Genomic DNA, 54732 nt, shown 5'->3' with positions numbered 1-54732 from the left:
TACCTAACGCTGCCCCGCGTCTTAGCGGGACACCCGTCGCCGTTCCGGTCGGTCGAGGGTAGCGCCGCCCGTCAATCCGGCGGCGAGGCGCGGCTTATAGCACAAATCGACCGCCTGTGAAGCCCGCCGCCCGCGCCGTCCGCAACCTTTGTCTCGGATTGACGTTTTGCCGCGTGAGCGACTGCCCCACGGCCAGAAACATGGGCGCTGGCACGGCCAATTTCAACGAGGACACGCGAGATGTTCGATCCCGACAACACGACCCTGTCCGAGGGAGTCATCGCCCTGCGCCTGCTGCTCGCCGTGGGTTTGGGGGGCGTGATCGGCTTCGAGCGCGAGCAGCTCGACCGGCCCGCCGGTCTGCGCACGCACATGCTGACGGCGCTCGCCGCCGCGCTGTTCACGATCATCACCATGGAGATCCATGCCGGTGTGCTGCGCGAAGCGAGCGGCCAGAGCACCGACCCGATCCGCGTGATCGAGGCCGTCACGGCTGGCGTTGCCTTCTTGGCGGCGGGCGCGATCTTCCGCTCGCAGGGTGACGTGAAGGGTTTGACGACGGGCGCCGGCATGTGGCTCGCGGGTGCGATCGGCGTCGCTTGCGGCGCCGGCTATGGCATCCTGGCGATCATGGCGACGGTGCTGGCGGCGATCATCCTCGTCGCCGTGCGCTGGCTCGAAGTCCACTTCAAGGGCAAGAACGACGAGCACTCGCGCGACGCAACCTGAGGGATGATGGACCTGACAATCGCGGCCCGCTGCTTGATGGTTTTCCCGCGCCTCGCTCAACGTCATTCCCGCGTCATGGCGAAGCCATGCTCCGCATGGACGGCGGGAACCTAGTCATGCTTCCGCGACCACGATTGTGCAGTGTCACGCGAGACGCTTGATCTTGGGCGGCTTCCCAAGCTGACGAGTGCCCTGGGTCCCCGCCTCCGCGGGGATGACGGACGGTTGAGAAAGCGAGCGCGTCTCCTATTGTCATTCCCGTGCAGGCGACCACCGCGTGATCACTGCACTGCGGTGAGACGGCCGGTCGGCGCCCTAGACGCTCGCCGGGACGTCCGGGCTCGCCGTGCCGTTCGCCACCGCTTTGTGGTGGGCGCGAATGAAGTAGATGTTGCGGCTATAGATGATGAGTCCCATGCCCTGGCCGAGCATGAACACCGGGTCCAGGCGGTAGATCGCGTAGGCGAACAGCATCGCGCCGCCGATCATGCTGAAGTACCAGAATGTCTCGGGCACGATCGAGCGGCGCGCGCGCTCGCTGGCGATCCACTGGACGATGAAGCGCATCGAGAACATCAGCTGCGCCAGGAAGCCGACGCCGAGCCAGGCCTTTTCGCTCGCGGGTGTCGACATCCACCACTGGCCGAGCATGGTGACGAGGCTATGGAGATGATCCATGGGACTGTGTTCCGAGTAGATGCCGATGTTCGCTTATGTCTTGTCGCCGCCGGCGCTCGCCCGCGCGTCGTCGTCGTTCACGGGCTTCAGGCGCAAGGCGATGTCTGCCACCGTAGGAGCCTCCGGGTACCGGTCCACGATGCGCGGCACCTTCGTGCGTTGTCTCAGCCAGGACACGCCGACGAGATCGTAGAGCCCGACGAGCGCGCGGTTGAGGTTGTTGTACTTCGATACCCCTGCCTGTCGCGGCCGATGGTTGACCGGCACGTAGGCAACCTTGTAGCCGTACGTCTGAAACAACGCCGGCATGTAGCGGTGCATACTGGTGAAAAACGGCAGCCGCAAGAAGACCTCGCGCCAGTAAACCTTGATGCCGCAGCCGGTATCCGGGCAGTCGTCCTGCAATACGGTATCGCGGATCCAGTTGGCCGCGCGCGATGCCCACCGCTTCGACCCGGTGTCCTTGCGGTCCTGTCGCCAGCCATTGACGAGGGCAGGCCCGTCGGTGCCCGGTGCCGCCAGCGCTTCCAGCAGTTTCGGAATGTCACGGGGGTCGTTCTGCCCGTCACCGTCCATGGTGGCGATGATCGGGCTCGTCGCCGCCAGCACGCCCGAGCGCAGCGCCGTGCTCTGTCCGCTGCGGCGCTCGTGTCGCAGATAGCGCAGGCCCGGATATTTGCCGGAATCGATGAGCGCCTTGATTTCTTGCGGCGTCGCGTCGTCGCTGGCGTCGTCCACGACGATCAGCTCGCTGAGGCGCTGGGCCGGCACGGCCGCGTAAGTCTCCTCGACGAGGCGGCCGATGTTGCCTGCCTCATTGAGCGCTGGAATGACGACGGTGACGCGCATCAAGCACCCCTATCCCACAGGCTCGCCGCGACGCCTCTGAATAGCCCGTGGGCAGGCGAAAGGATACCAGTCTTCTCGGCAGTCTACCAACCTAGTAAACGCGGCGGCGCCATGTGAGAAGTGCTAGGCCAAGGATGAGGAAAAGGGCGGCAAGGCCGCCAAAAACGCCGACCGATTGCGCGAGGTAGACGTCTTGCGTGACGGGGTCGAAGCAACGGCCGAGCTCGTTGAAGCAATCTCGCCAGCGCCAGTATCGCTCGTAAAAAACGAGCGCCAGTAGCGCACCTGCTCCTGTGACAGCGATTCCAAGGACGATTCGCAGAAAGCGCAAGCGCTAGTCTCCCGGAGATCGGCCTCAGCCTAGCCTGCGACCAAGATGGCTTGCGAAACCCCGCCATCTTCACTCGGGCCTTCCAACCCTGTAAATCAGCCGCCGTGATGGCCGTTGCGCACGGCTCCCTCGAGCAGGAAAGCTGCAACCGCCCCATGGACGCGCCCAAGTCATTCTTTACCGGGGTCGGCACCGGCGGCCGCGCCGTCAATTGGTTCGGCGTGGTGCTGGGCGTGCTCGCAGGACTTTTATGCCTGCGGGTGTTCGCGCTCCACGTGAACGGCACCGATTTGTTCTTCGACGAGGCCCAGTATTGGGCATGGAGCCTGGATCCGGCGCTCGGTTACTTCTCCAAGCCGCCGCTCATCGCCTGGATCATCGGCGCGGCGACGACGGCGTGCGGTGCGGACGAATCGTGCGTGCGCCTGCCGTCCCCGTTGCTGCACACCGCCACGGCGCTGGCCATCTTCTGGCTGGGGCGCCGCCTCTATGACGCGCGCATCGGGGCGCTGTCGGCACTCGCCTTCGCGACGCTGCCGGGTGTGTCGCTATCGGCCGGCCTCATCTCCACCGACGTGCCGCTGCTCTTGTGCTGGGCGTTGGCGCTCGTCGGTTTCACGGCCCTGTTCGAAACTGACGACATCTGGCCGGCTTTTCTCATGGGTGCGGCGTTCGGCGCTGGTCTCAATGCCAAGTACGCGATGATCTGGTTCGTGCTGTGCGCGGGCATCTACCTTATCCTGACGCCCTCGCGGCGACGCATCTTGCGCGACTGGCGTCTTTATCTGGCGCTCATCGTCGGCTTCCTGCTCATCGCGCCGAACCTTGCCTGGAACTATTCGCACAGCTTCGCGACGTTCTCGCACACCGCCGACAACGCCAACTGGGGCGGCTCGCTGCTGCATCCGAACAAGGCGTTTGAATTCTTCGCCGCGCAGTTCGGCGTCTTCGGGCCCATCCTATTCGGCGCTTTCCTCGTCATCGCGTGGCGCGCGGCAAAGCAGCGGCTGCCTGAAAACGACCGGTTGCTGCTCGCCTTCTCGCTGCCGATCATCGCCGTCATCGTCGTGCAGGCGTTCCTATCGCGTGCCCATGCCAACTGGGCGGCGCCTGCCTACGTGGCGGCGAGCGTGCTCGTGGTGGCGACGATGGTGCGCGATGGCGCCTGGGGATGGCTCAAGGCGTCCTTCGTCCTTCACGCGGCGGTGCTGGCGCTGATCGTTTTCGGCACGGCGACCGCCGGGCAGGTGCCGCTGCCACTCAAGACCGATCCGTTCACCCGTACCCTCGGGTGGCACGACCTGGCACGGGCAACGCGGGACGAGCTGGCGCGCGCCGCCGCGGAGGGTAAGCCTTACGCCGCCGTCCTGTCGGACGATCGCGAGGTGACCGCCGAGCTGCTCTATTACCTGCGCGATGAGCCGACGCCGATCCTCGCCTGGCGCCCCGGCAGGCCGCACGACCATTTCGAGATGACGCGCCCGTTCACGGCGGCAACGCCGTCGCCCGTGCTCCTGGTGCGCGCCAATGACGAGACGCCGCCGGCGCTCGCGTCCTTCACGGAATCGAAGAAGGTCGTGGATCGCCTGCTGCCGGCCGGCGACAACGCGCAAAGGCATGTAACGTTCTACGCGCTCGCGGGGTACAAGGGCCGATGAGCGCGCACCCCACGCGCGAAGGACCCGGCCATCCCACCGAGGAAGCCGCGGCGCTTTCGCAAACGTTCGTCCTTCTCGACAACAACTCGGGCTCCGGCCCGCCGTCGCTCCTGTTCTCCGAGCCGATGGACATCATCGCCGCGTGGACGCCCGATGAGGTTCCGGCAGCGCTCGAGCGTATTGAGGCGGGGGTCGCCGACGGCCTGCATGCGGCGGGCTTCTTCGCCTACGAGCTCGGCTACGTGCTCGAGCCGAAGCTCGCCGCGCTCATGCCCGACAAGCGCAACGTGCCGCTGTTGTGGATCGGCCTCTACAAGGCACCGCAGCAGATGACGAGCGCCGAGGTCGAGCACTGGCTCGCCACGCACACGCGCTCCGGCTCGTTCCATTTCACCGACGTGAAGCTCGCCTGGGACGAGGCAGCCTACCTCACGCGCTTCAACGAGGTGATCGAGAAGATCCGCGCCGGCGACATCTATCAGCTCAACCTCACGTTCAAGGCGCGCTTCAAGCTATCGGGGTCGCCGCTCACGTTCTTTCTCGACTTGCGCCAGAAGCAGCGCGTCGCCTACGGCGGCATCGTCGATACGGGCGAGGTGACGGTGCTCTCCGCCTCGCCGGAGCTATTCATCGAGCAGGAGGGGCGCACCGTCTTCACCCGGCCGATGAAGGGCACCGCGCCGCGCGCCGGCACCGAGGAGGCCGACGCCGAAGCCCGCCGCCAGCTCGCCCTGGACGTGAAGCAGCGGGCCGAGAACCTGATGATCGTCGACCTGATGCGCAATGACATCGGCCGCATCGCCGAGATCGGCAGCGTCGAGGTCACCGATCTCTTCACCGTCGAGACCTACAAGACTCTGCACCAGATGACCTCGGGCGTGCGCGCCACCCTGAAAAAGGACGTCGGCATCGGCGAGCTGCTGCGCGGCATCTTCCCGCCCGGCTCGATCATCGGCGCGCCGAAGATTCGCGCCCAGGAGCTGATCCGCCAGCTCGAAACCGAGCCGCGCGGCGTCTATTGCGGCGCCATCGGCTACATCTCACCCGACGGTCACGCGCTGTTCAACGTGGCGATCCGTACCGCCGTCATCTTCCGCAACGCCGACGGCGAGATGGGCATCGGCTCGGGCGTCGTGTTCGACAGCCAGGGGCCGAAGGAATACGCCGAGTGCCTGTTGAAGATGAAGTTCCTCACCGACCCGGTGAAGCGCTTCGAGCTGATCGAGACGCTGCTCCACGATCCGGCGCAGGGCGGGTTCGTGCTGCTCGAACGGCACATGGAGCGGCTCGCCAATTCGGCGCGTTACTTCGCCTTCGCCTTTGACGAGCGTGCAGTGCGCGCTGCACTCGCCAAGGCCGTCGCCGGCACAACGGGTCGCTTGCGCGTGCGCCTGTTGCTCGCCGAAGGCGGTGAGGTGTCCGTCACGTCGACGCCGCTGCCGGCCGCCGATCCCGACGCGACGATGCGCTATGCCGTGTCGTCCTCGCGCGTCGACAGCAACGATCTGTTCCTCTTCCACAAGACGACGCGGCGCGAGCTCTACGATCGCGAGCGGCCGGAGTACGCCGCGCGCCTCGGCTCGGACGAGGTGGTCTATCTGAACGAGCGAGGGGAGCTCACCGAAGGCAGCTTCACGAACATCTTCATCGAGCGCGACGGCACGCTGCTCACGCCGCCGCTCAGCGCCGGCCTGCTGCCCGGCACGCTGCGCGCCGAGCTCATCGCCGAAGGGCGCGCGCGGGAATCGATTTTGACTTTGGATGATCTCGCCGCCGCCGACGCCGTCTATCTAGGCAACTCGGTGCGCGGCTTGGTAGTCGCCACGCGCGTCGACACTTGAGGCGCGCGCGTGGCCGAAAGTCGGCTACTTTATGATGACCTTGTCGGAGGCGATGGCGCCGACTTTCGCGTCGCTCACCACCCTGCTGCCGAGCATCGCCGCGATCAGAAATGCAAACGCCGCGACTGTCAGCACCGCCGCGATGACAATCTCGCGAGACGACCGGCGCATACGCTCGGCGTATGATTCAAATTGATCGATCTTCCATTTCATGCCGCGAGAATTCATCCATCGCGCGCACCAAAACCAGAGCGCTGAGTGCCGCGCGACAGAAGCGCACACAAATGGTGCTTGGCCGGAATGTTTCTAAAGACCGCGCATGATGCAGCCGAGCACAAGGATGACCTGCGCCAGGAGCAGGGCGAAGAACTCGTTGCCGGTGACGAACGGAATCTCGGCGCCGAAAAACTTAATGATCAGCACTGTGACCGTCAGAATGACGGACAGCATGAACGTAATGATGCCAGGTGCCTTAAGTCCCATCGCAAGAACTCCCCTCGATGCCCCATGCGCGATCCGTTGCAGATCGCTGCCCCGGGCCGACGCGGAATCGGAAGGCCCGGTCGGCTTATAGCAGGGGCAACTCAATCTGACACTGAGCTGCGGAGATTGCTGGGGATGGAGCTGTCCGGGACGCGGGTGCCTAGGCGGCAGCGCTTGTACGGCGGCGGGCAAACAACAAACGGTGCAGGAGCAGCAACACCAGAAGCGTGAGGAAGCCCAGCCCGACGATCACCACCGGGTGCTTTTCCCACAGGAGTATTGGGCTGACGCGGCCGTCGGCGACGAGGCGGAGATCCGCGCCGATCGCCGCCGGGTCGAGCATGGCGCCCGTGCGGAGCATCATGCCCACTGCCGCCGTCTGATCGGTGCTCGCCACGACCGCCTCGCGGACCCGGTCCGACGCGAGCGCATGGATCTTCGCCGGATTGGCGGCTACCGCCCGCAGTACTTGCTCGCGGGGCTCGGGCTGCAGTCCGGTGAGATAGCGCGACAAGCTCGATAGCTCGTCCTCGGTGAGATTGCGGGCGAGCTTCGTCAAGTCGGCATCGTTCAGCTCGAACAGCGTATCGCGTGCCGCGCGATCGATGCCGGCGAGGCGCACCGTCGCGAGCTGGTCGTCGAGCGCCAGGAGCCGCTGCAGCGAGGCGCGGCTCAATTGTTCGGGCGTGGTGCGGCGATAGAGGCTGAGCTCCACCACCTTCGGCAGATCGGCACCGGCAAGCGCCGACCACTTGAGCCCCTGGTCGAGCGATCGCGTTTCGCGGGCAATCTCCATCGCCGGCGCGGGCAAGCTCTTGACTGCGGTGGCCAGCGTCCCGTCGTCCAGGCGGCGCAGCAGGCCGGCCTCGCCTTCGCCGGCGAGGAGCAGCGCGACCACTTCGTCCAATCGAGGCAGCGAAGCGGGGGGAAGTGAATCGACGAACGCCTTGAACTTCCCGTTGCGCTCGGCAAGCCCGAGGGCCTCGGCGTGCGCGGCGCGGAAATCGCGCCATATCTCGATGATGCGGTCGGCGGTCGCGGCGCCGATCTCCTGGATGTGAGCGGAGATCTGCTCGGAGAACGTCTTAGCCAACTCCTCCTGCACCTTGTCCTTGTTCTCCTTGGACTTCATCTCGGTGGCGATGATCGGCAGCACGCCGTTGCGCAGGTCCCAGATGTCCTTGGCGATGAGCACCAGGCCGATGCCGCCGGCAACCACCGAGACGAGCCGGGCAAGCACGCTGCCCACCACGCGCTGGCCGACACGGGTCGCCATGTTGGCGAGCTGGCGGCGCATCAGCAGCACGGCGGCGCCGGCGATGCCGCCGCTCGATTCGCGCAGCACCGCGCCGGGCGACATCTCTGCCGCGCCCTTGCTCGGGTCGAGCGACACGTCCTTGCCCGCGTCACCGGCCACTGCACGAGCGGCCGTGTCGCCATAGCGGGCGCCGACGAACGCCTTGAGGCAGGCGAGCGCCGGCTCGGCCGCGTCCTCGGTGGCAAATTCCATTTGCTTGCCGACCTCGGCCCCAACGCCGACGGCAAGCTGCTCGAGCGCCGCCTTGATGGCATCGGAGCGGTAGACGCGCTCGGCGACGGCGGTCGCCAGCTCTTGCGCCCGCTGCTGGCTCGCAAGCGATTGCAGAAGATTGGCCCAGCTGGTCTCGCGGCGGACTTCCTCGACGGCGAGATCGACGCGCTTGTCGATGATCTCGTCCATGCCGAGACGGCGCCACTGGTCCCCGACCACGGCGCGGTAGTCGAGATTGGCTATGCCGCCCTGCAGGGCGCGCACGGAGATCGCCTGGATGGCGGAGCGGAAGGAAGCCTCATCGCGCGACTGACAGGCCTCATAGTCGGCCTTCGACAAGGGCTGCGCGAAGGACGGAGCGACCTGTCCCACGGTTATGGCGAAGGCGACGAGAAGCGCAATCGGGCGGCGAACGTGGGCGAGCAACGTAGTGTCCTTCGGTCCGCAGCCGCTCCCGTCCGGCGCCTGCACTTAACCATCTAAACACCTTCGAGTATGTGGTGTCGATTGCGCTCGCAGCGTGACATGGCCGGGGCTTGCGCGCGGCGCGAGCGGATGCGACCGGACCCGCGAAGGGTGCAAACCGGCCCTCGTCCAGATCACAATTTCTTTCAGAGCTGCACAATCGCCGGCCCGTCAGAAGACAGACGATTGCGGCTTGTGTGGCATCTGCACTATTGTCGTGCAGAGAATTGCCCGTTGCCTCTTCTTCGACTTAAATGTGGCGGCGCTACAACACGCAGTTGAGCGATTAATGATGTTTGCACTGCGGTAATTCGCAGAATCTGAGAACAGGCGTACACTTATCGTCATTATGTAAGTTCGGAAACGGCGTTATTTCAAGGCTTTCCGCCGCCGTGCAGCAAGACCGACGCGACGAAATCATTGCTCATGGTGAGCGCGATGCCTCCCGCTGGGGTGGCAGTCCGCGTGACACACGCGCGCCATGCTTTGGCCCAAACTTGCTTGGACAACGCCCCCGCTCGACGCCCCCGGCGCGCTCGAGTACGTGCCTGGCGAGGTCAGCGGGTACGGTTTCTACGGCGGTGCCAATGCCGGTCCGAGCCGCCCCGTGCGGCAAGGTGCCTAATCGAACTTCCCGGCCGTTCCGGCCAGTGACTCCCCTCCACCTCATCTCGTGCCGTGCGGGCCCGGGACCTCAGTTAAAGCGGCGACTACCAATCAAGGGCGTCAGGCCGGCATTCGATCGGCATCGGCACCCGACCGAGGAAACGAAAAAGAGAGAGTTTCAGCGACAAGCTCCCGGCAGCGCGGACTGAACACCTCGCGCGGGCTGGAGTCTGTTGGGGATCGATTGGCTCTAAGTTAGCGAGCGAGTTCAGTTACGAAATGAAAAACAGCGAGAAAATGAAGGCAGCTTGGGGTAGCATTTTTGTTCCGGGGGGACGCAATGGCGTACTGCTCGTACACAGCCTCGGCGGCTCACCTATCGAGCTGAAGTTCGTAGCCCACACTCTGGCCCAGCTTGGCTACACCGTTTATTGCCCGCTTCTCCCCGGCCTCGCCGGCGGCACCGACGTTTCCGGGCTATCCAGCTGGCAAGACTGGTACGCGGCGCTCGAGAAGGCGCACGACGAGCTGACCCAGCAGTGCGATGCGGTGATCGTCGGCGGCATGTCGGCCGGCAGCATGTTGGCGCTGCGTCTTGCCGCGCTGCGACCGGAGAAGATCCACGGCCTGATGCTGTTCTCACCGACGCTCTGGCCGAATGGCTGGGCGATCCCGTGGTACTTCAGCCTGTTCCGCCTCGTGAACGACAAGTGGGCAGCGCGCCTTTTCAAGTTCCGCGCCCGCGCCCCGCACGGCATCAAGGATGATCGCCTGCGCAGCTTCATTCTCGACAGCGTGCAGTCGGAAGCGGATTCCATCGAGGACCTGTTCGCCCGCGGTGGCGGCCTCGTGCTCGAGTTCCGCCGGCTCGTGCGCAACGTCAAGCCGCTGCTCGGCAAGATCAAGCAGCACGCGCTGGTGTTTCACCCGCGCAACGACGACCAGAGCGATCTGTCGAACGCGATGCTCCTGCAGCGCAAGCTCGCCGGCATCGTTGAGACCGTAATCCTCGACGACTGCTACCACATGGTCACGCTCGACCGGCAGCGCCCCGTTGTCATGGAGCGCGTCAAGGAGTTCGCCGACCGCCTCACGACGCGCCTCGACAAGGTGCGCGCCGAGGAGGCCGTCGTTGCCGCCACCGATGCGCAGCAGAGCAAAGGTCGGGGAGAAGGACGCGGCGCAACGACCTGATCGAGGGTCTGCGTTGAGACAATCAAAAAGCCCGGCGGGTGATCGCCGGGCTTTTTTGTTCTCGCGTGTCGCGCTGGGCTATTCGACCACTGGAGGCCGGACAGCCGGTACGGGGCGCGGGGCGATGAGCTGCGGAAGCGGGCCGACGGCAGCCTTCTTCACGATGCCTTGCGGCGCACCCTGCGCCTGCTTGTTCTGATCGCAGCGCGGCAGGTCTGCGGGAGCCCGGCGCCAGTTGAACGTCTTGGAGAAGAACTTGACGCCCTTGTAGCCCGTCAGAATCAGGCGCTCGCGGCCGGCGACGATAGCGGCGTCGAATTGGGCGCCCTGCTCGGGATCGTAGACCCACCCGTTGTCCCAGCCTTCGCTTACGCGCTGCAGTGAGCCGAGTACGGGAAGGCCGCAGATCGTCCGCTTGCGCTTCGCCGGGTCGGGATTGTAGCCGTCGGTGAGGGGCTCGCCGTTCTTCTTGTTCGGCTCCTTCAACCAGACGATGAAGCCGCACAGAGCTTTGGCGCTAGCACCGGTTTGTCCGCAAGGCCGGATCTCGACCGCGCCCTTGCCGGTGTGGTTGATCCAGACGCCGGTTTCGAGGGGTGGCGCGGCGTTGGCCGCACCCGCGCTCAGGGCCAGAACCAGGGACGCAAGCGCTTGAGACGCCCGTGTTTTCGGGCTGCTCCGGGGGGGAAGATCATGACGCATGGTAGCATCACCAATATTGTGCCAGAGATTGGGATCGCAATTAGGCTTTGAAAGCGGCGAAAGCTGGTCGGAGGATCACGGAGCCGCAAGTCTGGGCGAAACAGGGTAAACAAAATATTTCCTATATCGCTCGATCTTACCTCTTTCTTGACCTCTTCGCGTTTACGCAGGGTGAGCGCCTCGGCCACTCTTGTTACTGAGCGGCGCGCTTTCGCGTTATACTTGGGCAACTCTTAAGCATGAGTTCGCCTTTCCGAGGCCAAGTTCGAGGGTTACCAGCGGCGAGAGCCGCGCTGTCGGCGTATGGCCGATGCCTTGCCCAACTCAGTGCGGGAACGATCGATGATCCTGACGCTTGCCTTTCGTAATCTGTTTCATGACCGCATCCGGTTGGCGGTCACGCTCGTCGGCATTTTGTTTTCGATCGTTCTGGTCGCTGTGCAACTCGGGCTGTATCTCGGCGCGAGCAAGATGATCACGGACAATATCGATCACGCGAAAGCCGATCTGTGGATCACCGTCTACGGCGCCAAAAGCTTTGAGGACGGCGGCATGCTGCTGACCTCGCGCGAGCGCCATCAGGCCCTGGCTACGCCGGGCGTCAAAGCCGTGATCCCGCTGATCGTGCGCTTCGCCGAATGGCGCAAGCCCGCGGGCGGCTCGACGCGCGTGGTCATCGTCGGCAGCGACGCGGAGGACGGCGGTCTCGAGCCGTTCAACCTGGTGCAGGGCACTTGGGAGGACATCAAGTCACCCGAGGCCGTGGCCATCGACAAGAGCTACTTCAACGAGCTCGGCGTCAAGGGTATCGGCGATACCGCCCAGGTACAGAACAGCCGTGTCCGCATCCGCGCCCTCACCGACGGCGTCCGCTCCTTCACCCAGGCGCCCTACACCTACGTGCCGCTCAACCGGGCGCGCAGCATCTTCGGCGACTCCGACGGCGTGACGTTCTACCTCGTCCAGCTGCAGCCCGGCGCCAATGTCGAGAAGGTCCGCCACGACCTGCAGGGGCGCCTCGAAGGCGCCGAGGTGCTCACCCAAGGGGAATTCCGCGACCGCAGCCTGAAGCAGTGGCTGTTCCGTACCGGCGCCGGCGTGGCGCTGATCGGCGGCGCTCTGCTCGGCAGCCTCGTCGGCACCGTCATCGTGGCGCAGACCCTCTATTCGAGCACAAAGGACCATTTGGGCGAGTTTGCCACCCTGCGTGCGCTGGGTTCATCATCGGGATATATTCACCAGGTTATCCTGGCCCAGGCGGGCATCAGCGCCGTCGTCGGCTATGCTCTCGGCATCTCGATTGCACTCACCATCCTGGTGTTCAGTAGGAACACCGCCTTGCCCATGGTGATGACGCCGGGCTTGGCGTTCTGGCTATTCACACTGACCGTCGGCATGTGCGCCATCTCGGCGCTGTCGGCGATCGTCAAGGTCACGAAGATCGATCCTGCAACGGTATTCAACAGATGAGCGAAGCGCCCGTCCTCGAAGCCATCGACATCGTCAAGGAGCTGGGCTCCGGCGCTGGCAAGGTGCGCGCCGTGAAGGGCGCCAGCCTCACCCTAGTGCCCGGCGAGCTGACGCTTCTCATGGGGCCGTCGGGCTCCGGCAAGACCACGCTCTTGTCGATCCTCGGCTGCATCCTGACGCCCACCTCCGGCGTCCTGCGCGTCGCCGGTACCTCCACCGACCGGCTCAGCGCCGAGGAGCTGGCGCACCTGCGCCGGCAGCACATGGGCTTCATCTTCCAGTCCTATAACCTGTTCCCCACGCTCACCGCGCTGGAGAACGTGCGCATCGCGCTCGACGTGCGCGGGCAGAAGGGCTTCGCCGCCGCCAACCGCGCCGAGGAAGTGCTGCGCGACGTCGGCCTCGCCTACCGCCTCAAGAGCTACCCCGGCAACCTCTCGGGTGGTGAGCAGCAGCGCGTGGCCGTCGCCCGCGCCATCGCCTCCTCGCCATCCATCGTGCTGGCCGACGAGCCGACCGCCGCGCTCGACGGCGAGAACGGCCACGCAGTGATGGCGCTGCTCGCGCGCATCGCCAAGGAGCAGCACCGCAGCGTCCTGGCGGTCACCCACGATCCGCGCACGCTCAGCTACGCGGACCGCGTCGTGCGCATTGAGGACGGACGTATTGTCGGCGAAGAGCGCCGCCCAGAGGGCCTCGATGCCCCGGAAATTGCAGATCTTACAAAGAGACGGAAGGCCCATGCTTAAAAAGGTCAATCCCACGGTCATCACGCTCGGCATCGCCGGCATCCTTGCGGTTGCCGTCGGCTTCTACGTCAACAGCGTCAGCTGGGGGCCGATCGCCGAGGAGAAGACCACCCAGGCGGCGTCGACCGATAACGGCGCCAAGCCGGCGAACAGCAACAACAACCAGACGACCGCCGCCGCCATGCAGCCGACGTGGGCCGCTTCGGCCACCGGCCGCGTCGAGCCCAAGAGCGGCGAGGTGCGTGTCACCGCCGAGGTCGGCGGCCGCATCGTCGACATTCCCGTCAACCTCAACGACCAGGTGAAGAACGGCGATCTGCTCGTCCGCCTCGACGACGACGACGCCATCACCAAGGTCGTCGGTGCCAACGCCGAAGCCCAGGTGCGTGTGCGCGAGCGCAACGAGGAAGACGCGCGCGGCCTGCAGCTCGAGCGTCGTAACGCCGAGGATGCCGTCGCCGCCGCCGAGCGCTCCGTGTTCGGCGCGCAGCAGGAGTTCGACGACGCCCTCGACCAGAAGCGCAACCACAACGGCGCCCAGGATGCGGTCGACAAGGGGCGCACCAAGCTCGAGGACGCCCGCAAGAAGCTCGCCGACGAGCGCGCCAATCTCGCTTCCGTGAACGCCAAGTCGGGCATGCCGCTGCCGACCCGGCTCGAGGCCGCCCTCACGGTCGCCCGCGCCGAGCTGACCGGCGCCGAGCTCGGCGTCGAGCACACGCGCATCCGCGCGCCGTTCGACGGCACCGTGCTCAACGTCATCGCCAAGGAGGGCGAGGTCGCCGCGCCATCGCCGGAGAACACGCTCGTCATCTACGGCGACTTGAGCACCATGAAGGTGCGCGCCGAGGTCGAGGAGCGCGACGCCGCCAAGATCCGCGTCGGCCAGCGCGTCATCGTCCGCGCCGACGCCTATCCGGAGCAGGACTTCGAGGGCAAGGTGACGTCCATCGCCCAGTCGCTGTCGCCGCCCAACATCCAGTCGCGCGGCCCCCGTCGTCCCAACGACGTCGAGGTGCTGGAGGCGGTCGTCGACCTCGAGGGCGCCCCGCCGCTGCTGACCGGCATGCGCGTCGACGTGTTCTTCAAGCTCGATGCTACGGCCTCGACGAAGTAAGCGCGGCACATCTTCGGAAATCGCAACGGGCGCATCTCACGATGCGCCCGTTTTCATATTCATACCCCTCTCCCCGCCTGCGGAGAGGGGCAGGGTGAGGGGCAGCAACGATAGACGTCATGGCCGCGTCATGGCGAAGCCATGCACCGCATGGACGGCCCTCCCCGCGCTATCCAGCCAACCTCGTCATCCCCGCGCAGGCGGGAACCTAGTCACGCATCAGTTTGGCCGCAGTAACGATCAAAGCGGCCACCCGATCCGCGCTGTGTCCTGGGTCCCCGCCTGCGCGGGGATGACGGAGTGGGGAGGCGCACGCGCTTCCGAACTACCGCTCCCGCGAAGCACTCAAAACTGTCATCCTCGGCCCTGAGCCGAGGATCCACGTCCCAACTCGCTTTGCCAACGAAGGTGTGTGCGTCGCGCTGGATCCTCGGGACAAGCCCGAGGATGACAAATTGTAGCGCTGGATTGCCGCTGCCTCACGAGCGGGGAGCAACACCCCGAATGCTGGGCGCTCACTCAGCGGGAGCGGGATGCGCCGGCGCGGGAGAATGCTGCCGCTGTTGCTGTAGCTGCTCCGCCAAATACTCCGGCGACTCGTCGGTCGGGCCGATGAACCGCCCGAAGATCCACCACACCAAGCGGCCGATGTCGTCCATCACGGTGTAGAACGACGGCACGAACACCAGCGACAGCACGGTCGACACGAGCAGGCCGCCGATCACCGCGATTGCCATCGGCGCGCGGAACTCGCCGCCGTCGCCGAGCGCCATGGCGCTGGGCACCATGCCGGCGACCATGGCGAGCGTCGTCATCACGATCGGCCGGGCGCGCTTGCGGCCGGCGTCGATCACCGCCTCGAACCGCGGAATGCCCTTCGCCACTTCCTCGACCGCGAAATCGACGAGCATGATGGCGTTCTTGGTCACGATGCCCATGAGCATCAACAGGCCGATGTACACCGGCATGCTGACCGAGTTGTTCGTCGCCAGCAGCGCCAGCACCACGCCGCCGAACGACAACGGTAGCGATATGAGGATCGTCACCGGCTGCGCGACGCTGCCGAACAGCAGCACCAGCACGCCGAACACGATCATCAGGCCGGTGCCCATGGCGGTCATGAAGCCGGTCGCCACCTCGTCCTGGATCTCGGCGTCGCCCGAGGCCTGCAGGCGCACGCTGGGCGGTAGCTTCTGCTCCTCGAACACCTTGAGGAACGTCTCGCGTCCGCCCGACATGGCGTAGCGCGTCTCGAGGTCGACGCCGATGAGAGCGCGGCGCTCGCGATCGTAGCGGTTGATCGCGCTCGGCCCGCGGCCGAAGTTGACGTCGGCCACCGCGGCAAGCGGGATCGCCGTGCCGGTCGTATTGGTCACCCGCAGGTTCTTCAGGCGCTGCATGTCGGTGCGCGCGTTCTCGGCGATCTGCACGCGGATCGGTATGAGGCGGTCGCCGGCATTGAACTTGGCGAGGTTGGCGTCGATGTCGCCGATGGTGGCGACGCGGATCGTCTCCGCGATCTTGCTCGGCGCCACGCCGAGCCGAGCCGCCGCGTCGAACTTCGGCACGACGCGCAGCTCCGGTCGGTCGATCGCCGCGTCGGCCGCGACGTTGGTGAAGCCCGGCACCTGCCGCAGCGCCCCTTCCAGCTTGCGGACGGCGTCGTTCAGCTCCTCGCCGTCGCGTGACAGCATGGAGAACGACAGCTCGCGCTCGCCGCGCTCGTTCACGTACCAGGCGCGCGAGTCGGCCACGCTCGACAGCTTGCTGGAAATGATCGATTTGATCGTCTTCTGCGGCAGGTCGCGCTCGGTCTTCGGCACGAGATTCACGAACAGCGACGCCTTGCGGATGTCGAGGCCGCCGGTCGGTGTCGCGCCCCCGAGCACGAACACGCTTTTCACCTCCGGGATGGTCTTCAACACCTTGCCCATCGTGTCCGTGGTCGTGCGCGTGTTCTCGAGCGTCGAGCCGGGGGGCAATTCGACGGAGACGACGACGCGCGAGGTATCCTCGTCGGGCATGAATCCGGTCGGCAGTAGCGTCGTCGCATAGATGGAGCCGGCAAACAGTCCGAGGCCGACGACGAGCGTCAGGTAGCGCACCTTCAGCGTCGCACGCAGGAAGCCGACGTAGGCACGCATGACGAACCCGTTGCCTTCATGCTCCTCTTTAATGGGGCGCATGAGATAGGCGGCCATCATCGGCGTGATGAGGCGTGCCACGAGGAGGGAGATCAGCACGGCGATGGCGACGGTCAGCCCGAACTGCCGGAAATACTGCCCGGCGATGCCGCCCATGAACGACACGGGCGAGAAGATCGCCACGATGGTGAGCGAGATCGCGATCACCGCGAGGCCGATCTCGTCGGCGGCCTCGACGGCGGCGCGATACGGCGACTTACCGGTGCGCATGTGGCGCACGATGTTCTCGATCTCGACGATGGCGTCGTCGACGAGAATGCCGGTGACGAGCGTGATGCCGAGCAGGCTGACGAGGTTGAGCGAGAAGCCCATCAAGTCCATCGCCCAGAACGTGGGGATGGCTGACAGGGGCAACGCCACCGCGGCAATGAGCGTGGCGCGCAAATTGCGCAGGAAGACGAGCACGACCAGCACGGCGAGCACCGCGCCTTCGATCAGCGTCTCCATGGCCGAGTGATAGTTGCCCCGGGTATAGGCGACGGCGTCGTCGATCTTGGTGAGCCGCACGTCGGGGTACTGTTTCTCCAGCTCCGCCAATTTGGCGTTGACGACGTCGGCCACCGATAGCTCGCTCGAGCCCTTGGAGCGGAACACCGAGAACGTCACCACCGGCTCGCCGCTCAGGCGCGCAAACGAGCGCTGCTCCTCGGCGTCGTCGATGACGCGTCCGAGATCGGACAGGCGCACTTGCCTGCCGCCCGGAAGAAGGATCTTCGTCTCGGCAAGCTCCTCGACACGGCGGGCGCCGGCGAGCGTGCGGATTGCCTGCTCCTGGCCGCCCACCTCGCCGCGGCCACCGCCTAGGTCGACGTTGGTGGCGCGCACCTGGTTGTTGACCTCGGCGGCGGTAATGCCGAGTGCCAGCAGGCGATCGGGATCGAGCAGGATACGGATCTCGCGGTCGACGCCGCCATAGCGCTCGACGCGGCCGACGCCTTTGAGGCCTTGCAACTGGCGCTTGATCACGTCGTCGACGTGCCAAGAGAGCTGCTCCAGCGTCATGCCGGGTGAAGACGCGGCGAACGTGAGGATCGACTGCCCCTCGACGTCGATGCGCTGCACGATCGGCTCGTTGATGTCGCGCGGCAGCTGCAGGCGGATCTTGTCGATCGCGTCTTTGACGTCGTTGAGCGCCCGGTCCTGGTTCACCTCGAGCCGGAACTCGATGAGGGTCATCGACTGGCCGTCGGTCACCGTCGAGACGATGTGCTTGACGCCGGTGATGTTGGCGACGGAGTCCTCGACCTCTTTCGTGACCTGCGTTTCGAGCTCGGCCGGCGCCGCACCCGACTGGACGACGGTGATGGAGACGAGCGGGATATCGATGTTCGGGAAGCGCGTCACCGGCATTGTCATGAAGCTGATGACGCCGAGCAAGGTCAGCACCGCGAACAGCACGATCGCCGGCACCGGCCGGCGGATCGACCATGCCGAGATATTGAGGCGCATTAGTTGGCCTCGCTGATCTTGGAATCGGGCAGCACCGTCCGCACGGCGTCGCCGTCGCGCAGGAAGGTGCCGGAGCGGGCCACGACGACGTCGCCTTCATTGAGGCCGCTGCGGATCTCGACGAGACCGCCTGCAATGAGGCCGGTGTCGACGTCGCGGCGGGCAACGCGGCCGTCGCGAACGACCTGCACGAAGGTGCCGCTGGTATCGAAGATCACCGCCGACGAAGGCACGCCGAGCCCGTGGCTCTTGGCAGAGGAGACGGTGCCGCGCCCGAATGCGCCAATGCGCAAGCGCGGATCGGTGCCGAGGAAAATGCGTACCCGGCCGAGACGCGTCAGCTTGTCGACTTCCGGCGACACGAGGCGCACGAGGCCATCGACGCCGACGCCGGCGACGTCCACGCGCGCCTTCTGGCCGGCGGCGATCTTGCCGAGCTCCGTTTCGATCACTTCGGCGTCGAGCTCCACCTCGCCCCGCGCCACGATGCGGAACATCGGTTCGCCGGCACCCGAGGCCATGCCGCCGATGCGCGCTGTGCGCCGGCTGACGAGACCGTCGGAAGGGGCGGTGACCTTGGTGTTCGTAAGACGCCAGTTGAGCTCGCGCCGCTGCGCCTCGACCTGCTTCTTCTCGGCCTCGGCGAGCTTCAATCCGTCCTCTGCGGCCTGCAGCTGGGCTGCGGTGGTCTTCGCCGCCGCCTCGCGCTGGTCGTAGGTGATACCGGAGACATAGCCGGAATTCTTCAGCGGCTTGGCCCGCTCGAAGTTGGCCGCCGCCTCGGCGACCTTTGCCGTCATCTCGGCGATCTGGCTGCGCTTCTGCGAGATCGTTGCTTCGGCGCGCGCCACCGATGCTTCGTTTTGCGCCAGCTGCGCGTCGAGCGATTCCTGCACGAGCGTCGCCAGAACGGCGCCCTTCTTCACGCGGTCGCCCTCATCGACCATCAGCTCGAGGACGCGGAAGCCCTCGACCTCGGGTGCAACGAGGATCTCATCGCGCGGTACGAGCGAGCCCGATACGACGACCAGCTCGGTGAAGTCGGCTTGCGCTGCCTTCACGACGGACACGGCCGGCGGCGGTGCTGCGGCGCTGACTTTGTCGTCCTCCGCCTCGCGCGCGGCGTGGCCCTCGCTGAAGGCGGTCAGATAGGGGACGAGCTTCGGCGCGAAGTGCGGGGCGAGGAAGGCGCCTGCACCCGCAGCGCCGGCCAGTACCACGACAATGATGAGCAGACGCTTCATTGGCGGTCTTTCTTTTCGATGGTCTGTTGAGGCGCGGGCGCGCCGGCATTGAGCAGCCTGCCGATGACCGACATGGCGGCCGGCACGAGCTTGTCGGTGTCGAAGTTGGGATCGAGCGCGCGGCGCATGAACAGGCCGTCGCCGATCATCGAGAACACCTTGGTCAGCGTCGGGATGTCGAGATCGGGATGGATGCGTCCTTCGGCAGCGAGCCTGGCGAACAGCTTCTCGAAGCTCTCCTCGACGAAGCGATCGACCGCGCGATAGATCTCGCCGACGCGCGGATTGCGCGTCGACTCCACGCCGATCTCCAGACACATGATACGGCGGTGGGCGGGCTCTTCGCGGAAGTAATGGTCGCCGAGCTTCGACAGCGCCTCCATGAAGTCGGGGGCGGCCGACACCTCGGCGAAGCGCTCGGCGAACTCGGAGCGATCGCGCTCGGCGAGGCCGGCGATCAGGTCTTCCTTCGAGTTGAAGTAGACGTAGAGCGCGCCGGGGCTGATCGACGCCTCCTTGCAGATGTCCTGCATGGTGGTGCGATGGAAGCCGGCGCGCGCGAAGCAAAACTCGGCGGCGTCGAGGATGTGCTCGCGGCGGGCGCGCTGGGTCGCTGGTTTCAGTTTCGGCATGGTGGCTTCGTGAGCCTGCTTGGGTGAACAGTTGCTGAGCACGTGCCTTCTACTGGCACAAAACAAAACGAACAATCGTTTTGTTTGCATCCTATCGTGGCGCCCTTGTGGCGCTGTTCCGCGTGCAACATTTTGGCGCGGGGGTGCCTGCAACGGCGTGCAAAGCCGTGCAATTTGGCCGGTATGCCGACTTAGAACTGCATCAGCAAGTTGGCGTTGGCGTAGGGGTCTTTGAGCGACTGGGCGTCCTCGAGAAACCGCCCCGCAAAGCCCCCGGCGAGCGAGAATTCCCCACCCGCCCAAGCGTAGCGGGCGAAGAGCCCGGCCCGCGCGTCCTCGCCTAAGTCATTGGAATTTAGGCCGCCTTCCGGGCCGACGGAGAGGTCGCCCCAAATGCGGTAGCCGGCCCGCAGGCGTGCGGCGGCGGTTTGGTGCGCGCTGGTCCACGACAGGTCGACCTGCGACCAGGCCGAGCTCCCCATGTTGAGCCAGAACTCGGCGACGACCTTTGGCCCAACCTCCTGGCCCTGCACAGGATTTTCCGGATCAATCGGGTCGACGTCATGCTCGATCGCGGCGACGCCGACGAAGCCCTTGGCGAACAGCGGCCCGAACTGTTTGTAGTAGCCCACCAGCGCCTCGGCGTAGGCCGTCCTCGCGTTGAACGCCTGCAACTGGCCGCGTCGCTCGCCCTCATAGGTGTAGCCGCCGTATCCGCCGGCGACCCGCAAACGCACGCCTTCGCTGAAGATGTCGCTGTGCGGGGCCACGGTCACGCCACCGTAGAGCAGCCAGACGTGGCTGCTGGCATCGACGCCCGTCCACACCTCGCGCCATCCTGGTGTGGCAGGCTCGGCTTGCGCTACCAGCGGTGTCGAAAACAGAATTCCGACGGCGATCGTCATCGCCGTCAGCCAGCGCTGCACGCTTTTGAGAGACGCCCCCGCCATGGAAATACGCAGAACTGGATTATACGGACCACGAAATAAACCTGTGGATTAACCAAGAAAGAGGGATGTGCAACCTTGTGTCAATGCAATTCTCATTTGAAGCATGGATAACGATTGCGCGACGTCAGGTGATTCGACCTGTGCATAGAACCATTTTCTGTCATCCTGCCGACCACTTCAGTTGATATAATTTCCTTCGTAAGGGTTGCTTCAAGCCTTCAATGGAGACGGCCTCCAGCCCCGGCTCCCCCGCCGCAATCAGGCCGTCCGCAATAGGGAGGACGTACCATGGTTGCTCATGCGTCGAATTCGCATGCGAACGGCAAATCCCCTGCTCACAGCGCCTTTCAGATGTACTTCGGCGGTCTCGAGGCATTCGGCCAAGCCTACGACCCGTTCCTGAAGGGCCTCGCTCGCACACAGCTTGAGATGCTCGGCTTCTTCAATCGGCGTGCCCAGGCCTACATGCAGATCCCGGCCCGCGCTGCCCAGTGCCGGACGCCACAAGACCTGATGGCGGTCCAGACTCAGTTCTGGCGCAGCGCATATGAGGACTACACCGAGAGCGTCGGGCGCGTGACCAATGCGCTCGCGGCCGCCGGTCTTCCGAACTTCGCGGCGATTTCGGAGGAAGCCCTCCACAACGCCCACGACTATATCGCCTTCCCTGAGACCAAAGATCAGGCGGGCAGCAACCGGGCGCGGGACCGCAAGGCGGCCTAGGTGATCTAACGAGCTAGGAGCTCTCGCCGGCGGCGCCATGGCGCCGCGGAAGGGGAGCGACTTGGTCTTTTTCTAAGCCTCGGCTCGGGTCATTTCAGCTCTGCCAGAGCTTCCTTGAAGCCGCCGAGCGAGATCGGAATGCCGATCCCCGCCTCTTCCGCCTGGAAGATGATGAAGATTGCCGTTTTCCCATTCTTCAACTGCTCGATCAGCGGGTCCTCAACCACAACTTGCGCGTAACAGGCGAACGTGTGGCAGCGCAAAAACGGCGCGTGCCCCACATCCTTGTCGTCAATTTTGAGCCCGAGGCCCGGGGGCAGAAGAATTCCCAGCGGTGCGAATACGCGCAGAACGCGCGTGCCGTTCGAGAATTTTTGGAAGTAGACGGTGAGGCCAATGTTGTCTTTGTCCTCGGCCGTAACGCTCTGCACCAGAGCGCAAACCTCGTTCTTCGCGCCGGGCGGGGGATCCTTGCAGACGAGCTGCCAGTCGCCGTGCTGCGCCTTGACGGTGCCCTCTTGCGCCAAGCCAGGGAGCGTGGTGCCGACAAGAGCGGCAAAAAGCACTGCCAGTTGGAAGCCGCCGCGGCGGGCGAGCGCGCTTAGTGCGCTGCGGCAAACGGGGCCGACAGCCGGGTCGATTTTGTGCACGCGCTGCTCCTGAGGTCTGCGCCGGCGCCGCGTCCGACGCGTGATCGTCGTGTTCCCGGAATCGGGCCAAAGTTTGGACCTGACGTAGGTCAGACTTTTCGCTGATGCGAGCGGATTTTTAAGAAGCGCCGCAACGCGTGGAAATGCCGCATTAAGCTTGACTTGAGGCATGGAAGTCGATTGTGCTCTTTTCCCAATTGGGGACGTGCGTCCTGCGCTCGGCGGCTTCGGCACCGGCGCGGTTGTTGCGGGCGAACTGGATCAAAAACAGCGCCTGTCGTGGGGAGGGTCTCGGCCAACGAGCCGAGCAGCACTTGGGAGCGGATGAATGTTGAGACGACTGCTTTGCTCGGCACCTGCCGCAGCATTTGTGATGCTGTTGCTTGGGGCTTCGGTAGCATGGGCCGCCATGGGCCAGCCGTCGCCGGGCGAGATGGGCTTCCAGGGCGCCGCCTCACCGGTGGCCGAGGAAATCCATAAGTTCTACGACTTCGTCAACATCATCATCGTGGCCATCACCGTCTTCGTGATGCTGCTGCTGCTCTACGTGATGTACCGCTTCAACGAGCGCGCCAACCCGACGCCGTCGAAGGTCACCCACCATACGATCCTCGAGGTTGCGTGGACGGTCGTCCCGATCCTCATCCTCGTCGCCATAGCCATTCCCTCCTTCCGCCTCCTCAATCTCCAGTACAGCTATCCAAAAGCGGACCTCACGCTGAAGGCAACCGGCTACCAGTGGTACTGGGAGCACGCCTATCCCGAGCTCGGCATCGCGTTCGAAACGCGCATGCTCGACGACGCCGGCCTCGAGGAGCTCAAGGCCCAGAGCCTGCCGGCAGTGCGCAATCTCTCCGTCGACAACGAGGTCATCGTTCCGGTCAACAAGGTCGTCACCGTGCTCATCACGGCGGCGCCCGACGGTGTGATTCACGACTGGACCATTCCGGGCTTCGGCTCGAAGGTCGACGCCGTTCCCGGTCGCGTCACGTCCACTTGGTTCAAGCCCACTGTCGAGGGCGTCTTCTACGGACAGTGCTCAGAGCTCTGCGGTAAGGACCACGCGTTCATGCCGATCGCCGTGCGCGTCGTGAAGGAAGAGGTCTACGCCGGCTGGGTCGACGCCATGAAGCAGGCCAACGAGGTCGGCAAGGCGGCGGGCGCGGAGAAGGACAAGGAGAAGCGCAAGGAGCTTCTGAAGCAGAAGAAGGATCTCCTCGAGAAGGCCAAGGGCGTTGTTCGCCAGGCCGCGCTCGAGCAGGCCGGGGTGCGCAAGTTCGCCAAGACCGACGACGCGACGCAGGCCAAGTGATCGGCTCGCACCAGAAAACCGCATGAGGATCCGGGTAAAGCCCGGCAACAACACTCCGATCTGACAGGGCGAACGCACCATGGGAAGCACGGCAAGTACAGCACATGACAGCCACGACCACGCGCCCACCGGCTTGAAACGCTGGCTGTTCTCGACGAACCACAAAGACATCGGCACGATGTACTTGATCTTCGCGATCATCGCCGGCTTGATCGGTGGTGCGTTGTCGGTCGCCATGCGCCTCGAGCTGCAAGAGCCGGGCATGCAGTATTTCGCCGACGGCCACATGTACAACGTGTTCGTCACCGGCCACGGCCTCATCATGGTGTTCTTCATGGTGATGCCGGCCATGATCGGCGGCTACGGCAACTGGTTCGTGCCGCTGATGATCGGCGCGCCGGACATGGCCTTCCCGCGCATGAACAACATCTCGTTCTGGCTGCTGCCGGCCGCGCTGGGACTGCTGCTCATCTCGCTGTTCGTCGAGGGCCCGCCGGGCGGTCTCGGCGTCGGTACCGGCTGGACGGCTTACGCGCCGCTGTCGACCTCGGGCCACCCCGGCCCGGCGATGGACTTCGCGATCCTGTCGCTGCACATCGCCGGCGCCTCGTCGATCCTCGGCGCCATCAACTTCATCACCACCATCTTCAACATGCGCGCGCCGGGCATGACGCTCCACAAGATGCCGCTGTTCGTCTGGTCGGTGCTCGTCACGGCGTTCTTGCTCTTGCTGTCGCTGCCCGTTCTAGCCGGCGCCATCACCATGCTGCTGACCGACCGCAACTTCGGCACGGCATTCTTCAACCCGCAGGGCGGCGGCGACCCGCTGCTCTACCAGCACTTGTTCTGGTTCTTCGGACACCCTGAGGTCTACATTTTGATCCTGCCCGGCTTCGGCATGATCAGCCACATCGTGGCGACCTTCTCGCGCAAGCCGGTGTTCGGCTACCTCGGCATGGCCTACGCCATGGTCGCCATCGGTCTCGTCGGCTTCATCGTGTGGGCGCACCACATGTATGCGGCCGGCATCAGCGTGAACACGCAGGCCTACTTCGTGTTCGCCACGATGGTGATCGCGGTGCCGACGGGCGTGAAGATCTTCTCCTGGATCGCCACCATGTGGGGCGGCTCCATCCAGTTCAAGGTGCCCATGCTGTGGGCGCTGGGCTTCATCTTCCTGTTCACCGTGGGCGGCGTGACGGGCGTCATGCTCTCCAACGCCGGCGTCGACCGCGCGCTGCACGACACCTACTACGTCGTCGCGCACTTCCACTACGTGCTGTCGCTCGGCGCCGTGTTCGCCATCTTCGCGGGCTGGTACTACTGGTTCCCGAAGATGTCGGGCTACGTGTACAACGAGACGCTCGGCAAACTGCACTTCTGGCTGACCTTCATCGGCGCCAACGTGCTGTTCTTCCCGCAGCACTTCCTCGGCCTCTCGGGCATGCCCCGCCGCTACGTCGACTACCCGGATGCGTTCGCCTTCTGGAACAACGTGTCGTCGATCGGCTCCTATCTCACCGCGCTCGGCACCCTCGTGTTCCTGGTCGGCGTGCTGGTGGCGTTCATGAGCCGCCGCGTCGCCGCCGACAATCCGTGGGGCCCGGGTGCCACGACGCTGGAGTGGACGCTGCCGTCGCCGCCGGCCTTCCACTCGTACGAGACGCTGCCGCGCATCACTGGCGCCGGTCACCACTGAGGGCCTCGGCAATGTGAGAATTTCAACGGGCGGGGCTAAACGTTCCGCCCGTTGGATTGAAGAGGGGAGAATTCCGGGCCTCGGCCGCCGTCCACCGGACGGCGGCGAATAGGACCGGCAAAGCCAAGCAGGACCTCCAGGAAGGGAGGCCGATGCGCGGCCAAAGGGTCGAGTGAGATGCAAGGGACGCCGCCAAATATCGACGTCGGTCAGCTGGGGCCCGTATCAGGTTCGAGCGTCGGCGATTTCGTCGAACTCTTGAAGCCGCGGGTGATGTCGCTCGTCGTGTTCACGGCGCTGACCGGCATGGTCGCTGCCCCGGGCTCCGTCCACCCCGTTATCGCCATCATCGCGCTTCTGTGCATCGCCATCGGTGCTGGCGCCGCGGGTGCACTCAACATGTGGTACGACGCCGACATCGACGCGCACATGGCGCGCACGGCCGCGCGTCCCATTCCGCGCGGACGCCTGACGCCGGACGAAGCACTGAGCTTCGGCTCGGTCCTGTCGGTCTTCTCGGTGCTGACGCTCGGCGTTCTCGTCAACTGGACGGCTGGTGCGCTGCTCGCCATCACCATCGCCTTCTACCTCTTCATCTACACGATGTGGCTGAAGCGGCTGACGCCCCAGAACATCGTCATCGGCGGTGCGGCAGGCTCGTTCCCGCCCATGATCGGCTGGGCGGCTGTGACCGGCAGCGTCAGCATCGAAAGCGTGCTGATGTTCCTCATCATCTTCATGTGGACGCCGCCCCATTTCTGGGCGCTGGCCCTCTACCGCTGCCGCGACTACGAGCGCGTCGGGGTGCCGATGCTGCCCGTGGTCGCCGGCCCGACCGAGACGCGCCGGCAGATCTGGCTCTATTCGCTGCTCCTTGTGCCGCTCGCCGTTGTTCCCTCGGCGATCGGCTTGACCGGGGTCGTCTACACGGTGAGCTCCATCGTGCTCGGCGCGATGTTCCTCTATCTTGCCTGGCGGGTGCGCACGATCACCGAGGGCCGCGAGGCCGATGCCGCCGCCAAGCAGCTTTTCGGGTTCTCGATCCTCTATCTCTTCCTGCTCTTCGCGGTGATGCTCGGCGAGCATGCCGTGTGGCGGTTGATGGCGTGAGGAACGTGCGGTGGCATTGGCGATGAGCGGGATGGACCAGGACGAGAAGGAGCGGCAGCGTCGGCAGCGCATGCGTTCGCTCGCCATCGCGCTGGCGCTCGCCGCGCTGGTTGCCCTGTTCTACGCGGCGACCATCGTCCGCCTCGGCGGCAACGTGTTCAATCGGCCGGTGTGAGGACCGCGAACCAGATGACAGCGACCCACGATCGGAACGACATGAAGGGCCCCACGCCGCAGCGCCACGGTCGCGTCGCCGCGATTTGCGGGCTTCTCGTTCTGTCGATGGGCGGTCTGTCGTTCGCCGCGGTGCCGCTCTACCGCCTCTACTGCCAGGTCACCGGCTATCAGGGCACCACGCAGCGCGCCGAGAAGGGGTCCGACGTCGTCCTCGACCGCGTGGTCAAGGTGCACTTCGACGCCAACGTCGCGGCCGAGCTGCCGTGGAAGTTCGAGCCCGTGCAGCCCTCGCTCGACGTCAAGATCGGCGAGAACACGCTGGCTTTCTATAGGGCGACAAACATTTCCGACAAGCCGACCACCGGCACCGCCATCTTCAACGTGACGCCGGACGCGGTCGGAACGCACTTCCAGAAAGTGCAGTGCTTCTGCTTCACCGAGCAGCGGCTCGAGCCGGGCCAATCGATGGAGATGGCGGTGTCCTTCTTCGTCGATCCGGCACTCGCCACCGACGAAGAGACGAAGCAGCTCTCCGAGCTGACGTTGTCCTATTCGTTCTATCCGGTGAGGACGCCCACGAAGGTTGGAGGCCAAGCCGCGGTCTCGAACGCGGAAGGCAAAGGCGGATGAGAAACTAGATAACCGCTGCCACGCTAAGGGACCGGTCCCGAGGCGCGGCGGCAAGGCTCTCACCCAAAGTGGCAGGGAGCCTAAAAACTGGGGATCGGGAGCACCAACGGGGACCACGGGAGACACACGACAATGGCCGCTTCGCACGCCAAGCACCACGACTACCACCTTGTAAATCCGAGCCCCTGGCCGGTGACCGCTTCGATCTCCGCGTTCATCATGATGGTCGGCGCGGTCATTTGGATGCGCTCGCAGGCGGAAGGCGCCGGCGTATTCGGCATCACCGGCCCGTGGGTGTTTGCGGTCGGCGTCCTCGGCGTCGTCACCAGCGCGTTCCTCTGGTGGCGCGACGTGATCGCCGAGGGCCAGCATGGCGACCACACGCCGGTCGTCCAGCTCCACTTCCGCTACGGCATGATCCTGTTCATCGCCTCTGAGGTGATGTTCTTCGTCGCCTGGTTCTGGGCTTACTTCGATGTCGCGCTGTTCCCCAAGAGCATCCACGATCTCTTGAACTCCACCGACGTCGTCGGACAGGTGTCGCGCGACCAACTGCTTGGCGGCCAGTGGCCTCCGATTCCGGCCGAAGGTACGGGCTTGACGGTCCCGGCTACCGGCGCGCCGACCCCGGGCATCTTCCAGCACACGTTCGACCCGTGGGGCATCCCGCTGCTCAACACGATCATCCTGTTGACCTCGGGCGTGACGGTGACGTGGGCCCACCATGCATTGCTGAAGAACGACCGCCGCGGCCTCGTGATCGGCCTGCTGCTCACCGTCATCCTGGGCGGCATCTTCACGTTCTTCCAGGGCTATGAGTACATGCACGCCGCCTTCAGCTACGCCGGCCACATCTACGGCTCGACGTTCTTCATGGCGACGGGCTTCCACGGCGTGCACGTGATCATCGGCACGATCTTCCTGCTCATCTGCCTTATCCGGGCGCTGCGCGGCGCCTTCACCCCGAAGCACCATTTCGGCTTCGAGGCGGCGGCCTGGTACTGGCACTTCGTCGACGTGGTCTGGCTGTTCCTGTTCGCCGCCATCTACGTGTGGGGCGCGGGCCCGCACCCGGGCGGCGCCGGCGGCCACTAACTACTGGCTGGACTTGGCGAAGGGTCGCAACGGCCCTTCGTCGCACCGAACTCTACGCGGGGCGGCCAGTGTGCCGCCCCGTGCTATTCTGGCCCCTCGATGCCCGCCGTCATTCCGATGCGGGCCAAGCATTGGCAGGGAGCGCACGCGTGCCGGAGTCAGCGTCCGTCTCGCCCATCTACGCCGCCGTCATGGCGCGCTGCCCGCGCTGTGGACGCGGCCCGTTGTTCAAGAATGTGCTGGAGATGCGCGACAGCTGCGATCGATGCGGCCTCGACTACCGTTTCATCGACACCGGTGACGGGCCTGCGGTGTTCGCCATCTTCATTCTCGGGTTCCTCATCTGCGGCGCGGCGCTCTACGTCGAATTCACCTTCGAGCCGCCGGTCTGGGTGCACCTCGTGCTGTGGGGATTGGGAACGCCGCTGATCGCGCTCGGCCTCCTGCGGTTCCTCAAGGCGCTGCTCATCGCCCTGCAGTACCGCAACAAGGCCGAGGAGGGGCGCATCGCCCGTGATTGACCTTCGCCCCAAGCACCTCTGATGCTGCGCACCATCCTTGAGAAGCGTTTGTTGTGGCCGGCCCTGGCGGCGCTCGCCGGGCTTGCGCTGCTGATCTGGCTCGGCACCTGGCAGATGCAGCGTCTGGCCTGGAAGCAGGGTCTGATCGGCGCCATCAACGAGCGCGTCCACGCCAAGCCCGTCACTATGGCGGCGATCGAGGATCGGGCTTCGCTCGGCGGCGACGTCGAGTACGCCCGCGTCGCTGTCGAGGGCCAGTTCCTCAACGATCACGAAATCCACCTCTACGCGCTCGACAGCACGCACGGACCGGGCTTCCACGTCATCACGCCGCTGCGGCTGGCCGACGGCAGCATCCTCCTCGTCAATCGCGGCTACGTGCCGAACGATCTGAAGGATCCGGCGAAGCGCGCCGCAGGGCAGCTGACCGGCGACGTGAAGGTGGTGGGTCTGCTGCGGCACCCCGAGCCGCAGGCCATGTTTGAGCCGAACAATGACCCCGGGCGGAACATCTGGTATTGGCGCGACATCGACGCGATGGCCGACGCCGCAGGCGGCGAGCCGGCCCGCGTCCACCGCTACATCCTCGACGCCGAAGCCGATCCGGCGCCGCCCGGCGGCTGGCCCAAGGGTGGCACGACGCGGCTCGAGCTGCCCAACCGTCATCTGGAGTACGCGCTGACCTGGTACGGCTTGGCCGCCGCACTTGTCGCAGTGTTTGCGGTGTTCGCGGTCGGCCGCTGGCGTCAGCCGGCGGCCAATTAGCCATCGGCGCGCCAATGTGTTGGGGTTAACCGCGTCTAGGCTGTGCGGAGCCCGGAATCGCGGCCCCCGCTTGCTTGTAGGCCCTGTTCACCGGCTTTAGGGTGCCCGGGGCATCCTTCCCAAGGAGAACAACCCGCGTTGAACTACATCTCGACCCGAGGTGAGGCGCCCCCATTGGGCTTCGAAGACGTCGTGCTGGCGGGGCTGGCTCGCGACGGTGGCCTCTATGTACCGCAAGCCTGGCCGACGCTTTCCCCGGAGACGATCGCCTCGTTCGCCGGCATGCCGTTCGCCGACGTGGCGGTCGAGGTGATCTACCCGTTCACCGGCGGCTCCATCCCGCGCGATGAACTCCGCAGCATGGCGGCGGAAGCTTACGCGGGCTTCGATGATCCCGCCGTGACGCCGCTCGTTCAGATCGGCCCGAACCGCTACATTCTCGAGCTGTTCCACGGGCCGACGCTCGCCTTTAAAGACGTGGCGATGCAGTTCCTCGGACGGTTGATGGACCGCGTGCTGGCCGCCCGCGGGCAACGAGCGACGATTGTCGGTGCGACCTCCGGCGACACGGGCGGGGCGGCGATCGAGGCGTTCCGCGGCTCGCCGCGCGTCGACGTGGCGATCCTCTTCCCCGAGGGCCGCGTCTCCGACGTGCAGCGGCGCATGATGACCACGCCGACGGAGGACAACGTCCACGCCATTTCCGTGCGCGGCACGTTCGACGATTGCCAGGCGCTCGTGAAGGCGATGTTCAACGATCACGGCTTCCGCGATCGCGTATCGCTCGCCGGAGTGAATTCCATCAACTGGGCGCGCATCGCCGCGCAGGTTACCTACTACTTTGTCGCCGGCGCTGCGCTCGGGGCACCGCGGCGCGCGATCTCGTTCGTCGTGCCGACGGGCAATTTCGGCGACATCTTCGCCGGCTATGTGGCCAAGCGCATGGGGCTGCCCATCGACAAGCTGGTCATCGCGTCGAACGTCAACGACATCCTGCCGCGCACGCTGCACGACGGCGCCTATGAGATGCGCGAAGTGGTCGCGACGTCCTCGCCGTCGATGGACATCCAGATCTCCTCGAACTTCGAGCGCTATCTTTTCGAGGCATCGGGGCGCGACGCGCCGCTCATCCGGGCCAAGATGCGTGCGCTCAAGGAAACGAACAGTTTCGACCTCGGGTCGCTCGGCGAGGCGATGCGCAACGATTTCGCCGCTGCGGCAGCAAGCGAGGCGGATGTGGTCGAGGCAATCCTGCGCACCAGGGCGCAGTCGGGCTACCTCGCGGACCCGCATACGGCTTGCGCCATCGTTGCAGCCGACCGCACCCTCGACGACAACGGTACGCCGCAGGTCATTCTCTCGACGGCTCACCCAGCCAAGTTCCCCGACGCGATGCAAGCCATCACTGGCGAACGCCCCGCCCTACCCGCGCGGCTTGATGGCCTGCTCTCTGCGAAAGAGCGCATCACCACGATCGACAACGACATCGGCGCGGCCGAAGGGATCGTCGAGAAACTCACGCGCGCGGTCCTGGAGCAGCGTGGATGACCGTCGAGCTGACGACGCTGGCCAATGGCTTGCGGGTCGTGACCGACACGATGCCTCACCTCGAGACCGTGTCGCTCGGCTTGTGGGTGGGTACCGGCGCGCGCCACGAAACCGACCGCGAGCACGGCATTTCGCATTTCCTCGAGCACATGGCGTTCAAAGGCACGCGACGGCGCAGCGCCCAGCAGATCGCCGAGGAGATCGAGGCAGTGGGCGGCGAGCTCAATGCCGCCACCAGCATGGAGACGACGGCCTACTTCGCGCGCGTGTTGAGAGGCGACGACGAAGTGGCGCTAACCCTTATCGCCGACATCCTCCAGGAATCCGCCTTCGGGCGGCCCGAGCTCGAAGGCGAGCGGCAGGTGATCCTGCAGGAGATCGCCGCCACCCGCGATAGCCCGGACGATATCGGCTACGACTTGCTGCACGACGCGGCGTTTCCCGAGCAGCCGGTCGGGCGCCCGATCCTCGGAACGCCTGCGAGTGTGGGTAGCTTTACCGCGGGGGATTTGAAGCGGTTCCTCGGGCGTCGCTATGGCCCTGGAAACATGGTGATTTCTGCCGCCGGCGCCGTCCGCCACGGAAACATCGTCCGCCACGCTGAAGCCCTATTCGGAGGGCTCACTGACGAGCGGCGAACAACGGGGGAACGCCCGGCAAAGTATGTCGGCGGCGTGCGAGTTTCGGAGAAGCCTTTCGAGCAAAGCCATCTCTTGATCGGCTTTCCCAGTCCCTCCTATCGGGACGATGCATTTTTTGCCGCCCAGGTGTTCTCGGGGCTGTTCGGCGGGGGCATGTCGTCGCGGCTGTTTCAGGAGGTGCGTGAGAAGCGCGGCCTCTGTTACGCGATCTACTCGACCGCGTGGGGTTTGCGGGACGCGGGGCTTTTCGGAATTCATGCGGCAACGGGAACGGCATTGATGGGCGAGCTCATCGACGTGATCGGCGTAGAGCTGGGACGTGCAGCCGATAAGGCACCCGGCGCGTCGGAGCTGGCGCGCTCCAAGTCGCAGCTCAAGGCAGGCTTGCTGATGAGCTTAGAAAGCTCGGCGGCGCGCGCTGAGCAGATGGCGCGTCACGTTCTGACGCACAATCGCGTGCTCGCCAACACCGAGCTGATGGACAAGGTCGATGCGGTGACCGTCGACGACGTTCGCGCGTTTGCTGCCGCACTTGTGCGCAGCGAACCGTGCGTGACGGTCGTCGGCAGCGGCCGCCGGTCGCGCAAGTTCGCCGAGCGCGCCGCGGGCGCGGTTCACGGCTAGCGCGTCGGGGGAAACAGAACGCATGGCATTCCTGCGATCCTCATACGCTCCGGATACCGCCATCACCGTGCGCGGTCAGGGAGTATGGCTGCGCGCTCCTGCGATGGGAGACTATGCTCCCTGGGCCGAGCTGCGCGCCATGAGCCGCGATCACCTGACCCCCTGGGAGCCGGTGTGGCAGCGTGATGAGCTGTCGCGCAGCGCGTTTCGTCGCCGCGTGCGGCACTATCAGCGGGAAGCTCGCGAGGACCTGGGCTACGCCTTCCTGATTTTTTCCGATGCCGACGATCAACTGCTCGGCGGGCTGACGATATCCAACGTTCGCCGCGGCGTCACGCAGGCCGCCGTGTTCGGGTACTGGATCGGCAAGCCGTTCACCGGTCTGGGCTACATGACGGAAGCGGTGCGCGCTGCGGTTGGATACGGTTTCGAGACGCTGCATCTGCACCGCCTGGAAGCGGCGACCATGCCCAACAATGTCGCCTCCATCCGCGTGCTCGAGCGCAACGGATTTCGACGCGAAGGCTATGCCCGGAGGCTGTTGAAGATCAACGGCGTCTGGGAGGACCATGTCCTGCACGCGCTCCTCAGCGAAGAGATTGCGCAGGAGCGTCCGGCATGAGGGCCTTGCGCCTGACAGCGGCGGGTGCGCACGGCGTAGCTAGCCGGGGGCTGCTTTGTCTGGCCCTCGCCATTCTCGCCATTCTGGCGGTGCTCCCCGAGCCGGCCTTCGCCTTAAAGCCGATCGTCATCGAGCCCGATCAAGACCGCGTCGAGGTCACCACGCTCGGCGAGTTCTACGATGCGCGCGGCGACAGCTTGCAGGTGGAGACGGCGCCGGCCGCCGATGGCATGTCCGGCCGCATCTCCGTCACCGCCAAGACGCCGGGAACCAGCCCGAACTGGATCGTCTTCGCGCTCACCAATCCGACCGACAAGCCCGTCGAGCGCTGGCTCACCGCCGCCCGCTACAACGTGGTGGGCTCTGGCGCCGTGTGGCCCGATCTCGATGCGCAGCGGATCGAGGCGGTCACGCCGTCGATGGGCTACATCCCCGAGCGCATCAAGAGCGACCGGGCCGACATCTTCCGCATCACCATCGAGCCCGGCCAGACCGTCACTTACGTGGCCGAGCTTTCGTCTGATCGGTTCGCGCGGCTCTACCTTTGGAAGCCGCTGGAGTACGAGCTCTACTCGCGCGACCGCCAGCTGATGAACGGCATCATGCTGGGACTGACCGGTCTCTTGGCGATCTTCCTCACGGCGATCTTCGCCGCCAACCACAAGGCGATCTTCCCGAGCGCGGCGCTCGTTTCCTGGTGCGTGCTCGCCTACCTGTGCGTCGATTTCGGCTTCTTTCACAAGCTCTTCCAGCTCAAACCGGAAGACAATGCCGTCTACCGAGCGGCAAGCGAATCGGCGGTCGCGGCCAGTCTCGTCATCTTCATATCCGTGTTCTTGCGCATCGCGTTCTGGCACGGCCTCATACGCATGCTGTTCACCGTGTGGATCATCGCCCAGCTGACGCTGGTCGCGGTGGCGGTGATCGATCCGCGTCTGGCGTCGACGTTCGCGCGCATGTCGTTCCTCGTCATCGGCACGGTGGGCGGCGCCTTCGCGCTCTTCCTCGCGCTGCGCGGCCAGGATCGCGCCCTATCGCTGATCCCGACGTGGATCCTATTCCTCATCTGGGTCTTCGGCGCGGCGATGGTGCTGACCGGGCGGCTCGCGGGCGACGCCGCCGTGCAGGGCCTCGTCGCCGGCTTGGTGCTGATCCTCATCCTCATCGGCTTCACCGTCACCCAGTTCGCGTTCCGCTCCCTGGAGCCGTTGTTCGGCGCAGCACCGAGCGAGTTGCAACTGCGCGCGCTTGCCGTCGACGGTGCCGGATCGTGCGTGTGGGAGTGGAGTGCACGCCGCGACGAGATCAAAGTCGGGCCGGCGATCGAAGCGTCGCTGGGACTCAATCCCGGTGAGCTGTGCACCAAGGTCGACGACTTCATCAAGCACCTGCATCAGGCGGACCGCGAACGGTTCCGGATGATCCTCTGGTCGATCCAGGAACGCACCTGGGCGCGCATTCGCACTGACTTCCGCATGCGCCATACCGACAACAGCTACCGCTGGTTCGAGCTCGAGGCGGCGAGCGTGCCCAATGCCGATGCCCGGGCCATGCGCTGCGTCGGCCTGGTGCGCGACGTGACCGACGCCAAGCGAGCCCACGAGCGGCTCCTGCACGACGCCGTGCACGACAGCCTCACCGGGCTGCCCAATCGCGAGCTGTTGCTCGACCGGCTCGGGGTCGCCACCAGCCGCGCGAAGACCGAGAACGGCGTTCGTCCGAGCGTCATCTTCATCGACATCGACAAATTCAAGAGCGTGAACGTGTCGTTCGGCCTCGTGGTCGGCGACAGCCTGCTGCTGACCGTCGCGCGCCGCCTGCAGAGCCATCTCGGGCAGAACGACACCCTCGCCCGCGTCGGCGGTGACCAGTTCGGCATCCTGCTCGTCTCCGAGCAGAGCCCGCAGGATCTCGCTGGCCTCGCCGAGCGCGTCCGGCGTTCGCTGCGCGCGCCGATCAAGATCGCCGGGCAGGAGATCGTGCTCACCGGCTCGATCGGCATCGCCGTGTTCGACGGGCAGACGCCGAGCCATCTCGACCTCTACAAGGAGGCCGAGATCGCCATGTACCGCGCCAAGCGCGGCGGCGCCGACCGCATCGAGATTTTCCGCGCCGAGATGCGCTCCGACCGCGACGACCGCGTGGCGCTGGAGAGCGACCTGCGCAAGGCGCTCGCCAAGAACCAGATCAAGGTCCTCTACCAGCCGATCATCTACCTGGCGACTGAGGAACTCGCCGGCTTCGAGGCGCTGGTACGCTGGGAGCATCCCAAGCGCGGACTGATGAGCCCCGCAGACTTCATTCCCATCGCCGAGCAGTCGGATTTGATCGTGCGGCTCGGCTCGCACGTCCTGCTGCGCGCCGCGCACGAGGCCGCCCGCTGGCAGCGCGAGCTGCCGCGCGAGGAGCGCCCGCTTTTCGTGTCCGTCAACATCTCCTCCAGGCAAATCTTCCGTCAGAACCTGATCCAGGAAATCCGGCACATCCTTGGCCGCAACATCGTGCCGAAGGGGTCGTTACGCCTGGAGATCACCGAAAGCCTGGTGATGGAGAACCCCGAGCAGGCGACCGAGATCCTCGAGTGGCTGCGCGGTGCCGGCGCCGAGCTGGCGCTCGACGACTTCGGAACCGGCTATTCATCGCTCGCCTATCTGCAGCGCTTCCCCTTCGACACCATCAAGATCGATCGCGCGCTCGTGCAGGCCAGCGGCGAAAGCGGCGGCGCCGGGTCGGCCATCGTGCGCTCGATCGTGGCGCTCGGCCACGAGCTTGGAAAGAGCGTCGTCGCCGAAGGCGTGGAGACGCCAGAGGACGTCGCGTTCCTGCGCTCGATCAACTGCGGGTATGCCCAGGGTTTCTACTACGGCGAGCCGATGTCGGATCGCGACGTGCTGCAGCTCTTGAAGATGGTGCGCACGGCCGAGCACAAGCTGCGTCCGCGCGGGCTGTTCCGTGCCAAGACGAAGGGCAAGGACAAGGAGCGCAGGAAGAAGGTTGCGGCCAACGGCGTGGCCGCCGAGGCAAACGGCACCAACGGCGCCGCACCGCCCCAGGCGCGTCCGCCAGCCGGTTTGCCGAACCGCACGCTGAGGCCGCGTCCGCGCCCCGCCGGGCCGCCGCATCCCGACGGCTCGCACCCGCCGCCCCCGCTCCCGTCGGTCCATCACGACATGGGCTCCCCGGTGCATTTCAATGGACCGCCGCAGTTGCCTTCCGAATTCGGTCCGCCGGACTTCGCGCCGCCGCACGGCGAAGTGCATGCATCCATGCCGCCGCAGATCCACGACGCCGGGCCGCCGGGTTTCGATGTGCCGCATCTATCCAACAGCAACGGCTTCGATCCTGGCATGCCGTCCCACGGGTTTGAAGCCGCGCCTCCGCCCCCGCCGCATATGTCAGAGCAGTTCAGTCCGCCGCCGCTGCTTGAGCACTATGCAGAGCCACCGGCCCAGCCGGGGTTTGCCGCTCCGCCGATGCCGCCCATGCCCATGGAGAACGGCGGGCCGTCGCCCTTCGACCTGTTCACCGAGCCGCAGGCGCCGCACTCGCACGAGCTCCCCGAGGACACCAATCCGCTCTTCGCGGCGATGGCGCAGGAACTCCAGTTACCGATTCCGCCACAGCACGCTGTGCAACAGGCGCCGTCGATGCCTGCTCCGGCACCGCGTCCGCATCACGCCGCGGGCAACGGGGCGGCCAACGGGACTGCCAAGCCGGTGGCACGCAAACAGGTTCCAGATTTCTCGGGCCTGCCGCCGCAGATGGCCGCGAGCCTCGCCAAGCTGGCGGGCGTGCCCTGGCCTCCGAACGGTGACGGTGACGACGAGCGGGAGTTGGCCGATCACGATGCCGGGCCGGCCCCCGGCGTTCCGCATCGCGAAGGCTAGCAGCAAGGAGCCGCCGGCGCGGCCATCATGCGTGGCCGGCGTCGCTCACCAGATGCGAGGGGTCGATGCCGAGCTTGGCGAGTGCCTTCGCGTACTTCGCCTCGAGGTTCTTGTCGAAGATCAGGTCCGGATCGGCCGGACAGTTGAGCCAGCCGTTTGCCTGGATCTCGCTTTCGAGCTGGCCCGGCGACCAGCCGGCATAGCCAAGCGCGAGGATGGCGCGGTCGGGCCCGTTGCCAGCCGCTATCGCCTTGAGAATGTCGATCGTTGCCGTCAGGCAAACGCCGTCCTCGATCGGCAGCGTCGAATCCTCGGCCTGGTAGTCGGAGCTGTGCAGCACGAAGCCGCGCCCGGTCTCCACCGGACCGCCGACGTGGATCGACAAATTGCCGACCTCCTCCCCTATTCCGGCCTCGCCGTTCGTGCCGAGGATGCCGAGACGCTCGAGCAGATCCGGAAACGAGATGTGGGAGGCACGCTGATTGATGATGAGCCCCATCGCGCCGTCCTCGGAGTGGGCGCACATGTAGATGACGGAGCGCGCAAAGCGCGGGTCGGACATCACCGGCATGGCAATGAGAAGCTGGCCATCGAGATAGCCATCGGCGGAGGCACGGCGCGGGCCCGGACGAGCGATTTTCATCCGCCAAGACTAACGTGGCAGCGGTCGTGGTGGGAAGCCGTCAAATGGATGGAAATTTCCGCGGCTTGATGCTTGCAAATGGGGTGTCGGCAATCATTTGTTCAGGCAACGCCCGTTTGCAGGGCGGTGCCGGGGCGCTACAACGCAGTGTCGGCTTCGCCGGCGCCATTGAGGAACTGCCAATGCGTAGAATTGCGGCATCGCTCGCGAGCTTTGTCTGGGCGCTTGTGGTCGTGTGTGCGTCGGCACATGCGACCGGTCTCGAATCCCAGTGGGTAGATGGCCACAACTCACGCGCGCGGCTGATCAGCGGCGGCGGCATCGCCGGGGTGGAGCTCGAGCTGCCCGAGGGCTGGAAGACATACTGGCGCTATCCGGGCGAGGCGGGCGGTGTGGCGCCGGCGTTCGACTGGTCACAATCGACCAATCTGGAAAGTGCCCAGGTCCTCTACCCGGCGCCGAAGCGTTTCACGGACGCCTCTGGCGAGACGATCGGCTACAAGGGCAACGTCACGTTTCCGGTTCGCCTCAAACCCAAGGATGCTTCGAAGCCGATCGATCTTCGCGTCGCCTTCGACTATGGCGTCTGCAAGGACATCTGCATCCCCGCGCAGGCCGAGCTTGCACTGATGATTCCACCAGATGCCGACGCCTCGGAAGAGCTGATGAATGCGATGGCGCGCGTGCCCGCACCTCCGGATGCCCGGCGCGAAACCGACCCGCTGGTGACGGGCGTGGCGACGGAGCTCACCGGTGACAAGCCGCGTATCGTATTGCGCGCGGAAGTTCCGGCGGGCGGCGATCATGTCGACGCCTTCGTCGATGCGCCGGACGGGCTCTATGTACCTCTACCGAAGAAGACCGCCGACGACGGCAAAGGCGCCGTGACGTTCGAGGTTGACCTCTCAAAGGATGTCGACATCGCAGCGCTCAAGGGTAAGAAGCTTTCGGCGACGGTCGTGTCCGACAAGGGCCAGTCAGAGGTGCCGTTTACGCTGCAATGAACGGTCGCTCCGCCGCTTCGTTCTGCAATGACGATCAAGCTTTTGGGAAAAGAAAAAATGACGATCAAGGTGGGAGACCGTTTGCCGGACAGCGGGTTCACGGTGATGGGCGCCGGCGGCCCCGAAAAGATGACGAGCAACGATATCTTCGCCGGCAAGAAAGTGGCGCTGTTCGCCGTTCCCGGCGCCTACACGCCGACGTGCACCGAGCAACACATGCCGGGCTTCGTGTCGCGCTTTGACGAGCTCAAGGGCAAGGGCATCGACACTGTCGCCTGCACCGCCGTCAACGACATATTCGTGCTGACGCAGTTCGCCAAAGATACGGGGGCTGCAGGAAAGATTTTGATGCTGGCCGACGGCAACGGCGACTTCGCCCAGGCGATCGGTCTCGACATCGATCTTTCGGCCTTTGGTCTCGGCCTCCGTTCGAAACGGTACGCCATGTTGGTCGAGGATGGTGTCGTCAATGTCCTCAATGTCGAGGATTCGCCGCCGCAGCACGACAAGTCGAGCGCCGACACTCTCTGCTCGATGATCGACCGGTCGCTCTGAGCGGCGGCGAACAAGCCTATATCTATTAGGACTGTGCGCGGCTCTTGCCGGGCTTGAAATCAGCCATGGCCAGCCGCGCCAGCTCGTCGGCGCGCTCGTTCTCCGGATGGCCGGCATGTCCCTTGACCCATCGCCAGTCGATGTCGTGCGTGCGCCGCGCCTCGTCGAGCCGTTGCCAGAGCTCGACGTTTTTCACGGGCTTCTTGTCGGCGGTCTTCCAGCCGTTCTTCTTCCAGCCGTGGATCCAGCTGGTGATACCGTTCTTCACGTAGACGCTGTCGGTGTGCAGCTCGACGCGGCTCGGGCGTTTCAACGCCTCGAGCGCCGAGATCGCCGCCATCAGCTCCATGCGGTTGTTCGTCGTCAGTGCCTCGCCACCGGAGATTTCCTTGCACGTGTCGCCATAGGTGAGGATCGCGCCCCAGCCGCCCGGCCCAGGATTCCCCGAACAGGCGCCGTCCGTGTAGATGACGACGGGTGCTTGATCGCTCATTTCGCCATCCCGTTCAGGCCGTACTCGGCAATCGAGCGCACCCCCTGGTGAAAGCGCAGGCGGCGCACGTACTCCATCGGGTTCTTCGGGCTGACGAGTGCGTCCTTGGGCGTGTTCAGCCAATCGTAGGCACGCGTCAGCAGAAAGCGCATGGCCGCGCCGCGCGCCAGAAGGGGCATCGCCTCGCGCTCGCGCGCCGACAACGGCCGAACGTCCTCGTAGCCGCGCAGGAAAGCTTGCCCCTTGGTGATGTTGAACGACATGTCCTTCTCGAAGCACCAGGCGTTGAGGCTCACGGCGATGTCGTAGGCGAGCGCGTCGTTGCAGGCGAAGTAGAAATCGATGAGACCGCTCAGGCGATCGCCGATGAAGAAGACGTTGTCGGGGAACAGGTCGGCGTGGATGACGCCGTCGGGCAGGCCTTGCGGCCAATTTTCTTGGAGGAAGGCCAGCTCCTCCTCGATGAGCCGTGCCAGATCGGGCGCGATCTCGCCCGCCCGGTCCGCGAAGCGCTCATAGAGCGGACGCCAGCCGGCGAGGCCCAAGGCGTTGGACCGGCGCAGCCCGAAGCCCTCGCCGCCAAGATGCAGCTCGGCGAGCGCACGGCCGACGGCGGCGCAGTGGGCGGCCGTCGGCCTGCGCACCCAGAAGCCTTCCAGGAAAGTGACGAGCGCTGCCGGGCGGCCGGAGATACGGCTCAGGTTCTTGCCGTGCGCGTCGCGCACCGGCGTCGGGCAGGTCACACCGTGCTCGGCGAGATGCTCCATGAGCCCGAGATAGAAGGGCAGGTCGGCCGCTTCGACGCGCCTCTCGTAGAGCGTCAGGATGAACGGGCCCTTCGACGTGTGCACGATGTAGTTCGTGTTCTCCACGCCCTCGGCGATACCCTTGAACGACAACAGGTCGCCCAGGTCATAGCTGGCGATGAAGCTCGCCAGCTCCTCGTCGCCGACCTCAGTGTAAACAGCCATTTATGGGGGTCTTTCAGGCGGCGGAGTTGGGCCGTAGTTCGCGCGGGACGTTGAAGGCGATGCGCTCGAGCGCCGTTGTAACCGTTTCGAGCTTCACGTCGAAGCGGTCGCGGAACGCGTCGATCACCTCCTCGACGAGTGTCTCGGGTGCCGAGGCGCCCGCCGTGACACCGACGCTGCCTAGCCCTTCGATGTCCCTCCACGGGATGTCCCGGGCTCCCTCGATGAGGCGAGCCGTGGGGCAGCCGGCCCGTTCTGCCACCTCGACGAGGCGCAGTGAGTTGGAGCTTTGGGGGCTGCCGACCACAAGCAGGCAGCCGATCTTCGGGGCGATGGCTTTGACGGCCGCCTGACGGTTCGTCGTGGCGTAGCAGATGTCTTCCTTGTGGGGACCGACAATGCTCGGAAAGCGCCGGCGCAGGACCCCGACGATCGCGGCCGTGTCGTCGACCGAGAGTGTGGTCTGGGTGACGAAGGCGAGCTTTTCGGCGTCGCGCGGCACGAATCGTTCGGCATCGGCTGCCGTTTCGATCAGGGTCACGGCCCCGTCCGGCAGCTGCCCCATGGTGCCTACCACCTCCGGGTGCCCGGCGTGGCCGATGAGCAGGATTTGCAGGCCTTCCTCGTAGTGCCGGGCGGCCTCGATGTGCACCTTGAACACCAGCGGGCAGGTGGCATCGAGGACGAACATGTTGCGGGCCTTGGCCGCGGACGGCACCGACTTGGCGACCCCGTGTGCCGAAAAGATCACGGGTTGGTCGGTCTCTGGTATGTCGTCCAACTCTTCCACAAAAACGGCACCTTTAGCCCTCAGGGAATCAACGACAAATCGGTTGTGAACGATCTCATGGCGCACATAGACGGGAGCGCCATATTTGGCCAAAGCCAATTCGACGATTTGAATGGCTCGGTCCACGCCGGCGCAGAATCCGCGCGGGGCCGCAAGGTAAACGGTCAAGGGTGGCCGGGAATGGGGCGCTGGCGGTGAAGATGCTGCGGACATCGCTTTCTCGGTCTACCCGGGGGCATCGTCGTGCAATGCGCTTGGTCGGGGTTGGTTTGGGGTGCTAGGCTTGGTCACGAACAATACAGGAAGCCTCCGCTGCTGGCCTAGGGGTTTAGGGGCCTTCGGCACACAAGGGGCCATCGAGGGGTCAGACCGGGGCGCAATGGGGCAGGCCGCAACCAGTGCTGCGCGCGTGGGCGCGTTTGTCTGCGTCTGCGGCGTATTAACTCTACTCACCTCCGGCTGCGGCATTTCTTCCATCACCTCCGGCCTGGGCAGCAGCGTTTTCGGCAGCTCATCCTCACAGTCGAGCCCCTCGCCCGGCGTAAGCGAGGAGCAATTGCTTTCGGCGGCGAAAACGGACGTCGGCTCTGTCGGCACGCCGGTGGGCGAGGTCGCCCATGGCTGTCCGCGGCTGAGCATATCGCCGCACGGCGGCCACCTGACGATCTATGAGGACGGGCGCGCCGGCGACGGCCTCGCCATTATGCACCGCGGTGAAATCACCAAGACCGCGCGCGAATGTCAGATCGAGCCCGGTCGCGTGACGGTGCGCTATGGCTTCTCCGGCCGCGTGCTACTCGGGCCGCGCGGGCATGCGGGCAACGTCAAGCTACCGATCAACGTGACCGTGACGGATGCCAAGCGCGCCAAGGTGACGAGCGACGTCGTGAGCGTCGATGCCGCCGTCGCCGTCGACAACCCGATCGGCTACTTCTCGACGGTGCGCACCGTGACCTTCGAGATTCCGGAAGGCACGCGCCCGGGCGAATTCGAGGTCTTCGTCGGCTTCGATCAGGGTGCCCAGGGCGCCGGCTAGCACCGGACTCGGATGCCCGCGCCGGTCACGACAACCTGCCCTTTGCTGCCGAACACGCGCCAGCCAGCGCAAAGCAAAACGCCCCGGAGATCCGGGGCGTTTGAAGCACTTCGTTTGTTGGCTTCCGATCAGTTCAGCTTGCCGCCGAGATCCTTGATGCCCTGCTCGACGAGCCCGGCAGCCGTGGCCGCCGAGGAGGCTTTCGCCTTGAGGATCCTCTCCGCCGCGGCGATGGCGCTGTCGACGGCCGAGGAACGAACCTCGGCGAGCGCCTGGGCCTCGGCGCGGGCGATCTTCTCTTCCGCCGACTTGGTGCGCCGCTCAACCGTTTCCTGCAGCGCCTTGCGCGTCTGCGCGGTCAGCGCCTCGGCCTCGCGCCTGGCCTGCTCGAGGATTTCCTTCGCCTCGGTCTCGGCCTCGAGGCTCTTGCGCTTGTAGTCGGCCAGCAGCGCCTGCGCCTCGTCGCGCAGGCGACGTGCCTCGTCGAGCTCCTTGCGAATGGCGTCGGCGCGGTTGTCGAGCGCTTTGCCGACGACCTTGTGCACCTTGTAATAGTAGAGGAGGCCGATGAAGCCGAAGAAGGCGATCATCACCCAGAACGTTGGGTCGTGCAGATCGAAGTGCATCGCGCTCCTCACTCGGCTGCGGGCTGCAGCGCCTTCTTGACCTCGGCCGGGCTCACTTCCTCGCCGAGCAGCTTGCCGACGACGGCGCTTGCCGTCTCGGCAGCGATCTCGTCCACGCTCGCCAGAGCCTTGGACTTGGTCGCGGCAATACGCGTTTCCGCGTCGGCCAGCTTGGAATTGAGCTCGCCCTCGATCCGCGCACGCTCCTTTTCGGTGTCGGCACCGAGCCGGTCGCGCACGTCCTTGGCCATGGAGGACGCCTTCTGGCGGGCGTCGCTCAGGGCTTTCTCGTAGTTGGCGAGCGCCGTGTCGGTATCGACCTTGAAGCGCTCAGCGGCGTCGAGATCGCGCTGCACGCGATCGCGGCGCTCCTCGAGCACCTCGCCGATGCGCGGCAGGGTCACGCGCGAGAGGATCAGGTAGAGGATGACGAACGTCACCAACAACCAGGCCAGCTGTGGCACGAAGTCGGCCGGATTGAGCTGCGGCAGACCCCCAGCCTTCTCCCCGTGCTCCGCCGCGGCGGCAAGCGCCACGACCAAAGCTGAGACAGCTGCGATCATAAGTTCCTCCTCGCGCCGGTGCGCCCGCTCGGGATTAGGCGAACAGGATCATCAGCGCGATCAATAGACCGAAGAGGCCCGTTGCTTCGCAGAGAGCGAAGCCGATCAGCAGGTTGGTGAACTGGCCCGGAGCAGCCGACGGGTTGCGCAGGGCGCCCGACAGGTAGTTGGCGAAGATGTTGCCGATGCCGACGCCGGCGCCGATGAGGGCGAAGCAAGCGAGGCCAGCGCCGATGAACTTTGCTGCCTGAGGATCCATAGTCGTCGTCTCCATACCGGGTTTTGGTTCTAGTCGTGTCACGATGAAGACCGGCACGGAGCTTTGCTCGCGTGGCGGCATTCATTGATTCAGTGGTGCATGTTCACCGCGTCGTTGAGGTAGATGCAGGTGAGCACGGTGAAGATGAAGGCCTGCAGGAAGGCCACCACCAGCTCGAGTCCGGTGAAGCCCACGAGGAATACCAGGGGCGCCCAGCCGCCGAGCAGCCCGAGGCCGATGACGAATCCGGCGAAGACTTTCAGCATGGCGTGTCCGGCCATCATGTTGGCGAACAGACGCACCGAGTGGCTAATCGGGCGGATGAGATACGAGATCAGCTCGATCACGACGATGATCGGCAAGAGCCACCACGGCACGCCCGACGGCACGAACAGCTTGAGGAAGCCGGGGCCGTGGTTGACGAAGCCGATCACGGTGACCATCAGCCAGACCATGGCGGCGAGCGCGAAGGTGACGATGATGTGGCTCGTGACCGTGAACGAGTAGGGCAAGAGGCCCAGCAGGTTCAGCACGAGGATGAACATGAAGATCGTGAAGATCCAGGGGAAGTACTTCATCCCCCCTTCGCCGACGATGTCGCGAACCATGTTGGCGACATACTCGTAGCTGAGCTCGGCGGTGGACTGCAGCCGCCCAGGAACCAGCGCGCGGCGGTTCATGGCGACAAGATAGAAGAGCGGGATGATCGCCATGGCGATCACCATGAACAGGGACGAATTGGTGAAAGAGACATCCCATCCGAACAGCTCAAGCGGAATGATCCGCTTGATCTGGAACTGCTCCATGGGACCATGACCAGCAGCCAAGGCTTTTCCCCTACCTATCGTCCTCGTCGTCGTCCGTTACGGACGGCGATGCAAGCTGTCGTGCTTGCTGCTTGTTTTGTTCAATCCGCGCCGACCGGATCACATTCGACATTCCCGCGGCAAAGCCGAGGATGAAGAACAAGACCAGGAGCCACGGCCCCGTACCGAGTTGGCGATCGAGCGCCCACCCGATGAACCCACCTACACCGACGCCGACCAAGAGCTCGGCCACGAGCCGGAACGCCTTGGCGAAGGCTTCGCCGCGGGCCCGATTCTCCGCCGAGCGGTCTACCGGCTCGCGACGGGCTTTCACCTCGCCGAGCCGTTTCCCGATCGCGTCTGATCGCTGTCGGAAGGCCTCACGCTCTTCGGGGCTGATCTCGCCGCGTTCCGGGGGGTCGTTTTTCCCTGCGGACGGCATGGTTTGAGCTAGCCCAGCTGAGCATTACGAGGCTTACGAAAACGGCAGGATTTATCAACGCGGCGCACCATAGTGACGGCCCCTGGGGGTGTCAAGAAAGCGCCGGAAACATTGAGGGTATGGCGAAACCGCGCAGCGTCGCCGGCCACAAGCGTTCAGCCGGTGTAGCGCTTGCGGAGCAGAAACACGGCCTTCTCGCCCAGCAGGTTTTGCATCCATATCGACCGCCGCATGGAGAGCCGCTGCCCGGAGGTGTTGAAGGCCACGGCGTCCTCGACCTCCGCATCCACCGAGGCAACCAGCTCGGCAAAGTCCTTGATCGTGCACAAGTGGGCGTCGGGGCTGGCGTACCAAGGCTCGGGCAGGTTGCGGGTTTGCGGCATACGGCCAGTGAACAGCAATTCCGCCCGGATGCGCCAATGCCCGAAATTGGGGAATGAGACGATGGCCCGCCGGCCGATACGGAGCAGGTTCTCCAGCACCGTCTTGGGGTAGTGCGTCGCCTGGATGGTCAGGCTGAGGATCGCGTAGTCGAACGCCTGGTCGGGGTAATTGGCGAGATCGCGGTCCGCGTCGCCCTGAACGACCGACAGCCCCCGCGTCACGCAGGCGTTCACCCGCTCGCGCGACAGCTCGACGCCGCGCCCGTCAGTGGACTTTGTTTCCGCGAGCAGGTGCAGGAGCGCACCGTCACCGCAGCCCACGTCCAGCACGCGCGACCCCGGCTCGACCATTTCGGCGATGAGCAGGTGGTCGACGCGGGGCGAGCCCGGGCCTTGAGGTATCTTCTGCATGTGGCGCTATACCTTCAACCCGCGCCGGGTGCCGGCTGCCGTCAAGAAACCGCGGATGGTGGCGAAGAACTCCGGCTCCTCCAGCAGAAACGCGTCGTGGCCGTTGTTCGAATCGATCTCGACGAAGGAGACGTTGGCCGCCACTGCGTTGAGCGCGTGCACGATCTCGCGGCTCTCGCGTGTCGGATAGAGCCAGTCGCTCGTGAACGAAACGACGCAGAAGCGCGCCTTGGTCCCGCGAAATGCGTTCGCCAGCACGTCGCCGCGTTCGGCGGCGAGGTCGAAGTAGTCCATCGCGCGCGTGATGTAGAGATAGCTGTTGGCGTCGAAGCGGTCGACGAATGTCGAGCCCTGGTGGCGCAGATAGCTCTCCACCTGGAAATCTGCATTGAACGAGAACGTGACCTTCGAGCGCTCCTGCAGCGAACGGCCGAACTTCCGATGCAGCGCGTCTTCCGACAGGTAGGTAATGTGCGCGGCCATGCGCGCGACCGACAACCCGTTGCGCGGCACCTTGCCGAAGGAATGATAGTCGCCGCCGCACCACTCGGGGTCGGCCATCACGGCCTGGCGCCCCACCTCGTGGAAAGCGATGTTCTGAGACGAATGCCACGCGGCGGTGGCAATCGGTACCGCCGAGAACACGCGCTCGGGATGGCTCGCCGCCCACTCCAGCACCTGCATGCCGCCCATCGAGCCGCCGATGACGGTGAACAGCTGGTCGATGCCGAGATGATCGATCAAGCGCGCCTGCGCGTTGACCATGTCGCCGATGGTGATGACCGGAAAGTTGAGGCCGTACGGCTTGCCGGTTTTCGGGTCGATGGAGGCCGGACCCGTCGAGCCCATGCAGCCGCCGAGAATATTCGGGGAGATGACGAAGAAGCGGTCGGTGTCGACCGGCTTGCCGGGACCGACCAGCGTCGACCACCAGCCGGGCTTCTTGGTCACTGGATGCTGGGATGCGACGTACTGGTCGCCGGTGAGCGCGTGGCAGATGAGGATCGCGTTCGACTTGTCGGCGTTGAGCTGTCCGTATGTCTCGTAGGCGATGGAGATCGGCGCCAAAAGTTGGTCGCAGGCGAGCCGCAGCGGCTCGCTCTCGGGCAGGCGAAGCACCTTGCTCGATGGGCTGTTCGCCTCGGCAAGCCGCAGGTTCTGCCCACCGTCAGTTTCGACGTCCGCCAAGGTCGGATGCACTGGCATCGCTGATGCGCGCTCCCTGCCCGCGCACAATGCGAGGGCAACAAAAAACCCGGCCGGATTGCAGGCCCTGAGGCCGCTCATCCATTAACCGGGTGCGCGCGGCCCTTTTTAGCGACTTATTTAACGTGGTTGCAAGCCGGCCGGCCAAATCACCACGAAGTGTCGAAGGGAATATCGGTACCGGCGTGGCGCCGTCAAGTGGCCGCTCGCACACGCCCCGGTTACCGGCTTTGGCGGAAGCTGTGATCGCTTCCAAGCCTTTGCGTTCCATTGCCGGCGTCTGTATCACTTGCCGCGCCTGGAAACCCAGGCCTTAACAATCCGGACGACGCCCTCATGGCTATCGCCATTCCCCAGCCCAAGCCGGGCATTCTCGATATCGATCCGTATGTCCCCGGCGAGAGTAGGCTTCCGGCGGGCGTGAAGCCGATCAAGCTGTCGTCCAACGAGACGCCGCTCGGGCCGAGCCCGAAGGCGCTTGCCGCCTTCCGCGAGACCGCCGGTACCCTGGAACGCTATCCCGACGGCAACGCCACGGCGCTGCGCGATGCGATCGCGGCGCGCTACGGGCTCAATCCGGCGCGCATCGTATGCGGGGCCGGCTCCGACGAGCTGCTCACCATGCTCGCGCACGCCTACCTGGGCGAGGGCGACGAGGCGATTTTCACCGAGCACGGCTTCCTGCTGTACAAGATCATCGTGCTGGCGAACGGCGCGACCCCCGTCGTTGCGCCGGAGACCAATTTGCGCACCGACATCGGCGCGATCGTGAGCCGTGTCACGCCGCGCACCAAGGTCGTGTTTCTTGCCAACCCCAACAACCCGACCGGCACATACATCTCGTTCGACGAGGTGCGCAGCCTGCGGACGCAGCTCCCCGAGAACGTGCTGCTGGTGCTCGATGCCGCCTATGCCGAGTACGTGAAGCGCAACGACTACGAGGCTGGGATAGAGCTGGTCGCCACCACCCAGAACACGGTGATGACGCGCACGTTCTCGAAGATCCACGGGCTGGCGGGCCTTCGTCTCGGCTGGGCCTACTGCCCGGAGGCGGTGGCCGACGTCCTGAACCGCATCCGCGGGCCGTTCAACGTGTCGATCCCGGCGATAGCGGCGGGGGCCGCGTCGATCGCCGACAAGGCGCACGAGGACGCCTCTGCCGCGCATAACGAACGCTGGATGCCGTGGCTCAGCGCGGAGCTGGAGAAGCTCGGCCTGACGGTCACGCCGAGCGTCGCCAACTTTATCCTTGTGCACTTCGCCAAGGACGGGGCGCGCACCGCTGACACCGCCGACAAGTTCTTGAAGTCGCGCGCCATCATCGTGCGTAAGGTCGCCTCCTACGGTCTGCCCGATTGCCTTCGGGTGACCATCGGCACCGAGGCTGATAACCGCGCGGTGGTCGCGGCGCTCGCGGACTTTGTCGGGGGGCGGCCGGCATGACGCAACCAATGTTCGAGCGCGTCGCGCTGATCGGGATCGGCCTGATCGGCTCGTCGATCAGCCACGCCACCCGCCGCAAGGGTCTCGCCAAGGAGATCGTGGGCAGCGCCCGCACCAAGTCGACGCTCGATACCGCATTGAAGCTTGGCCTCATCGGCAAGGGCTATGCCAGTGCGGCTGAGGCGGTGCAGGGCGCCGACCTGGTCATCCTCAGCGTGCCGGTCGGCGCTTGCGGGCCGCTCGCCGCCGAGATTGCTCCCCACCTCAAGGCGGGGGCGATCCTCACCGACGTCGGCTCGGTGAAGGCGGCGGTGGTGCGCGACATGGCTCCCCACGTGCCGAAGGGCGTGCACTTCGTGCCCGGCCATCCGATCGCCGGCACCGAGCAGTCGGGTCCCGAGGCGGGCTTCGCCGAGCTGTTCGACGGGCGTTGGACTATTCTCACGCCGGAGCCACAGACAGATGCGGCCGCGGTCGAGAAGCTGAAGGACTATTGGACGGCTTTGGGCTCCAAGGTCGAAATCATGAGCCCGCAGCACCACGACATGGTGCTCGGGATCACGAGCCACCTCCCGCACCTCATCGCCTTCAACATCGTCAACACCGCCGAGCACCTGGAGCGCGTGACCGATAAGGAGGTCATCAAGTTCTCCGCCGGCGGCTTCCGCGACTTCACGCGCATCGCCGCGTCGGACCCGACGATGTGGCGCGACGTCTTCCTGAACAACAAGGAAGCGGTCATGGAGATGCTGCGCCGCTTCTCCGACGACCTCGCCGAGCTGAAGCGCGCCATCGAGGCGGACGACGGCGACACGCTATTCCGCCGCTTCGCCGACGCACGCGCCATCCGCCGCGGGATTATCGCCGCCGGCCAGGATACGCCGGCGCCCGACTTCGGCCGCGCGCATGGGGCAAGTCCCGGCCCGACCGACGAGGAAAGCGGAAAAAGCAAATAGCGATGGCGGACGCGCATGATCTCTGGATCTTCGCTTACGGCTCGCTGATGTGGCGACCGGGGTTCGAAGCCGAGGAGGTGGTGCATGCCCGGCTCGTCGGCTGGCGACGCAGCTTCTGCATCTATTCCCGTTTTCATCGCGGGTCGGATCGCCGTCCCGGACTGGTGCTGGGGCTTGACCGCGGCGGCATGTGCGAGGGGATCGCTTTCCGGGTCTCGGCCAGCAATGCGCGGCAAACGCTGCGCTACCTACGCGAGCGCGAGCAAGTCGGAAGCGTCTATCGCGAGGCGCTCGTACCGGTAACGCTGCTGACCGGCGAGCGCCCCGAGGTGATGGCGCTAGCGTTTCTCGTCGAGCGGGCGCATCCGAGCTACGCTGGCGATCTCCCGCTCGCCGAACAGGCGCACGTCATCCGGGGGGGCATCGGCCGCTCGGGCAACAACATCGACTATCTGGCTAGCACGCTGGCGCATCTCGCCGCGCTGGGCATTCGCGAGCGGCCGCTCGAGCGGCTGCAGGCGATCGTCGGCACGTTTGCGGCACGCGGGCCGGGCGACCGGCATACGCGGGCCACGGCGGCGTCGATGGTGCGGGTGTTCGGAAGGCGTCCGGCACACGCCAGACGGCTCAAGGCCGAGGACCTACAGCGCTTCTGCTATCGCACGGTGCTGACCGCGCGCGACGAGTAAGGCGTATGGATGAGAATGCGGACCGCGCCAGGATTAGTGGGCGCGGCCACCCACGAGGCGGGCGATGTCGGCCTCGACCTGGCCCGTGCGCAGATCGAACTCGATCAGCTTGCCGAGCTTGGAGTTGTCGGCGAGCAGGTGCACGTGCACTTCGTCGGCACCGAGCTCGGCGCCGCGCTGGCGGATCTCGGCGAGATTGAGCGAGGGGGCGCCGTTACCGACGCGGCCGATCGACAGCGCTTCGGCGCGGCCATTGGCGCGGCGGCGGACGAGAACGAAATTGGCGGCTGGGAGCGGCGGGCACTCCAGCAGCTCGTAGACGCTGTGAACGTAACGCTTGCCGGAAGCGCCCGACCAGAAATGAAAGCGGGTGCGCTCCTGTGCGCGAGAGGCTCGCTCGGCTTGTTCGTCTTCGGCGAGGGAACGCTGCGCCCGATACAGGGCGAGCTCAATGATACGCGCAACCATTACTGCAGATCCCTTGGCGGACTTGCGATTCGTGCTCTGTTCGACGCTCTTTTCTTTTCGTGCCAGCCTATTCCGCATTGCTTAACGATGCCCCTGGTTTGGAGCCGAATTGTGGCTCCATATCTGTGATTTTTGGGCAGAGTGAACGCAAAATTGCCGTGTGTCGCGAACGCCGCGGGCCTCGCATCGCGTGTGCAACGCGAGGCACAATTGTCAGCCGCAGCGAGAGAAACCGCAGGCGTTGCAAACCCAGCAACCTTCCTGCTGGACATAGTCTGCCGACGAGCATCTCGGGCACAGCCGCAGGCGCGTCGGCTGCCGCGCAGTATTGGTGCTTTGCGCGGCGCCGCTCACCGCCTCGCCTTGCCGCCGAACTTCACCGAGCGCCATACTTGCTTCCTCGCTCTGCAGGAAACCGGTGCGCCGCATGTGCGTCTCGATCACCTCGCCGATGGCGGCGAGGAGGCTCGGCACGTAGCGGCCGCCCATCCACTGGCCACCCTGCGGGTCGAAGACGGCCTTGAGCTCGTCGGCCACGAACGTCACGTCGCCGCCGCGCCTGAAGACGGCGCTGATCATGCGGGTGAGCGCCACGGTCCAGGCATAGTGCTCGAGGTTGCGGGTGTTGATGAAGATCTCGAACGGGCGCCTCCGGCCATTGTGTTCGATGTCGTTGATCGTCACGTAGATCGCGTGGTCGTTGGCCGGCCACTTGAGCTTGTACGTGAAGCCGGAGAGAACGCCATCGCGCTCCAGCGGCGGGGCCATGTAGACGACCCCGGCGCGCTCGTGCGGTGCAGCGACCTCGACGATGGGTTTGACGGCCTTCGCAGGCGGGGACGGGCCAGCTGCCGGCGCGGACTGCAGGACGGCGCCGGTGACCGGGTTGGGCCGGTAGGTCGTGCAGCCCTTGAGACCACGCGCATGCGCCTCGAGGTAGATATCCTTGAAGTCCTCGAAGGAAATGTCCTCCGGGCAGTTGATCGTCTTGGAGATGGCGCTGTCGACCCACGGCTGCAGCGCCGCCTGCATGGCGAGATGCTCGGCTGGCGTCAGATCCGCGGCGCGCACGAACGCATCCGGCAGAGCGGCGGTCGGGCCGAACTGCCGGCGGAACGCAGCATGGGCGTAATCTTCGACCGTTTCCTCGCGGGCGCTGCCGTCGCGGCTGAGCAGACGGCGGCTGTAGCGGTAGTCGAACACGGGCTCCACGCCACTGGAGACGTTGCCGGCGAGGAGCGAGATCGTCCCGGTCGGCGCGATCGAGGTGAGACAGCCGTTGCGGATGCCGTGCCGGCGGATCGCGGCGCGTACCTCCTTGTCGAGGAGGGCAACGTTGGGGCTCGCCAGGAAGCGCTCGGCATCGAACAGCGGGAAGGCGCCCTTCTCTTCGGCGAGTTCGCTGCTCGCCGCATAGGCGGCGTTCTGGATGGCGGCCATCCACGTGCCGGCGAGCTTGGCTGCCTCGTCCGTGCCGTAGCGAACGCCGCAGAAGATCAGCGCGTCCGCCAGCCCGGTGACGCCGAGACCGATGCGCCGCTTGGCGAACGCCTCTTCGCGCTGGGCCGGCAGCGGATAGTTCGAGACGTCGATGACGTTGTCGAGGAAGCGGACGGCCACCTTCACGCGCTCGGCGAGCTTGCCGACGTCGAGATGGGCGTCGCCCGTGAACGGCTTCTCGATGAGCCGCGCCAGATTGATCGAGCCCAGCAGGCAGGCGCCGAACGGCGGCAACGGCTGCTCGCCGCAGGGGTTCGTGGCGTGGATCTCCTCGCAGTAGTTGAGGTTATTGCGGGCGTTGACGCGGTCGATGAACACCACACCCGGCTCGGCGAAATCGTACGTGGCGCGCATGATGCGCTCCCACAACGCCCGCGCCGGCAGCGTGCGGTAGACCTTGCCGCCGAACTTCAGATCCCAGGCGCGATCGCCGCGCACGGCCTCGAGGAAGGCGTCGGTGACGAGCACCGACAGATTGAAGTTGCGCAGCTTGGCCGGGTCGGCCTTCGCGCCGATAAAGGCCTCGATGTCGGGATGGTCGCAATGCAGCGTCGCCATCATGGCGCCGCGCCGGGCACCGGCCGACATGATCGTGCGGCACATGGCGTCCCACACTTCCATGAAGCTGACCGGTCCGGAGGCATCCGCTCCGATCGAGGCGACGGGTGCTCCCTTGGGACGGAGCGTGGAGAAATCGTGGCCGATGCCGCCGCCCTGCTGCATGGTCAGCGCCGCGTCCTTCACGCCGTCGAAAATGGCGCTGAGGTCGTCCTCGATCTTGCCGAGCACGAAGCAGTTGAAGAGCGTCACCGCGCGGCCAGTGCCGGCCCCGGCGAGGATGCGGCCGGCGGGCAGGAAGCCCAGATCGGCCATTCCGTCGTGGAAGCGCTTCGCCCACTGCTCGCGCCCCCGCTTGCCGCCCTTTTCGACGGCCGCGGCTGCACGAGCGACGCGCCAGAACGTGTCATCGAGCGACGAATCGACCGGCGCACCGCCTGCATCTTTCAGGCGGTATTTGAGCTCCCAGATATCGCGAGAAATCGGCGGGGAGACATCGGCTGCGTCGGGCATCAGGCGGTCCTGCATCTCGGCCCACCAATATGGGGGCGAGGCGGCGCAAAGTCAATAAAATGTTCCTATTAAGTTCCCTATAAGTTCTTGTCGGTGCAACCGCTCGCGATGGCCGCCAACCGCGTCAACCCGATGGCAGCGAAGGTGCCTCGATGCCGTTCTGCACAACTTTGCACGCGGCGCACTGAATGGCCCCGCTGGACCATTGATAGAATGTGATACAGCCGCATTCGCAGCACCACATTTCGGGTTCGTGCTGCTCAGTAGATTGCGCGTGGTTGCGACGCTTACGTTCGAAATCCAGATCGATGAGGTTCGACATGGCTAAAGCTTCCACCAAGGCCGCCGCGAAGGCCCGCCCCACCGGTAGTTATGTTGCGCCGGCCTCCGCCAAGGCGAAGACCGCCGTCATTCAGCGCAAGCCGAAGGCGGCACCTGCCAAGGCTAAGCCGGCGGCCAAGAAAAAGTAGTTGTCGAATTCAGTTCAGTTTTCCGCATCGGACGATTTACCGCCGTGATGGAAGTGAATGCGTCGCCCGACAGGGCGGCGCTTTTACTTTTCCGGCGATGCGAGGACGCGAAGTTCGGCCCGAATTTCCACACGAACTGCGCACGTCTGCGCAATTTGTTGATTAATCTATTAAAATCTTGGTTACAGATTGGCTGCCCAACTCGCGGAGCGGCTACGCCAAGATGCTCTCAGCCCGCGCCACGGTTTCGGCCGAGATAGGTGGCGGATTGGGGGAGCGCGCGGCTTCCACGATCAGCCGGCTCGCCGCACCCTCGATGCGCTTCTGCAACTCCGCTTTGAACTCGGCGCGCGGCAGACCCGGTGGCAACGCGTCGAGGATCTCAACGATGATCGTGCCCGGATAGCGGACCCATTCTCGCCGGGGCCAGTAGAGCCCCGAGTTGAGCGCAAGCGGCACGCACGGCAATCCCAGGCCTTCGTAGAGCGCCACGGCGCCCGGTTTGTAGTCGGGTTCAGCCCCTGGCGCACGTCGCGTACCCTCGGGGAAGAGGACGATCTCGCGGCCGGCGGCGGCACGATCCTGCGCGTCACGCACGAGATGGCGCAGGGCTGCGGGCCCGCGCTCACGCCGAACGAAGACGTGCTCGAACTTACGTGAGAACCAGCCGTAGAAGGGAATGAGGGTCAGCTCCCATTTCATCACCATTGCCGGGTCGGTGAAGATCGGGATCAGTGCGAACGTATCCCAGGCGGACTGGTGCTTTGAGGCGACGAGGTACGGCGGCTTCGGCAGCTTGTCGCGACCGCGGACCTCCATGCGCGTGCCCACGACCCATCGCAGCAGCCATAGCGAGACGATGGCGTGGGCCTTGAGGCCAGCCATGGCCCAACGGCGTGGGCCGAAAAGCAGGAACGACCCGCCCACGACGAAGATCGCGGTGCTCAGGTAGAAAAGCACTGCGAACACGAGCGAGCGGATGAGCGTCAGAGACAAGGCTCAAAAGATCCCAGCTGCGGGATTCTCGGCCGGCATCTCGGCCACCGAATTTGGCTGCGTCG

General features: G+C 65.4%; 54 protein-coding genes and 1 riboswitch (1 of these 55 cut by a window edge). Of the genes, 27 read left to right on the top strand and 27 right to left on the bottom strand.

All coding sequences use genetic code 11. The annotated features are described in order from the left end of the window. The first annotated feature begins 240 nt into the window (after nucleotides 1-240). Nucleotides 241-729 carry an MgtC/SapB family protein gene (locus GIW81_RS09120; protein ID WP_154738913.1) on the top strand — a complete coding sequence of 163 codons (489 nt, stop codon included), beginning with the start codon at nucleotides 241-243 and terminating at the stop codon, nucleotides 727-729. Nucleotides 730-1044: 315 nt separating this feature from the next. On the opposite strand, the gene GIW81_RS09115 is transcribed toward GIW81_RS09120, so the two are convergent. Both GIW81_RS09115 and GIW81_RS09110 read right to left on the bottom strand, forming a co-directional pair. Beyond that, complete coding sequence (locus tag GIW81_RS09115; RefSeq protein ID WP_154739605.1) at nucleotides 1045-1380, bottom strand: lipid-A-disaccharide synthase N-terminal domain-containing protein; 336 nt, start codon at nucleotides 1378-1380, stop codon at nucleotides 1045-1047. A 60-nt stretch (nucleotides 1381-1440) separates the two neighbouring features. Beyond that, entirely contained in the window at nucleotides 1441-2256 is an 816-nt protein-coding gene (locus GIW81_RS09110) for a glycosyltransferase family 2 protein (RefSeq protein WP_154738912.1), read from the bottom strand. 438 nt (nucleotides 2257-2694) lie between these two features. On the opposite strand from GIW81_RS09110, the gene GIW81_RS09105 reads away from it, so the two are divergent. Next, nucleotides 2695-4245: an ArnT family glycosyltransferase gene (locus GIW81_RS09105; protein WP_154738911.1), complete on the top strand. Its 1551-nt coding sequence runs from the start codon at nucleotides 2695-2697 to the stop codon at nucleotides 4243-4245. Beyond that, nucleotides 4242-6086, top strand: a complete 1845-nt coding sequence (pabB, locus tag GIW81_RS09100; protein ID WP_154738910.1) for an aminodeoxychorismate synthase component I — start codon at nucleotides 4242-4244, stop codon at nucleotides 6084-6086. Before GIW81_RS09105 ends, pabB begins: the two co-directional genes overlap by 4 nt. Nucleotides 6087-6110: 24 nt before the next feature. On the opposite strand, the gene GIW81_RS09095 is transcribed toward pabB, so the two are convergent. From GIW81_RS09095 to GIW81_RS09090, 3 genes are all read right to left on the bottom strand, one after another. Further along, a complete protein-coding gene (locus GIW81_RS09095; RefSeq protein ID WP_154738909.1) occupies nucleotides 6111-6299 on the bottom strand; it encodes a hypothetical protein in 189 nt (62 codons plus the stop codon). A gap of 93 nt (nucleotides 6300-6392) precedes the next feature. Further along, the gene (locus GIW81_RS18825; RefSeq protein WP_195930489.1) at nucleotides 6393-6569 is read right to left on the bottom strand and encodes a hypothetical protein; all 177 of its coding nucleotides are present in this window, start codon (nucleotides 6567-6569) and stop codon (nucleotides 6393-6395) included. Nucleotides 6570-6729: 160 nt separating this feature from the next. Continuing rightward, nucleotides 6730-8526, bottom strand: coding sequence for a hypothetical protein (locus GIW81_RS09090; RefSeq protein ID WP_195930488.1), 1797 nt, complete (start codon nucleotides 8524-8526; stop codon nucleotides 6730-6732). 924 nt (nucleotides 8527-9450) lie between these two features. Between GIW81_RS09090 and GIW81_RS09085 the strand changes: the two genes are divergently transcribed. After that, nucleotides 9451-10365 (top strand): alpha/beta hydrolase, encoded by a 915-nt coding sequence (locus GIW81_RS09085; RefSeq protein WP_154738908.1) that lies wholly within the window; start codon nucleotides 9451-9453, stop codon nucleotides 10363-10365. 78 nt (nucleotides 10366-10443) lie between these two features. On the opposite strand, the gene GIW81_RS09080 is transcribed toward GIW81_RS09085, so the two are convergent. Then, a complete protein-coding gene (locus GIW81_RS09080) occupies nucleotides 10444-11067 on the bottom strand; it encodes a DUF2147 domain-containing protein (protein WP_154738907.1) in 624 nt (207 codons plus the stop codon). A 342-nt stretch (nucleotides 11068-11409) separates the two neighbouring features. On the opposite strand from GIW81_RS09080, the gene GIW81_RS09075 reads away from it, so the two are divergent. The 3 genes from GIW81_RS09075 to GIW81_RS09065 are packed head-to-tail and all read left to right on the top strand — an operon-like array spanning nucleotide 11410 to nucleotide 14403. Then, on the top strand, nucleotides 11410-12537 hold the full coding sequence (locus GIW81_RS09075) for an ABC transporter permease (RefSeq protein ID WP_154738906.1): 1128 nt from the start codon (nucleotides 11410-11412) through the stop codon (nucleotides 12535-12537). Beyond that, the gene (locus tag GIW81_RS09070; protein ID WP_154738905.1) at nucleotides 12534-13286 is read left to right on the top strand and encodes an ABC transporter ATP-binding protein; all 753 of its coding nucleotides are present in this window, start codon (nucleotides 12534-12536) and stop codon (nucleotides 13284-13286) included. Before GIW81_RS09075 ends, GIW81_RS09070 begins: the two co-directional genes overlap by 4 nt. Continuing rightward, entirely contained in the window at nucleotides 13279-14403 is a 1125-nt protein-coding gene (locus GIW81_RS09065) for an HlyD family secretion protein (protein ID WP_154738904.1), read from the top strand. Before GIW81_RS09070 ends, GIW81_RS09065 begins: the two co-directional genes overlap by 8 nt. A 515-nt stretch (nucleotides 14404-14918) precedes the next feature. Here GIW81_RS09065 and GIW81_RS09060 read toward each other — a convergent pair. The 4 genes from GIW81_RS09060 to bcsS all read right to left on the bottom strand — a co-directional run bounded on the left by GIW81_RS09060 (nucleotide 14919) and on the right by bcsS (nucleotide 20882). Beyond that, nucleotides 14919-18056 (bottom strand): efflux RND transporter permease subunit, encoded by a 3138-nt coding sequence (locus GIW81_RS09060; protein ID WP_154738903.1) that lies wholly within the window; start codon nucleotides 18054-18056, stop codon nucleotides 14919-14921. Beyond that, nucleotides 18056-19300 (bottom strand): efflux RND transporter periplasmic adaptor subunit, encoded by a 1245-nt coding sequence (locus GIW81_RS09055; protein WP_154738902.1) that lies wholly within the window; start codon nucleotides 19298-19300, stop codon nucleotides 18056-18058. The genes GIW81_RS09060 and GIW81_RS09055 overlap by 1 nt, the downstream gene beginning before the upstream one ends. Then, nucleotides 19297-19932, bottom strand: a complete 636-nt coding sequence (locus tag GIW81_RS09050) for a TetR/AcrR family transcriptional regulator (RefSeq protein WP_154738901.1) — start codon at nucleotides 19930-19932, stop codon at nucleotides 19297-19299. Before GIW81_RS09050 ends, GIW81_RS09055 begins: the two co-directional genes overlap by 4 nt. A 191-nt stretch (nucleotides 19933-20123) precedes the next feature. Next, nucleotides 20124-20882, bottom strand: a complete 759-nt coding sequence (gene bcsS / locus GIW81_RS09045; protein ID WP_154738900.1) for a cellulose biosynthesis protein BcsS — start codon at nucleotides 20880-20882, stop codon at nucleotides 20124-20126. 288 nt (nucleotides 20883-21170) lie between these two features. Between bcsS and GIW81_RS09040 the strand changes: the two genes are divergently transcribed. Further along, nucleotides 21171-21605, top strand: a complete 435-nt coding sequence (locus GIW81_RS09040; protein WP_154738899.1) for a phasin family protein — start codon at nucleotides 21171-21173, stop codon at nucleotides 21603-21605. An 89-nt stretch (nucleotides 21606-21694) separates the two neighbouring features. Here GIW81_RS09040 and GIW81_RS09035 read toward each other — a convergent pair whose 3' ends face one another. Next, nucleotides 21695-22255, bottom strand: coding sequence for an invasion associated locus B family protein (locus tag GIW81_RS09035; protein WP_324614944.1), 561 nt, complete (start codon nucleotides 22253-22255; stop codon nucleotides 21695-21697). A gap of 328 nt (nucleotides 22256-22583) precedes the next feature. Here GIW81_RS09035 and coxB point away from each other — a divergent pair, with 328 nt between their 5' ends. The 12 genes from coxB (at nucleotide 22584) to GIW81_RS08975 (ending at nucleotide 36886) form a co-directional block, all read left to right on the top strand. Continuing rightward, nucleotides 22584-23567, top strand: a complete 984-nt coding sequence (gene coxB / locus GIW81_RS09030) for a cytochrome c oxidase subunit II (protein WP_154738898.1) — start codon at nucleotides 22584-22586, stop codon at nucleotides 23565-23567. 79 nt (nucleotides 23568-23646) lie between these two features. Then, the gene (gene ctaD, locus GIW81_RS09025; protein WP_154738897.1) at nucleotides 23647-25266 is read left to right on the top strand and encodes a cytochrome c oxidase subunit I; all 1620 of its coding nucleotides are present in this window, start codon (nucleotides 23647-23649) and stop codon (nucleotides 25264-25266) included. 177 nt (nucleotides 25267-25443) lie between these two features. Next, on the top strand, nucleotides 25444-26376 hold the full coding sequence (locus GIW81_RS09020) for a heme o synthase (protein ID WP_154738896.1): 933 nt from the start codon (nucleotides 25444-25446) through the stop codon (nucleotides 26374-26376). Between the two features lie 22 nt (nucleotides 26377-26398). After that, nucleotides 26399-26551, top strand: coding sequence for a hypothetical protein (locus GIW81_RS09015; RefSeq protein WP_210251917.1), 153 nt, complete (start codon nucleotides 26399-26401; stop codon nucleotides 26549-26551). A 14-nt stretch (nucleotides 26552-26565) separates the two neighbouring features. Continuing rightward, a complete protein-coding gene (locus tag GIW81_RS09010) occupies nucleotides 26566-27183 on the top strand; it encodes a cytochrome c oxidase assembly protein (protein WP_229309126.1) in 618 nt (205 codons plus the stop codon). Between the two features lie 132 nt (nucleotides 27184-27315). Continuing rightward, nucleotides 27316-28278 (top strand): cytochrome c oxidase subunit 3, encoded by a 963-nt coding sequence (locus tag GIW81_RS09005; protein WP_154738894.1) that lies wholly within the window; start codon nucleotides 27316-27318, stop codon nucleotides 28276-28278. Nucleotides 28279-28469: 191 nt separating this feature from the next. Further along, on the top strand, nucleotides 28470-28799 hold the full coding sequence (locus tag GIW81_RS09000; protein WP_154739601.1) for a DUF983 domain-containing protein: 330 nt from the start codon (nucleotides 28470-28472) through the stop codon (nucleotides 28797-28799). Between the two features lie 21 nt (nucleotides 28800-28820). Then, nucleotides 28821-29564: an SURF1 family protein gene (locus GIW81_RS08995; RefSeq protein WP_154738893.1), complete on the top strand. Its 744-nt coding sequence runs from the start codon at nucleotides 28821-28823 to the stop codon at nucleotides 29562-29564. Between the two features lie 138 nt (nucleotides 29565-29702). Then, on the top strand, nucleotides 29703-31112 hold the full coding sequence (gene thrC, locus GIW81_RS08990; RefSeq protein WP_154738892.1) for a threonine synthase: 1410 nt from the start codon (nucleotides 29703-29705) through the stop codon (nucleotides 31110-31112). Continuing rightward, entirely contained in the window at nucleotides 31109-32377 is a 1269-nt protein-coding gene (locus tag GIW81_RS08985) for a M16 family metallopeptidase (protein WP_154738891.1), read from the top strand. Before thrC ends, GIW81_RS08985 begins: the two co-directional genes overlap by 4 nt. Before the next feature lie 22 nt (nucleotides 32378-32399). Beyond that, a complete protein-coding gene (locus GIW81_RS08980) occupies nucleotides 32400-32999 on the top strand; it encodes a GNAT family N-acetyltransferase (RefSeq protein WP_154738890.1) in 600 nt (199 codons plus the stop codon). Next, nucleotides 32996-36886: an EAL domain-containing protein gene (locus tag GIW81_RS08975; RefSeq protein WP_154738889.1), complete on the top strand. Its 3891-nt coding sequence runs from the start codon at nucleotides 32996-32998 to the stop codon at nucleotides 36884-36886. The genes GIW81_RS08980 and GIW81_RS08975 overlap by 4 nt, the downstream gene beginning before the upstream one ends. A 25-nt stretch (nucleotides 36887-36911) precedes the next feature. Here GIW81_RS08975 and GIW81_RS08970 read toward each other — a convergent pair whose 3' ends face one another. Then, nucleotides 36912-37529 carry a YqgE/AlgH family protein gene (locus GIW81_RS08970; RefSeq protein ID WP_154738888.1) on the bottom strand — a complete coding sequence of 206 codons (618 nt, stop codon included), beginning with the start codon at nucleotides 37527-37529 and terminating at the stop codon, nucleotides 36912-36914. A 182-nt stretch (nucleotides 37530-37711) separates the two neighbouring features. On the opposite strand from GIW81_RS08970, the gene GIW81_RS08965 reads away from it, so the two are divergent. After that, nucleotides 37712-38533, top strand: coding sequence for a protein-disulfide reductase DsbD domain-containing protein (locus GIW81_RS08965; RefSeq protein ID WP_195930487.1), 822 nt, complete (start codon nucleotides 37712-37714; stop codon nucleotides 38531-38533). Nucleotides 38534-38590: 57 nt separating this feature from the next. Beyond that, the gene (locus GIW81_RS08960; protein WP_154738886.1) at nucleotides 38591-39088 is read left to right on the top strand and encodes a peroxiredoxin; all 498 of its coding nucleotides are present in this window, start codon (nucleotides 38591-38593) and stop codon (nucleotides 39086-39088) included. Nucleotides 39089-39113: 25 nt separating this feature from the next. Here the strand turns inward: GIW81_RS08960 and rnhA are convergent, their stop codons facing one another. Genes rnhA through ispH form a run of 3 tightly spaced genes read right to left on the bottom strand, consistent with a single transcriptional unit; the run spans nucleotide 39114 to nucleotide 41555 of the window. Beyond that, complete coding sequence (rnhA, locus tag GIW81_RS08955; RefSeq protein WP_154738885.1) at nucleotides 39114-39581, bottom strand: ribonuclease HI; 468 nt, start codon at nucleotides 39579-39581, stop codon at nucleotides 39114-39116. Next, the gene (locus tag GIW81_RS08950) at nucleotides 39578-40552 is read right to left on the bottom strand and encodes a homoserine kinase (protein WP_154738884.1); all 975 of its coding nucleotides are present in this window, start codon (nucleotides 40550-40552) and stop codon (nucleotides 39578-39580) included. Before GIW81_RS08950 ends, rnhA begins: the two co-directional genes overlap by 4 nt. Nucleotides 40553-40565: 13 nt before the next feature. Then, nucleotides 40566-41555 (bottom strand): 4-hydroxy-3-methylbut-2-enyl diphosphate reductase, encoded by a 990-nt coding sequence (gene ispH / locus GIW81_RS08945; protein WP_154738883.1) that lies wholly within the window; start codon nucleotides 41553-41555, stop codon nucleotides 40566-40568. A gap of 196 nt (nucleotides 41556-41751) precedes the next feature. Here ispH and GIW81_RS08940 point away from each other — a divergent pair, with 196 nt between their 5' ends. After that, complete coding sequence (locus GIW81_RS08940) at nucleotides 41752-42378, top strand: hypothetical protein (RefSeq protein WP_229309125.1); 627 nt, start codon at nucleotides 41752-41754, stop codon at nucleotides 42376-42378. 128 nt (nucleotides 42379-42506) lie between these two features. On the opposite strand, the gene GIW81_RS08935 is transcribed toward GIW81_RS08940, so the two are convergent. The 7 genes from GIW81_RS08935 to metX form a co-directional block, all read right to left on the bottom strand. Continuing rightward, entirely contained in the window at nucleotides 42507-43004 is a 498-nt protein-coding gene (locus GIW81_RS08935; protein ID WP_154738881.1) for a F0F1 ATP synthase subunit B family protein, read from the bottom strand. A gap of 8 nt (nucleotides 43005-43012) precedes the next feature. Continuing rightward, nucleotides 43013-43567, bottom strand: coding sequence for a F0F1 ATP synthase subunit B family protein (locus GIW81_RS08930; RefSeq protein ID WP_154738880.1), 555 nt, complete (start codon nucleotides 43565-43567; stop codon nucleotides 43013-43015). A gap of 34 nt (nucleotides 43568-43601) precedes the next feature. Next, nucleotides 43602-43826, bottom strand: coding sequence for a F0F1 ATP synthase subunit C (locus GIW81_RS08925; protein WP_154738879.1), 225 nt, complete (start codon nucleotides 43824-43826; stop codon nucleotides 43602-43604). An 89-nt stretch (nucleotides 43827-43915) separates the two neighbouring features. Then, nucleotides 43916-44632: a F0F1 ATP synthase subunit A gene (locus GIW81_RS08920; protein WP_154739600.1), complete on the bottom strand. Its 717-nt coding sequence runs from the start codon at nucleotides 44630-44632 to the stop codon at nucleotides 43916-43918. A 31-nt stretch (nucleotides 44633-44663) separates the two neighbouring features. Further along, nucleotides 44664-45074, bottom strand: a complete 411-nt coding sequence (locus GIW81_RS08915) for an AtpZ/AtpI family protein (RefSeq protein ID WP_154738878.1) — start codon at nucleotides 45072-45074, stop codon at nucleotides 44664-44666. A gap of 155 nt (nucleotides 45075-45229) precedes the next feature. Next, the gene (metW, locus tag GIW81_RS08910) at nucleotides 45230-45868 is read right to left on the bottom strand and encodes a methionine biosynthesis protein MetW (RefSeq protein ID WP_154738877.1); all 639 of its coding nucleotides are present in this window, start codon (nucleotides 45866-45868) and stop codon (nucleotides 45230-45232) included. Nucleotides 45869-45874: 6 nt separating this feature from the next. Beyond that, nucleotides 45875-47074, bottom strand: coding sequence for a homoserine O-acetyltransferase MetX (metX, locus tag GIW81_RS08905; protein WP_154738876.1), 1200 nt, complete (start codon nucleotides 47072-47074; stop codon nucleotides 45875-45877). An 87-nt stretch (nucleotides 47075-47161) separates the two neighbouring features. Continuing rightward, a riboswitch (SAM riboswitch) is annotated at nucleotides 47162-47240 on the bottom strand. A 170-nt stretch (nucleotides 47241-47410) separates the two neighbouring features. Here metX and hisC point away from each other — a divergent pair. Genes hisC through GIW81_RS08890 form a run of 3 tightly spaced genes read left to right on the top strand, consistent with a single transcriptional unit; the run spans nucleotide 47411 to nucleotide 50162 of the window. After that, nucleotides 47411-48517: a histidinol-phosphate transaminase gene (gene hisC / locus GIW81_RS08900; RefSeq protein ID WP_154738875.1), complete on the top strand. Its 1107-nt coding sequence runs from the start codon at nucleotides 47411-47413 to the stop codon at nucleotides 48515-48517. Then, a complete protein-coding gene (locus GIW81_RS08895; protein WP_229309124.1) occupies nucleotides 48514-49473 on the top strand; it encodes a prephenate/arogenate dehydrogenase family protein in 960 nt (319 codons plus the stop codon). Before hisC ends, GIW81_RS08895 begins: the two co-directional genes overlap by 4 nt. 2 nt (nucleotides 49474-49475) lie before the next feature. Continuing rightward, entirely contained in the window at nucleotides 49476-50162 is a 687-nt protein-coding gene (locus tag GIW81_RS08890) for a gamma-glutamylcyclotransferase (protein WP_154738874.1), read from the top strand. Nucleotides 50163-50195: 33 nt separating this feature from the next. Here GIW81_RS08890 and GIW81_RS08885 read toward each other — a convergent pair whose 3' ends face one another. The 3 genes from GIW81_RS08885 to GIW81_RS08875 all read right to left on the bottom strand — a co-directional run bounded on the left by GIW81_RS08885 (nucleotide 50196) and on the right by GIW81_RS08875 (nucleotide 53523). After that, the gene (locus GIW81_RS08885) at nucleotides 50196-50630 is read right to left on the bottom strand and encodes a hypothetical protein (protein WP_154738873.1); all 435 of its coding nucleotides are present in this window, start codon (nucleotides 50628-50630) and stop codon (nucleotides 50196-50198) included. A gap of 213 nt (nucleotides 50631-50843) precedes the next feature. Beyond that, a complete protein-coding gene (locus tag GIW81_RS08880; RefSeq protein WP_195930486.1) occupies nucleotides 50844-53201 on the bottom strand; it encodes an adenosylcobalamin-dependent ribonucleoside-diphosphate reductase in 2358 nt (785 codons plus the stop codon). A gap of 124 nt (nucleotides 53202-53325) precedes the next feature. Further along, nucleotides 53326-53523, bottom strand: coding sequence for a hypothetical protein (locus tag GIW81_RS08875; protein ID WP_154738871.1), 198 nt, complete (start codon nucleotides 53521-53523; stop codon nucleotides 53326-53328). Here GIW81_RS08875 and GIW81_RS08870 point away from each other — a divergent pair. Beyond that, a complete protein-coding gene (locus GIW81_RS08870; RefSeq protein WP_154738870.1) occupies nucleotides 53522-53671 on the top strand; it encodes a hypothetical protein in 150 nt (49 codons plus the stop codon). The two genes, GIW81_RS08875 and GIW81_RS08870, sit on opposite strands and share 2 nt — an antisense overlap. Nucleotides 53672-53884: 213 nt before the next feature. Here the strand turns inward: GIW81_RS08870 and GIW81_RS08865 are convergent, their stop codons facing one another. Both GIW81_RS08865 and GIW81_RS08860 read right to left on the bottom strand, forming a co-directional pair. Then, entirely contained in the window at nucleotides 53885-54667 is a 783-nt protein-coding gene (locus GIW81_RS08865) for a lysophospholipid acyltransferase family protein (RefSeq protein ID WP_229309123.1), read from the bottom strand. A gap of 3 nt (nucleotides 54668-54670) precedes the next feature. Beyond that, nucleotides 54671-54732: the 3' portion of a YdcF family protein gene (locus GIW81_RS08860; protein WP_324614943.1), read on the bottom strand. 547 nt of this gene lie beyond the right edge of the window; the window shows 62 of its 609 coding nt (coding positions 548-609); its start codon lies beyond the right edge, outside the window; its stop codon occupies nucleotides 54671-54673.

Source organism: Hyphomicrobium album (genome assembly GCF_009708035.1).
GTDB classification, from domain to species: domain Bacteria; phylum Pseudomonadota; class Alphaproteobacteria; order Rhizobiales; family Hyphomicrobiaceae; genus Hyphomicrobium_A; species Hyphomicrobium_A album.
This window is presented reverse-complemented; position numbering and strand designations above follow the sequence as displayed.

Excerpts from the sequence above, each read along its gene's own strand:
- GIW81_RS09120 (WP_154738913.1), top strand. The coding sequence starts at position 241 with ATGTTCGATCCCGACAACACGACCCTGTCCGAGGGAGTCATCGCCCTG.
- GIW81_RS09115 (WP_154739605.1), bottom strand. The coding sequence starts at position 1,380 with ATGCTCGGCCAGTGGTGGATGTCGACACCCGCGAGCGAAAAGGCCTGG.
- GIW81_RS09110 (WP_154738912.1), bottom strand. The coding sequence starts at position 2,256 with ATGCGCGTCACCGTCGTCATTCCAGCGCTCAATGAGGCAGGCAACATC.
- GIW81_RS09105 (WP_154738911.1), top strand. The coding sequence starts at position 2,695 with ATGGCCGTTGCGCACGGCTCCCTCGAGCAGGAAAGCTGCAACCGCCCC.
- pabB (WP_154738910.1), top strand. The coding sequence starts at position 4,242 with ATGAGCGCGCACCCCACGCGCGAAGGACCCGGCCATCCCACCGAGGAA.
- GIW81_RS09095 (WP_154738909.1), bottom strand. The coding sequence starts at position 6,299 with ATGAAATGGAAGATCGATCAATTTGAATCATACGCCGAGCGTATGCGC.
- GIW81_RS18825 (WP_195930489.1), bottom strand. The coding sequence starts at position 6,569 with ATGGGACTTAAGGCACCTGGCATCATTACGTTCATGCTGTCCGTCATT.
- GIW81_RS09085 (WP_154738908.1), top strand. The coding sequence starts at position 9,451 with ATGAAAAACAGCGAGAAAATGAAGGCAGCTTGGGGTAGCATTTTTGTT.
- GIW81_RS09080 (WP_154738907.1), bottom strand. The coding sequence starts at position 11,067 with ATGCGTCATGATCTTCCCCCCCGGAGCAGCCCGAAAACACGGGCGTCT.
- GIW81_RS09075 (WP_154738906.1), top strand. The coding sequence starts at position 11,410 with ATGATCCTGACGCTTGCCTTTCGTAATCTGTTTCATGACCGCATCCGG.
- GIW81_RS09070 (WP_154738905.1), top strand. The coding sequence starts at position 12,534 with ATGAGCGAAGCGCCCGTCCTCGAAGCCATCGACATCGTCAAGGAGCTG.
- GIW81_RS09065 (WP_154738904.1), top strand. The coding sequence starts at position 13,279 with ATGCTTAAAAAGGTCAATCCCACGGTCATCACGCTCGGCATCGCCGGC.
- GIW81_RS09060 (WP_154738903.1), bottom strand. The coding sequence starts at position 18,056 with ATGCGCCTCAATATCTCGGCATGGTCGATCCGCCGGCCGGTGCCGGCG.
- GIW81_RS09055 (WP_154738902.1), bottom strand. The coding sequence starts at position 19,300 with ATGAAGCGTCTGCTCATCATTGTCGTGGTACTGGCCGGCGCTGCGGGT.
- GIW81_RS09050 (WP_154738901.1), bottom strand. The coding sequence starts at position 19,932 with ATGCCGAAACTGAAACCAGCGACCCAGCGCGCCCGCCGCGAGCACATC.
- bcsS (WP_154738900.1), bottom strand. The coding sequence starts at position 20,882 with ATGGCGGGGGCGTCTCTCAAAAGCGTGCAGCGCTGGCTGACGGCGATG.
- GIW81_RS09040 (WP_154738899.1), top strand. The coding sequence starts at position 21,171 with ATGGTTGCTCATGCGTCGAATTCGCATGCGAACGGCAAATCCCCTGCT.
- coxB (WP_154738898.1), top strand. The coding sequence starts at position 22,584 with ATGTTGAGACGACTGCTTTGCTCGGCACCTGCCGCAGCATTTGTGATG.
- ctaD (WP_154738897.1), top strand. The coding sequence starts at position 23,647 with ATGGGAAGCACGGCAAGTACAGCACATGACAGCCACGACCACGCGCCC.
- GIW81_RS09020 (WP_154738896.1), top strand. The coding sequence starts at position 25,444 with ATGCAAGGGACGCCGCCAAATATCGACGTCGGTCAGCTGGGGCCCGTA.
- GIW81_RS09015 (WP_210251917.1), top strand. The coding sequence starts at position 26,399 with ATGAGCGGGATGGACCAGGACGAGAAGGAGCGGCAGCGTCGGCAGCGC.
- GIW81_RS09010 (WP_229309126.1), top strand. The coding sequence starts at position 26,566 with ATGACAGCGACCCACGATCGGAACGACATGAAGGGCCCCACGCCGCAG.
- GIW81_RS09005 (WP_154738894.1), top strand. The coding sequence starts at position 27,316 with ATGGCCGCTTCGCACGCCAAGCACCACGACTACCACCTTGTAAATCCG.
- GIW81_RS09000 (WP_154739601.1), top strand. The coding sequence starts at position 28,470 with ATGGCGCGCTGCCCGCGCTGTGGACGCGGCCCGTTGTTCAAGAATGTG.
- GIW81_RS08995 (WP_154738893.1), top strand. The coding sequence starts at position 28,821 with ATGCTGCGCACCATCCTTGAGAAGCGTTTGTTGTGGCCGGCCCTGGCG.
- GIW81_RS08985 (WP_154738891.1), top strand. The coding sequence starts at position 31,109 with ATGACCGTCGAGCTGACGACGCTGGCCAATGGCTTGCGGGTCGTGACC.
- GIW81_RS08980 (WP_154738890.1), top strand. The coding sequence starts at position 32,400 with ATGGCATTCCTGCGATCCTCATACGCTCCGGATACCGCCATCACCGTG.
- GIW81_RS08975 (WP_154738889.1), top strand. The coding sequence starts at position 32,996 with ATGAGGGCCTTGCGCCTGACAGCGGCGGGTGCGCACGGCGTAGCTAGC.
- GIW81_RS08970 (WP_154738888.1), bottom strand. The coding sequence starts at position 37,529 with ATGAAAATCGCTCGTCCGGGCCCGCGCCGTGCCTCCGCCGATGGCTAT.
- GIW81_RS08965 (WP_195930487.1), top strand. The coding sequence starts at position 37,712 with ATGCGTAGAATTGCGGCATCGCTCGCGAGCTTTGTCTGGGCGCTTGTG.
- GIW81_RS08960 (WP_154738886.1), top strand. The coding sequence starts at position 38,591 with ATGACGATCAAGGTGGGAGACCGTTTGCCGGACAGCGGGTTCACGGTG.
- rnhA (WP_154738885.1), bottom strand. The coding sequence starts at position 39,581 with ATGAGCGATCAAGCACCCGTCGTCATCTACACGGACGGCGCCTGTTCG.
- GIW81_RS08950 (WP_154738884.1), bottom strand. The coding sequence starts at position 40,552 with ATGGCTGTTTACACTGAGGTCGGCGACGAGGAGCTGGCGAGCTTCATC.
- ispH (WP_154738883.1), bottom strand. The coding sequence starts at position 41,555 with ATGTCCGCAGCATCTTCACCGCCAGCGCCCCATTCCCGGCCACCCTTG.
- GIW81_RS08935 (WP_154738881.1), bottom strand. The coding sequence starts at position 43,004 with ATGCACTTCGATCTGCACGACCCAACGTTCTGGGTGATGATCGCCTTC.
- GIW81_RS08930 (WP_154738880.1), bottom strand. The coding sequence starts at position 43,567 with ATGATCGCAGCTGTCTCAGCTTTGGTCGTGGCGCTTGCCGCCGCGGCG.
- GIW81_RS08925 (WP_154738879.1), bottom strand. The coding sequence starts at position 43,826 with ATGGATCCTCAGGCAGCAAAGTTCATCGGCGCTGGCCTCGCTTGCTTC.
- GIW81_RS08920 (WP_154739600.1), bottom strand. The coding sequence starts at position 44,632 with ATGGAGCAGTTCCAGATCAAGCGGATCATTCCGCTTGAGCTGTTCGGA.
- GIW81_RS08915 (WP_154738878.1), bottom strand. The coding sequence starts at position 45,074 with ATGCCGTCCGCAGGGAAAAACGACCCCCCGGAACGCGGCGAGATCAGC.
- metW (WP_154738877.1), bottom strand. The coding sequence starts at position 45,868 with ATGCAGAAGATACCTCAAGGCCCGGGCTCGCCCCGCGTCGACCACCTG.
- metX (WP_154738876.1), bottom strand. The coding sequence starts at position 47,074 with ATGCCAGTGCATCCGACCTTGGCGGACGTCGAAACTGACGGTGGGCAG.
- hisC (WP_154738875.1), top strand. The coding sequence starts at position 47,411 with ATGGCTATCGCCATTCCCCAGCCCAAGCCGGGCATTCTCGATATCGAT.
- GIW81_RS08895 (WP_229309124.1), top strand. The coding sequence starts at position 48,514 with ATGACGCAACCAATGTTCGAGCGCGTCGCGCTGATCGGGATCGGCCTG.
- GIW81_RS08890 (WP_154738874.1), top strand. The coding sequence starts at position 49,476 with ATGGCGGACGCGCATGATCTCTGGATCTTCGCTTACGGCTCGCTGATG.
- GIW81_RS08885 (WP_154738873.1), bottom strand. The coding sequence starts at position 50,630 with ATGGTTGCGCGTATCATTGAGCTCGCCCTGTATCGGGCGCAGCGTTCC.
- GIW81_RS08880 (WP_195930486.1), bottom strand. The coding sequence starts at position 53,201 with ATGCCCGACGCAGCCGATGTCTCCCCGCCGATTTCTCGCGATATCTGG.
- GIW81_RS08870 (WP_154738870.1), top strand. The coding sequence starts at position 53,522 with ATGGCTAAAGCTTCCACCAAGGCCGCCGCGAAGGCCCGCCCCACCGGT.
- GIW81_RS08875 (WP_154738871.1), bottom strand. The coding sequence starts at position 53,523 with ATGTCGAACCTCATCGATCTGGATTTCGAACGTAAGCGTCGCAACCAC.